This window comes from Pseudomonas sp. GLN_2, from assembly GCF_043106005.1.
Taxonomy (GTDB): Bacteria; Pseudomonadota; Gammaproteobacteria; order Pseudomonadales; family Pseudomonadaceae; genus Aquipseudomonas; species Aquipseudomonas alloputida.
The window spans coordinates 1-41,134 of the sequence record NZ_JBICMC010000113.1; the positions used below are offsets into that span (position 1 = coordinate 1).

General features: G+C 62.6%; 34 protein-coding genes and 3 pseudogenes. 16 read left to right on the forward strand and 21 right to left on the reverse strand.

All coding sequences use genetic code 11. The features are described from left to right. The 13 genes and pseudogenes from ACF8Q6_RS26530 to ACF8Q6_RS26590 form a co-directional block, all read left to right on the forward strand. Window positions 1–311, forward strand: a pseudogene (locus ACF8Q6_RS26530) (hypothetical protein); the annotation flags it as partial. A 43-nt stretch (window positions 312–354) separates the two neighbouring features. Then, window positions 355–2,028 (forward strand): urocanate hydratase, encoded by a 1,674-nt coding sequence (gene hutU / locus ACF8Q6_RS26535; protein WP_004577162.1) that lies wholly within the window; start codon window positions 355–357, stop codon window positions 2,026–2,028. Window positions 2,029–2,136: 108 nt separating this feature from the next. Next, window positions 2,137–3,669: a histidine ammonia-lyase gene (gene hutH / locus ACF8Q6_RS26540; RefSeq protein ID WP_003249248.1), complete on the forward strand. Its 1,533-nt coding sequence runs from the start codon at window positions 2,137–2,139 to the stop codon at window positions 3,667–3,669. A 154-nt stretch (window positions 3,670–3,823) separates the two neighbouring features. Then, entirely contained in the window at window positions 3,824–5,227 is a 1,404-nt protein-coding gene (locus tag ACF8Q6_RS26545; protein WP_003249253.1) for an amino acid permease, read from the forward strand. A 15-nt stretch (window positions 5,228–5,242) separates the two neighbouring features. Further along, entirely contained in the window at window positions 5,243–6,448 is a 1,206-nt protein-coding gene (hutI, locus tag ACF8Q6_RS26550) for an imidazolonepropionase (protein WP_012053928.1), read from the forward strand. A gap of 10 nt (window positions 6,449–6,458) precedes the next feature. Next, on the forward strand, window positions 6,459–7,262 hold the full coding sequence (gene hutG, locus ACF8Q6_RS26555) for an N-formylglutamate deformylase (RefSeq protein WP_392494049.1): 804 nt from the start codon (window positions 6,459–6,461) through the stop codon (window positions 7,260–7,262). 169 nt (window positions 7,263–7,431) lie between these two features. Continuing rightward, window positions 7,432–8,403: a prolyl aminopeptidase gene (pip, locus tag ACF8Q6_RS26560; protein WP_003249260.1), complete on the forward strand. Its 972-nt coding sequence runs from the start codon at window positions 7,432–7,434 to the stop codon at window positions 8,401–8,403. Continuing rightward, window positions 8,400–8,837, forward strand: a complete 438-nt coding sequence (gene dtd / locus ACF8Q6_RS26565) for a D-aminoacyl-tRNA deacylase (RefSeq protein WP_012053926.1) — start codon at window positions 8,400–8,402, stop codon at window positions 8,835–8,837. The genes pip and dtd overlap by 4 nt, the downstream gene beginning before the upstream one ends. Window positions 8,838–9,100: 263 nt before the next feature. Further along, window positions 9,101–10,840 (forward strand): glucan biosynthesis protein G, encoded by a 1,740-nt coding sequence (locus ACF8Q6_RS26570; protein WP_392494050.1) that lies wholly within the window; start codon window positions 9,101–9,103, stop codon window positions 10,838–10,840. Then, window positions 10,833–13,406: a glucans biosynthesis glucosyltransferase MdoH gene (gene mdoH, locus ACF8Q6_RS26575; RefSeq protein ID WP_012053925.1), complete on the forward strand. Its 2,574-nt coding sequence runs from the start codon at window positions 10,833–10,835 to the stop codon at window positions 13,404–13,406. Before ACF8Q6_RS26570 ends, mdoH begins: the two co-directional genes overlap by 8 nt. Window positions 13,407–13,704: 298 nt before the next feature. Next, window positions 13,705–14,502: a transporter substrate-binding domain-containing protein gene (locus tag ACF8Q6_RS26580; protein ID WP_029380729.1), complete on the forward strand. Its 798-nt coding sequence runs from the start codon at window positions 13,705–13,707 to the stop codon at window positions 14,500–14,502. 79 nt (window positions 14,503–14,581) lie between these two features. Further along, window positions 14,582–15,544, forward strand: a complete 963-nt coding sequence (locus ACF8Q6_RS26585; RefSeq protein WP_003249268.1) for an amino acid ABC transporter permease — start codon at window positions 14,582–14,584, stop codon at window positions 15,542–15,544. Continuing rightward, window positions 15,537–16,271, forward strand: a complete 735-nt coding sequence (locus ACF8Q6_RS26590; protein ID WP_003249271.1) for an amino acid ABC transporter ATP-binding protein — start codon at window positions 15,537–15,539, stop codon at window positions 16,269–16,271. Before ACF8Q6_RS26585 ends, ACF8Q6_RS26590 begins: the two co-directional genes overlap by 8 nt. Before the next feature lie 109 nt (window positions 16,272–16,380). On the opposite strand, the gene ACF8Q6_RS26595 is transcribed toward ACF8Q6_RS26590, so the two are convergent. The 13 genes and pseudogenes from ACF8Q6_RS26595 to ubiE all read right to left on the reverse strand — a co-directional run bounded on the left by ACF8Q6_RS26595 (window position 16,381) and on the right by ubiE (window position 26,649). Next, window positions 16,381–17,253: a methyl-accepting chemotaxis protein gene (locus ACF8Q6_RS26595; protein ID WP_370626949.1), complete on the reverse strand. Its 873-nt coding sequence runs from the start codon at window positions 17,251–17,253 to the stop codon at window positions 16,381–16,383. Next, window positions 17,236–18,768, reverse strand: a pseudogene (locus ACF8Q6_RS26600) (methyl-accepting chemotaxis protein); the annotation flags it as partial. The pseudogene ACF8Q6_RS26600 and the gene ACF8Q6_RS26595, both read right to left, overlap by 18 nt. Continuing rightward, window positions 18,650–19,522, reverse strand: a complete 873-nt coding sequence (locus tag ACF8Q6_RS26605) for a methyl-accepting chemotaxis protein (protein WP_392494319.1) — start codon at window positions 19,520–19,522, stop codon at window positions 18,650–18,652. The pseudogene ACF8Q6_RS26600 and the gene ACF8Q6_RS26605, both read right to left, overlap by 119 nt. After that, window positions 19,505–20,620: pseudogene (locus tag ACF8Q6_RS26610) on the reverse strand (methyl-accepting chemotaxis protein); the annotation flags it as partial. The gene ACF8Q6_RS26605 and the pseudogene ACF8Q6_RS26610, both read right to left, overlap by 18 nt. Window positions 20,621–20,666: 46 nt before the next feature. Beyond that, the gene (locus ACF8Q6_RS26615; protein WP_088512557.1) at window positions 20,667–21,374 is read right to left on the reverse strand and encodes a 16S rRNA (uracil(1498)-N(3))-methyltransferase; all 708 of its coding nucleotides are present in this window, start codon (window positions 21,372–21,374) and stop codon (window positions 20,667–20,669) included. Continuing rightward, window positions 21,371–22,159 carry a twin-arginine translocase subunit TatC gene (gene tatC / locus ACF8Q6_RS26620; protein WP_392494311.1) on the reverse strand — a complete coding sequence of 263 codons (789 nt, stop codon included), beginning with the start codon at window positions 22,157–22,159 and terminating at the stop codon, window positions 21,371–21,373. Before tatC ends, ACF8Q6_RS26615 begins: the two co-directional genes overlap by 4 nt. Continuing rightward, complete coding sequence (gene tatB / locus ACF8Q6_RS26625) at window positions 22,156–22,533, reverse strand: Sec-independent protein translocase protein TatB (protein WP_003249280.1); 378 nt, start codon at window positions 22,531–22,533, stop codon at window positions 22,156–22,158. Before tatB ends, tatC begins: the two co-directional genes overlap by 4 nt. Before the next feature lie 3 nt (window positions 22,534–22,536). Then, window positions 22,537–22,809: a twin-arginine translocase TatA/TatE family subunit gene (locus tag ACF8Q6_RS26630; RefSeq protein ID WP_014860359.1), complete on the reverse strand. Its 273-nt coding sequence runs from the start codon at window positions 22,807–22,809 to the stop codon at window positions 22,537–22,539. Window positions 22,810–22,834: 25 nt separating this feature from the next. Then, window positions 22,835–23,170, reverse strand: a complete 336-nt coding sequence (locus ACF8Q6_RS26635) for a phosphoribosyl-ATP diphosphatase (protein ID WP_003249283.1) — start codon at window positions 23,168–23,170, stop codon at window positions 22,835–22,837. Window position 23,171: 1 nt separating this feature from the next. Next, on the reverse strand, window positions 23,172–23,564 hold the full coding sequence (gene hisI, locus ACF8Q6_RS26640; RefSeq protein WP_003249284.1) for a phosphoribosyl-AMP cyclohydrolase: 393 nt from the start codon (window positions 23,562–23,564) through the stop codon (window positions 23,172–23,174). Window positions 23,565–23,636: 72 nt separating this feature from the next. Next, on the reverse strand, window positions 23,637–25,259 hold the full coding sequence (ubiB, locus tag ACF8Q6_RS26645) for a ubiquinone biosynthesis regulatory protein kinase UbiB (protein WP_392494313.1): 1,623 nt from the start codon (window positions 25,257–25,259) through the stop codon (window positions 23,637–23,639). Next, complete coding sequence (locus tag ACF8Q6_RS26650) at window positions 25,256–25,879, reverse strand: SCP2 domain-containing protein (protein WP_014862044.1); 624 nt, start codon at window positions 25,877–25,879, stop codon at window positions 25,256–25,258. Before ACF8Q6_RS26650 ends, ubiB begins: the two co-directional genes overlap by 4 nt. Beyond that, the gene (ubiE, locus tag ACF8Q6_RS26655; RefSeq protein WP_004576729.1) at window positions 25,879–26,649 is read right to left on the reverse strand and encodes a bifunctional demethylmenaquinone methyltransferase/2-methoxy-6-polyprenyl-1,4-benzoquinol methylase UbiE; all 771 of its coding nucleotides are present in this window, start codon (window positions 26,647–26,649) and stop codon (window positions 25,879–25,881) included. The genes ACF8Q6_RS26650 and ubiE overlap by 1 nt, the downstream gene beginning before the upstream one ends. A gap of 124 nt (window positions 26,650–26,773) precedes the next feature. On the opposite strand from ubiE, the gene ACF8Q6_RS26660 reads away from it, so the two are divergent. Further along, a complete protein-coding gene (locus ACF8Q6_RS26660) occupies window positions 26,774–27,049 on the forward strand; it encodes a polyhydroxyalkanoic acid system family protein (protein ID WP_003249289.1) in 276 nt (91 codons plus the stop codon). 18 nt (window positions 27,050–27,067) lie between these two features. Here the strand turns inward: ACF8Q6_RS26660 and ACF8Q6_RS26665 are convergent, their stop codons facing one another. Then, window positions 27,068–31,828: a hypothetical protein gene (locus ACF8Q6_RS26665; RefSeq protein WP_392494314.1), complete on the reverse strand. Its 4,761-nt coding sequence runs from the start codon at window positions 31,826–31,828 to the stop codon at window positions 27,068–27,070. A gap of 179 nt (window positions 31,829–32,007) precedes the next feature. Between ACF8Q6_RS26665 and ACF8Q6_RS26670 the strand changes: the two genes are divergently transcribed. Both ACF8Q6_RS26670 and ACF8Q6_RS26675 read left to right on the forward strand, forming a co-directional pair. Continuing rightward, window positions 32,008–32,427, forward strand: coding sequence for a phasin family protein (locus ACF8Q6_RS26670; protein WP_392494316.1), 420 nt, complete (start codon window positions 32,008–32,010; stop codon window positions 32,425–32,427). A 10-nt stretch (window positions 32,428–32,437) separates the two neighbouring features. Further along, window positions 32,438–33,223, forward strand: coding sequence for a phasin family protein (locus tag ACF8Q6_RS26675; RefSeq protein WP_392494318.1), 786 nt, complete (start codon window positions 32,438–32,440; stop codon window positions 33,221–33,223). A gap of 111 nt (window positions 33,224–33,334) precedes the next feature. Here the strand turns inward: ACF8Q6_RS26675 and ACF8Q6_RS26680 are convergent, their stop codons facing one another. The 7 genes from ACF8Q6_RS26680 to hslV all read right to left on the reverse strand — a co-directional run bounded on the left by ACF8Q6_RS26680 (window position 33,335) and on the right by hslV (window position 41,050). Next, a complete protein-coding gene (locus ACF8Q6_RS26680; RefSeq protein WP_021783744.1) occupies window positions 33,335–33,949 on the reverse strand; it encodes a TetR/AcrR family transcriptional regulator in 615 nt (204 codons plus the stop codon). A gap of 12 nt (window positions 33,950–33,961) precedes the next feature. Next, window positions 33,962–35,644 carry a class II poly(R)-hydroxyalkanoic acid synthase gene (gene phaC, locus ACF8Q6_RS26685; RefSeq protein WP_392499757.1) on the reverse strand — a complete coding sequence of 561 codons (1,683 nt, stop codon included), beginning with the start codon at window positions 35,642–35,644 and terminating at the stop codon, window positions 33,962–33,964. Between the two features lie 49 nt (window positions 35,645–35,693). Further along, a complete protein-coding gene (gene phaZ, locus ACF8Q6_RS26690) occupies window positions 35,694–36,545 on the reverse strand; it encodes a poly(3-hydroxyalkanoate) depolymerase (protein WP_014754680.1) in 852 nt (283 codons plus the stop codon). Between the two features lie 62 nt (window positions 36,546–36,607). Next, window positions 36,608–38,287 (reverse strand): class II poly(R)-hydroxyalkanoic acid synthase, encoded by a 1,680-nt coding sequence (gene phaC / locus ACF8Q6_RS26695; protein WP_014754679.1) that lies wholly within the window; start codon window positions 38,285–38,287, stop codon window positions 36,608–36,610. 268 nt (window positions 38,288–38,555) lie between these two features. Beyond that, window positions 38,556–38,933: a gamma-butyrobetaine hydroxylase-like domain-containing protein gene (locus tag ACF8Q6_RS26700; RefSeq protein ID WP_003249306.1), complete on the reverse strand. Its 378-nt coding sequence runs from the start codon at window positions 38,931–38,933 to the stop codon at window positions 38,556–38,558. A 166-nt stretch (window positions 38,934–39,099) separates the two neighbouring features. Then, on the reverse strand, window positions 39,100–40,443 hold the full coding sequence (hslU, locus tag ACF8Q6_RS26705; protein WP_003249308.1) for an ATP-dependent protease ATPase subunit HslU: 1,344 nt from the start codon (window positions 40,441–40,443) through the stop codon (window positions 39,100–39,102). 76 nt (window positions 40,444–40,519) lie between these two features. After that, window positions 40,520–41,050: an ATP-dependent protease subunit HslV gene (hslV, locus tag ACF8Q6_RS26710; protein ID WP_003249309.1), complete on the reverse strand. Its 531-nt coding sequence runs from the start codon at window positions 41,048–41,050 to the stop codon at window positions 40,520–40,522. Window positions 41,051–41,134 lie beyond the last annotated feature (84 nt).

Below are 41,134 nucleotides of genomic sequence, written 5' to 3' on the forward strand. Positions count from 1 at the left end.
TTGTTTCGGGCCAGTCCCTCCTGTGCCATGCGCACGCGACCGCCTTGTTTGTACGACGCGATATTGAGTCATGCGCCAAGGGGCTCGCGCGCGAATCCCACAGGAGTAATTGGCCCGAAACAAATGTGGGAGCGGCCTTGCGTCGCGATACGCCGCGCGGGCGGCGCTCGATTTATGCGCCGCCGCAAAACTCAAGCCGGACCGACGCTCGCTTCACCCCCCCCAAAAAAAAATCAAAGCAGGAACAACAGGTCCGAATATTTTGGTTGTCCGTGCTTGTACATACAAGTAAAGGTGTGTTTGTATATTGACCACGACATACCCGCCCGCGGACGACCGCAGAGGACCTTTCCCGTGACCGACAACAACAAATACCGTGACGTTGAAATCCGTGCCCCACGTGGCAACAAGCTGACCGCCAAAAGCTGGCTGACCGAAGCGCCACTGCGCATGCTGATGAACAACCTCGATCCGCAGGTCGCGGAAAACCCGAAAGAGCTGGTGGTATACGGCGGTATCGGCCGCGCCGCGCGCAACTGGGCCTGCTACGACAAGATCGTCGAAACCCTGACCCGCCTGGAAGACGACGAAACCCTGCTGGTGCAGTCGGGCAAGCCGGTCGGTGTGTTCAAGACCCACAGCAACGCACCGCGCGTGCTGATCGCCAACTCCAACCTGGTGCCACACTGGGCCAACTGGGAACACTTCAACGAACTGGACGCCAAAGGCCTGGCCATGTACGGCCAGATGACCGCCGGCAGCTGGATCTACATCGGCAGCCAGGGCATCGTCCAGGGCACCTATGAAACCTTCGTCGAAGCCGGTCGCCAGCACTACGGCGGCAGCCTCAAAGGCAAGTGGGTACTCACCGCTGGCCTGGGCGGCATGGGCGGCGCCCAGCCACTGGCCGCGACCCTGGCCGGGGCTTGCTCGCTGAACATCGAATGCCAGCAGAGCCGTATCGACTTCCGCCTGGAAACCCGCTACGTCGACGAGCAGGCCACTGACCTCGACGACGCCCTGGCACGCATCGCCAAGTACACCGCCGAAGGCAAGGCCATCTCCATCGCCCTGCACGGCAACGCCGCCGAAATCCTCCCAGAGCTGGTCAAACGTGGCGTGCGCCCGGACATGGTCACCGACCAGACCAGCGCCCACGACCCACTGAACGGCTACCTGCCTGCCGGCTGGACCTGGGAGCAGTACCGCGACCGTGCGCAGACCGAACCGGCTGCAGTGGTCAAGGCTGCCAAGCAGTCGATGGCCGTGCACGTGCAGGCCATGCTGGACTTCCAGAAGCAGGGCATCCCGACCTTCGACTACGGCAACAACATCCGCCAGATGGCCAAGGAAGAGGGCGTGGCCAATGCCTTCGACTTCCCAGGCTTCGTCCCGGCCTACATCCGCCCACTGTTCTGCCGCGGAGTCGGCCCGTTCCGCTGGGCGGCGCTGTCCGGTGAAGCCGAGGACATCTACAAGACCGACGCCAAGGTCAAGGAACTGATCCCTGACGACGCCCACCTGCACCGCTGGCTGGACATGGCCCGCGAGCGCATCAGCTTCCAGGGCCTGCCGGCACGTATCTGCTGGGTAGGGCTGGGCCTTCGCGCCAAGCTGGGCCTGGCTTTCAACGAAATGGTCCGCAGCGGCGAGCTGTCGGCACCGGTGGTGATCGGCCGTGACCACCTCGACTCCGGCTCGGTATCCAGCCCGAACCGCGAAACCGAGGCCATGCGTGATGGTTCGGACGCTGTTTCCGACTGGCCGCTGCTCAACGCCCTGCTGAACACCGCAGGCGGCGCCACCTGGGTATCGCTGCACCACGGCGGTGGCGTGGGCATGGGCTTCTCGCAGCACTCGGGCATGGTCATCGTCTGCGACGGTACCGATGAGGCCGCCGAGCGCATCGCCCGGGTACTGACCAACGACCCAGGGACTGGCGTCATGCGTCACGCCGATGCCGGTTATGACATCGCCATCGACTGCGCCAAGGAGCAGGGCCTGGACCTGCCGATGATCACCGGCTGATCACCACGCTTTGGATCGCACCCTGCAAGGGGTGATACTGAACAACAAGAAGGAGCGCGCAGGCACCCACAAGCGGGCCTGCGGCTCCACGCGATTTGGAGTAGTAACGTGACCGAACTCACCCTCAAGCCTGGCACCCTGACCCTGGCCCAGCTGCGCGCGATCCATGCCGCGCCCGTGCGCCTGCAACTGGATGCCAGTGCCGCGCCGGCCATCGACGCCAGCGTCGCCTGTGTCGAGCAGATCATTGCCGAAGACCGTACTGCCTACGGCATCAACACGGGTTTCGGCCTGCTGGCCTCGACCCGCATCGCCAGCCATGACCTGGAGAACCTGCAGCGTTCGCTGGTGCTGTCCCACGCCGCCGGTATCGGCGCGCCGCTGGATGACGACCTGGTGCGGTTGATCATGGTGCTGAAGATCAACAGCCTCAGCCGTGGCTTCTCCGGCATCCGCCGCAAAGTCATCGACGCGCTGATTGCCCTGGTCAACGCCGAAGTCTACCCGCACATCCCGCTGAAAGGCTCGGTCGGCGCATCCGGTGACCTTGCGCCGCTTGCGCATATGTCGCTGGTGCTGCTGGGTGAAGGCAAGGCACGCTACAAGGGCCAGTGGCTGCCGGCCACCGAGGCCTTGGCGATTGCCGGCCTCGAGCCGCTGACCCTGGCCGCCAAAGAGGGCCTGGCCCTGCTCAACGGTACCCAGGCCTCCACCGCCTATGCCTTGCGTGGCCTGTTCCAGGGCGAAGACCTGTATGCCGCGGCCATCGCCTGCGGTGGCCTGAGCGTCGAAGCTGCGCTGGGCTCGCGTTCGCCGTTCGATGCGCGTATCCACGAAGTGCGTGGCCAGCGCGGCCAGATCGACACCGCTGCCTGCTTCCGTGACCTGCTGGGCGACTCCAGCGAAGTGTCGCTGTCGCACAAGAACTGCGACAAGGTCCAGGACCCGTACTCGCTGCGCTGCCAGCCGCAGGTCATGGGTGCCTGCCTGACCCAGCTGCGCCAGGCCGCCGAGGTACTGGGCATCGAAGCCAACGCCGTGTCGGACAACCCGCTGGTGTTCGCTGCCGAAGGTGATGTGATCTCCGGCGGCAACTTCCACGCCGAACCGGTGGCCATGGCCGCCGACAACCTGGCCCTGGCCATCGCCGAAATCGGTTCGCTCAGCGAGCGCCGCATCTCGCTGATGATGGACAAGCACATGTCCCAATTGCCGCCGTTCCTGGTGGAAAACGGTGGGGTCAACTCTGGCTTCATGATCGCTCAGGTCACCGCTGCCGCCCTGGCAAGCGAGAACAAAGCGCTGTCGCACCCGCACAGCGTCGACAGCCTGCCCACTTCGGCCAACCAGGAAGACCACGTGTCGATGGCCCCGGCTGCCGGCAAGCGCCTGTGGGAAATGGCCGAAAACACCCGTGGCGTGCTGGCCATCGAATGGCTGGGCGCGTGCCAGGGCCTGGACCTGCGCAAAGGCCTGAAGACTTCGGCCAAGCTGGAGCAGGCGCGCCAGGCGCTGCGCAGCGAGGTGCCGCATTACGACCGTGACCGTTTCTTCGCGCCGGATATCGAAAAGGCCGTGGACCTGTTGGCCAAGGGTAGTCTGACCGGCTTGCTGCCGGCGGGTGTGCTGCCAAGCCTGTAATGCCCCTTGGGGCCGCTTGGCGGCCCTTCGCGGTCAAGCCCGCTCCTACATTCCGATCTGCAAACGCTATCCATGTAGGAGCGGGCTTGCCCGCGAAGGGGCTGCGCAGCAGCCGCTCAATCTCACGACCACAAAAACAATTCAAGGACGTGACATGCAACAAGCTCAAGGTCTCAAGCGCGGGCTAAGTGCCCGCCACATCCGTTTCATGGCCCTCGGTTCCGCCATCGGCACCGGCCTGTTCTACGGTTCTGCCTCGGCCATCCAGATGGCAGGCCCGGCCGTGCTGCTGGCCTACCTGATCGGCGGCGCCGCCGTGTTCATGGTCATGCGCGCCCTTGGCGAAATGGCCGTGCACAACCCGGTGGCCGGCTCCTTCGGCCACTACGCCACGACCTACCTCGGCCCCATGGCCGGTTTCATCCTTGGCTGGACCTACGCTTTCGAGATGGTCATCGTCGCCATCGCCGACGTCACCGCGTTCGGTATCTACATGGGCTTCTGGTTCCCGGAGGTAGCCCGCTGGATCTGGGTGCTGGGCATCGTTTTCCTGATCGGCGGCCTCAACCTGTGCAACGTCAAGGTATTCGGCGAAATGGAATTCTGGCTGTCGCTGCTCAAGGTCGGCGCCATCGTGGCGATGATCCTGGCCGGCCTCGGCATCATGGCCTTCGGTTTCAGCCAGGTGGGTACCGGGCATGCCGTAGGCATGAGCAACCTGTTCGACCACGGCGGCTTCATGCCTAACGGCGTGGGGGGCTTGATTGCGTCGTTTGCCGTGGTGATGTTCGCCTTCGGCGGTATCGAGATCATCGGCGTCACCGCCGGTGAGGCAAAAGACCCGCAGCGCGTCATTCCCAAAGCGATCAACGCGGTGCCACTGCGTATCCTCCTGTTCTACGTGCTCACCCTGTTCGTGCTGATGTGCCTGTACCCATGGCCGCAGATCGGTAGCCAGGGCAGCCCGTTCGTGCAGATCTTCAGCAACCTGGGCATTGGCTCTGCCGCTGCCGTGCTGAACGTCGTGGTGATTTCCGCTGCCATCTCTGCCATCAACAGCGACATCTTTGGCGCTGGCCGCATGATGTATGGCCTGGCCCAGCAAGGCCACGCCCCGCGCGGCTTCAGCAAGTTGTCGAAACATGGCGTACCGTGGATGACCGTCGTGGTGATGGGGGCTGCGCTGCTGATCGGCGTATTGCTCAACTACCTGATCCCGGAAAATGTGTTCCTGCTGATTGCCTCGATCGCCACCTTCGCCACGGTGTGGGTGTGGCTGATGATCCTGCTCACCCAGGTAGCCATGCGCCGCAGCATGAGCCGCGAGGAAGTGGCCCAGCTCAAGTTCCCGGTACCGTTCTGGCCATACGGCCCGGCCATGGCCATTGCGTTCATGGTGTTCATCTTTGGCGTGCTCGGTTACTTCCCGGACACCCAGGCGGCATTGATCGTCGGCGTGATCTGGGTGGTGTTCCTGGTGGCGTCCTACCTGCTGTGGTGCAAGCCGCGCGCAGGGCAGGGCCAGCCGGTAGCGGAGCCGGCCGAGTTGCACCGCTAGCAAAGGAGATTGTGCATGAGAACCCTCTGGCAGCATTGCCATGTTGCAACCATGGCCGATGGCCGTTACTCGGCCATCGAGGACGCGGCGATCGTCACCAGCGCCGGGCTGATCGAGTGGATAGGCCCACGCGCCGAACTGGCACCGGTCGAAGCTGACCGCACGGTTGACCTGGGGGGTGCCTGGGTCACCCCCGGGCTGATCGACTGCCACACCCATGCGGTGTTCGGTGGCAACCGCAGCGGCGAGTTCGAGCAGCGCCTGCAGGGCGTGAGCTATGCCGAAATCGCCGCGCAGGGCGGGGGTATCGCGAGTACCGTGCGGGCTACCCGGGCGGCAAGCGAAGACGAGCTGTTCGCCAGTGCTCGCCAGCGCGTTCAGGCACTGATGCGCGATGGCGTGACCACCCTCGAGGTCAAGTCCGGCTACGGCCTGGACTTGGCCAATGAGCGCAAGATGTTGCGAGTGGCCCGGCGCCTGGCCGACGAGCTGCCGCTGACGGTGCGTGCCACGTGCCTGGCGGCGCACGCTTTGCCCCCGGAGTACGCGGGTCGGGCCGACGACTACATCGCGCACATCTGTGACGAGATGTTGCCGGCCTTGGCCGGCGAAGGCCTGGTGGATGCGGTGGATGCCTTCTGCGAACACCTCGCGTTCTCGCCGGCCCAGGTCGAGCGGCTGTTCATCAAGGCGCGCGAACTGGGCCTGCCGGTCAAGCTGCATGCCGAACAGCTGTCATCGTTGCACGGCTCAAGCCTGGCCGCGCGTTACCAGGCACTGTCGGCTGACCACCTGGAGTTCATGACAGAGGAAGACGCCGTGGCCATGGCAAACGCCGGCACGGTCGCCGTGCTGCTACCGGGTGCTTTCTACTTCCTGCGTGAAACCCAGCTGCCGCCAATGGATGCATTGCGCCGCCACGGGGTAAAGATTGCCTTGGCCAGCGATCTCAACCCCGGCACCTCGCCAGGCTTGTCGCTGCGGTTGATGCTGAACATGGGCTGCACCTGCTTCCGCATGACACCGGAAGAGGCCCTGGCAGGCGTTACGGTGCACGCCGCCACGGCGCTGGGCCTGGGTGACAGTCACGGCTCGCTGCAAGTGGGCAAGGTGGCCGACTTCGTTGCCTGGCAAATCGAACGCCCCGCCGACCTGGCCTACTGGCTGGGTGGCGACCTGCCCAAGCGCGTAGTGCGCATGGGCCACGAAATCTCCAACTGAGCGAGGCACGATGGACAAGGTATTGAGTTTTCACCAAGGTCGCCTGCCGCTACTGATCAGCATGCCGCACGCTGGCTTGCGTCTGACCGACGCCGTGCGCGACGGCCTGGTCGACCAGGCGCAAAGCTTGCCGGACACCGACTGGCACATCCCGCAGCTGTACGACTTTGCCCGTGACATGGGCGCCAGCGTGGTGGCTGCAGAGTATTCACGCTTCGTCATCGACCTGAACCGGCCGGACGACGACAAGCCACTGTACGCCGGCGCCACCACGGGCTTGTACCCGGCGACGTTGTTCGGTGGCGAACCCCTGTTCAAGGATGGGCTGGCGCCGTCTGGCGAAGCGCGCAAACGCTATCTGGAGCAAATCTGGCGCCCTTATCACGCGACCATTCGTCGTGAACTGGACCGCTTGCGAGAGCAGTTTGGTTATGCGCTGCTGTGGGATGCCCATTCGATCCGTTCGCTGATTCCGCACCTGTTCGACGGCAAGCTACCGGACTTCAACCTGGGTACTTTCAACGGCGCCAGTTGCGATCCGGCACTGGCTGAGCGGCTGCAGGGTGTGTGCGCCGAGGTGCAAGGTTACAGCCATGTGCTTAATGGTCGGTTCAAAGGCGGTCACATCACCCGGCATTATGGCGACCCGGCCAACCATATCCATGCTGTGCAACTGGAGTTGGCGCAAAGCACCTATATGGAGGAAGTCGAGCCGTTTGCCTACCGGGAAGACTTGGCGCAACCGACGCAAGCGGTATTGAGGCAGCTTCTGCAAGCGCTGCTGGCGTGGGGCGACACGCGTTACAAGCGTTGAGTGGAGGCGGCGACGCTAACGGCGTCGCCAGGCACCGTAGGAGGCAGTTGCCGGAAATCTGCGCAATGGCCCATTCGCGCCGTTCGAACGCGTCAGCAAGGACGGTGCTGAAAGCGCAATTCAGGTTTATGATGGCCCACGGCCGAATAATCCTCACACGGAGTGCGCAATGCAGACCCTCTACCCGCAGATCAAACCCTACGCCAGGCACGATCTGGCCGTGGAAGCGCCGCATGTGCTTTATGTCGATGAAAGCGGCTCGCCGGAAGGTTTGCCCGTGGTGTTCATCCACGGAGGCCCTGGCGCTGGCTGCGACGCCCAGAGCCGCTGCTACTTTGATCCCAACCTGTACCGCATCATCACCTTCGACCAGCGCGGCTGTGGCCGCTCCACGCCCCATGCGAGCCTGGAGAACAACACCACCTGGCACCTGGTCGAAGACCTGGAGCGCATTCGCGAACACCTTGGCATAGACAAGTGGGTGCTGTTCGGTGGCTCTTGGGGCTCGACCCTGGCCCTGGCCTACGCTCAGGCTCACCCAGAACGCGTGCACGGCCTGATCCTGCGCGGCATCTTCCTGTGCCGGCCGCAGGAAATCGAGTGGTTCTACCAGGAAGGCGCCAGCCGCCTGTTCCCCGACTACTGGCAGGACTACATCGCACCGATTCCACCGGAGGAACGCGGCGATCTGGTCAGGGCCTTCCACAAACGCCTGACCGGTAACGACCAGATCGCCCAGATGCACGCCGCCAAGGCGTGGTCCACCTGGGAAGGCCGTACCGCCACCCTGCGCCCCAACCCGCTGGTGGTCGACCGCTTTTCCGAACCGCAGCGGGCGCTGTCGATCGCCCGCATCGAATGCCACTACTTCATGAACAACGCCTTCCTCGAACCGGACCAGCTGATCCGCGATCTGCCCAAAATCGCCCACCTGCCGGCGGTGATCGTGCATGGTCGCTACGATGTGATCTGCCCCTTGGACAACGCCTGGGCGTTGCACCAGGCCTGGCCGAACAGTGAGTTGAAAGTGATCCGTGACGCCGGTCACGCGGCTTCCGAGCCTGGCATCACCGATGCCTTGGTGCGTGCCGCCGACCAGATGGCCCGGCGCCTGCTCGACCTGCCTCTGGAAGAAGCATGAGGGGCCTGCTGCAGCGCGTGCGCGGTGCGCGGGTTGAAGTGGCGGGGGAGGTGGTCGGCGCCATCGACCAAGGGTTGCTGGTGCTGGTCGCGGTCGAGCCTGAAGATTCCCGTGAACAGGCCGATAAGCTGTTGCACAAGCTGCTGAACTACCGTGTGTTCAGTGACGAGCAGGGCAAGATGAACCTGTCGCTCAAGGATGTCGGGGGTGGCCTGCTACTGGTGTCACAGTTCACCTTGGCGGCTGACACCCGCAACGGCATGCGCCCAAGCTTCTCGACCGCAGCGCCACCGGCCCTCGGCGCCGAGTTGTTCGACTATCTTTTGCAACAGGCAAAAGCTCAGCACGCCGACGTGGCCAGCGGCCGTTTCGGCGCGGATATGCAGGTGCACCTGGTCAATGATGGCCCCGTAACATTTATGTTACAAATATGACGTCAAAAAACCCTTTGTTCACAGGAAAACAAGGGGTTTTGTACGATAAATAGTTGCTCCAGCCTGATGCGTTGTCACGCAACCTGCTGGATAATCGCGCGCTGCATGGACCTGCGTTCGTAGGTCCGTTTCACTCTGACTCGAGCATTGTCTGGATCCGTTTGGGGAATCATTACGCCCTCGCGGGGTCCGAACAGTGCTCGCCAACCCGGCATTTGTCGCTGGCCGTTGGTTTCATGATCTGTTTTCGGCGAGGGTTGCTCGTGATTGTTAGTCCCCAAAAAGCATCAAGAATCCCCAGCGTCGGGCTACGCAAGGCGCTGATGGCCAGTGTGGCTCTGGTCGGCCTGATGAGCGCGGGCCAGCTGTGGGCATTCAATCTTGACGATGTTGCTGCCAAGGCAAAGGATCTGGCCGGCCAGAAGTACGAAGCGCCAAAAAGCAACCTGCCGGCCGTGTTCCGCGACATGAAGTTCGCGGACTACCAGAAAATCCGTTTCCTGCAGGAAAAGGCCGAGTGGGCCAAGGACAAGACCCCTTTCAAGCTGTCGTTCTATCATCAGGGCATGCACTTCGACACCCCGGTGAAAATCAACGAGGTCACCGCCACCAAGGTCGAGGAAATCAAGTACGACCCGGACCGCTTCGAGTTCGGTGACGTGCCGCACGACCCGGAAACCACCAAAAACCTCGGTTATGCCGGTTTCCGCGTGCTGTACCCGATCAACAAGGCCGACAAGCAGGACGAGATCATGACCCTGCTTGGCGCCAGCTATTTCCGCGTAGTCGGCAAGGGCCACGTGTACGGCCTGTCTGCCCGTGGCCTGGCCATCGACACCGCCCTGCCGTCGGGCGAAGAATTCCCGCGCTTCACCGAGTTCTGGGTTGAAAAACCCAAGCCAGCCGACAAGCACCTGGTGATCTACGCGCTGCTGGATTCGCCGCGCTCCACCGGCGCCTACAAGCTGACCCTGCGTCCAGGCAACGACACCGTGGTCGACGTGCAGTCCCGCGTGTTCCTGCGTGACCATGTCAGCCGCCTGGGCATTGCTCCGCTGACCAGCATGTACCTGTTCGGCCCCAACCAGCCGTCCAAGGTGCTCAACTACCGCCCGGCACTGCATGACTCCGAAGGCCTGTCGATCCATGCCGGCAACGGCGAGTGGCTGTGGCGCCCGCTGAACAACCCGAAACACCTGGCTGTAAGTAACTTCAGCGTCGAGAACCCGCGTGGTTTCGGCCTGATGCAGCGTCAGCGCGCTTTCAGCGATTACGAAGACCTCGACGACAACTACCAGAAGCGCCCAAGCGCCTGGATCGAGCCGAAGGGTGACTGGGGCAAGGGTAGCGTCGACCTGGTCGAAATCCCGACCGCCGATGAGACCAACGACAATATCGTGGCCTTCTGGAGCCCGGAGAAACTGCCGGAGCCAGGTAAGCCGTTCGAGTACGCCTACCGCCTGCACTGGACCATCGACGAGCCGAAGTTCCAGGCCCCTGATCTGGGCTCGGTCAAGCAGACCCTGCGTTCCACCGGTGACGTCAAGCAGTCCAACCTGATCCGCCAGCCAGATGGCAGTGTGGCATTCCTGGTCGACTTCGCCGGCCCGGCGCTTGCCGCCCTGCCGGAAGACACCGCCGTGCGCAGCCAGATCAGCGTGGGCGACAACGCCGAGGTGGTCGAGAACAATCTGCGCTATAACCCTGAGACCAAGGGCTGGCGCCTGACCCTGCGCCTGAAGGTCAAGGAAGCCAACAAGTCGACCGAAATGCGCGCCGCACTGGTGCGTGATGTACCGGTCGAGCCCGCCAAGCCTGCCCAGGAAGCCAAGCAGGACAAGGCCGCAGCCAAGCATGCCAAGGCCGAGAAAGCCGTCAAGGCTGAGCAATCTGCCAAGGCCGAACAACCTGCCGCCGATGCGGCGCCCACCAACGGGGCCCCGGCCACCACCGAGAAGGTGCTGACCGAGACCTGGAGCTATCAGTTGCCTGCCGATGAGTAACTCAAGCGCAAGGCCGGAATCGCTTGGCGAGTACCTGGCCCACCTACCCCTGAGCGACGAGCAGCGGGCTGAACTTGCCAGCTGCACCTCGTTCAGTGAGCTACACCAACGCTTGGCGGCCAACCCGGCCGCCAGCTCTGCCGAGGCCGTGCAGGCCTCGGTGGGCCCGCGCCTGACCGTGGGCAGCGCCGCCGAGCTGGAAGACGCCGAAATGCTCGGCGTCGACGGCAGCGGTCGCCTGTGTCTGAAGATCGCCCCGCCGATCAAGCGCACCAAGGTCGTGCCCGAGCCATGGCGCACCAATGTGCTGATCCGCATGTGGCGACGCATGACCGGCCGCCCCAACGCCCCGCAGCCGCCCAAGCGCGAGCTGCCGCCGGCCCGCTGGCGCACGGTTGGCTCGATCCGCCGTTACATCCTGCTGGCGCTGATGATCGGCCAGACCATCGTCGCTGGCTGGTACATGAAAGGCATCCTGCCGTACCAGGGCTGGTCGTTCGTGGACTTTGACGAAATCGTCAACCAGCCGCTGTGGGACACGGTGGTGCAGGTGTGGCCGTATGCCCTGCAAACTTCCATCCTGATCCTCTTCGGCATCCTGTTCTGCTGGGTGTCGGCGGGCTTCTGGACCGCGCTGATGGGCTTCCTCGAGCTGCTCACCGGGCGCGACAAATACAAGATTTCCGGTAGCAGCGCAGGCAACGAGCCGATCGCGCCCGAGGCGCGTACCGCGCTGGTGATGCCGATTTGCAACGAAGACGTGCCGCGGGTGTTCGCCGGCCTGCGCGCAACGTTCGAGTCGGTGGCTGCCAGCGGCAACCTCGACCGGTTCGACTTCTTTGTGCTCAGCGACACCAACGACACCGACATTGCCGTGGCCGAGCAACAGGCCTGGCTGGATGTGTGCCGCGAAACCAAAGGCTTTGGCCGCATCTTCTACCGCCGCCGTCGGCGCCGTGTGAAGCGCAAGAGCGGCAACCTCGACGACTTCTGCCGTCGCTGGGGTGGCGAGTACAAGTACATGGTTGTGCTCGACGCCGACAGCGTCATGAGTGGTGAGTGCCTGAGCAGCCTGGTGCGCCTGATGGAGGCCAACCCGGACGCCGGCATCATCCAGACCGGGCCGAAAGCCTCGGGCATGGACACCCTGTATGCACGCATGCAGCAGTTCGCTACCCGCGTGTACGGCCCACTGTTCACTGCCGGTCTGCACTTCTGGCAGTTGGGTGAGTCGCACTACTGGGGCCACAACGCGATCATCCGCATGAAGCCGTTCATCGAGCACTGCGCCCTGGCGCCGTTGCCGGGCAAGGGCGCGTTCGCCGGTGCCATCCTTTCCCACGACTTCGTCGAAGCTGCGCTGATGCGCCGTGCCGGCTGGGGTGTGTGGATTGCCTACGACTTGCCTGGCAGCTACGAAGAACTGCCGCCAAACCTGCTCGACGAGCTCAAGCGCGACCGCCGCTGGTGCCACGGCAACCTGATGAACTTCCGCCTGTTCCTGGTCAAAGGCATGCACCCGGTTCACCGTGCGGTGTTCCTCACCGGGGTGATGTCTTACCTGTCGGCGCCGCTGTGGTTCCTGTTCCTGGTGCTGTCGACCGCGCTGCTGGCGACCAACACGCTGATGGAGCCGCAGTATTTCATCGAGCCGTACCAGCTTTACCCGCTGTGGCCGCAGTGGCACCCGGAGAAGGCTGTGGCGCTGTTCTCCACCACCATTGTGCTGCTGTTCCTGCCCAAGCTGCTTAGCGTCATCCTGATCTGGGCCAAGGGCGCCGTCGAGTACGGTGGACGCGTCAAGGTCACCTTGTCGATGCTGATGGAGATGCTGTTCTCCATGTTGCTGGCACCGGTACGCATGATCTTCCACACCCGCTTCGTGCTGGCCGCGTTCCTCGGCTGGGCTGCGACCTGGAACTCGCCGCAGCGTGACGACGACTCCACGCCGTGGGGCGAAGCCGTGCGCCGGCATGGCCCGCAAACGCTGCTGGGCGTTGCCTGGGCCGCACTGGTGGCGTGGTTGAACCCGAGCTTCCTGTGGTGGCTGGCGCCTATCGTCGGCTCGCTGGTGCTGTCGATCCCGGTATCGGTGATTTCCAGCCGTACCCGCCTGGGCCTGGCGGCCAAGGACGAGAAGCTGTTCCTTATCCCAGAGGAATACGCCACGCCACAAGAGCTGTTGGCTACCGACCAGTACACCCACGAAAACCGCTGGCATGCCTTGCATGATGGTTTCGTGCGGGCCGTGGTCGACCCGCGGCAGAACGCCCTGGCTTGCGCCATGGCCACTGCCCGCCATGGCCAGGCGGCACCGATCGAAGCGTTGCGTGCCGAGCGCGTTGCCAAGGCAATTGAAGTCGGGCCAAAAGGCCTGGACCTCAATACTCGCCTGGCTCTGCTCAGCGACCCGGTGGCACTGAGCCGCCTGCACGAGCAGGTGTGGGCCGAGCACAATGCGGCCTGGATCGATGTGTGGCGTGCGTCGATCAACAATGACCCGCATTCGCCGCTGTTGCCGTTGCACCCGGAAAACGCAGGCCAACCGGCACTCGTCGGCGCCTGATCAGGCCTGTTCGCGGCGGTTCGGCGCCCCGATGGACCTGATCCTACGGGGGCGCCTGATCGGGCCTCTTCGCGGGTGAGCCCGCTCCTGCCAGGGATACACATTCCCTTGTAGGAGCGGGTTCACCCGCGAAGCTTTTTGGCCTAGCCCCCTCATTTTGGCCAACAAAGTCCCCCCGCGGCTCTAGGTCCTCGGGCCGCCATGCGTTAGCATCCCTCTCCGATACGACGCTTCGGCCAGTACGGCCGTGCCAACACAATAAGATTCGCTACTTTTCTTGCTAGGGGACTTGGTGATGATCAAGAAATACCTTTCGCGACTGCTGGTCGGTGTGACCGCCCTGGTCGCCGTGACCGCGGCCCAGGCGGGCGCCATCGATGACGCGGTCAAGCGCGGCACCTTGCGGGTGGGCATGGACCCAACCTACATGCCGTTCCAGATGACCAACAAACGTGGCGAGATCATCGGCTTCGAAGTCGATATCCTCAAAGCCATGGCCAAGTCCATGGGCGTGAAGTTCGAGGCAGTGTCCACCGCCTATGACGGCATCATCCCGGCCTTGCTGACCGACAAGTTCGACATGATCGGCAGCGGCATGACCCTGACCCAGGAGCGCAACCTGCGCCTGAACTTCAGCGAACCCTTCATCGTGGTTGGCCAGACCCTGCTGATCCGCAAGGAGCTGGCTGGCGAGATCAAGTCGTACAAGGACCTGAACAACGAGAAGTACCGCCTGACCTCCAAGCTTGGCACCACCGGCGAAATGGTGTCCAAGAAGCTGATCAGCAAAGCCAAGTACCACGGTTACGACAACGAGCAGGAAGCGGTGATGGACGTGGTCAATGGCAAGGCCGATGCCTTTGTCTATGACGCGCCGTACAACGTGGTGGCGGTAGAGAAAGCCGGCGCCGGCAAGCTGCTGTTCCTCGAAGAACCCTTCACCTACGAGCCGCTGGCCTTCGGCCTGAAGAAAGGCGACTACGACAGCATCAACTTCATCAACAACTTCCTGCACCAGATCAAGCACGACGGGACCTACGATCGTATTCACGATAAGTGGTTCAAGAACAAGGACTGGCTGAAGGAAATGGAATAAGGCTCAGGCCACAAGCCCGGCTTTATGACCCCGACGCGCAGGCAAACCCTGCGCGTTCGCATTTACGGAAGTACCCCACGTGATCAAACACAAGAAAGCCCAGTGGCCTTGGCATGGGTTGACTGCCCTGGTCCTGGTAGGCCTGGCGCTCAGCCTTTACATGGCCACCTCGATGATTTCCTACGAGTGGCGCTGGAACCGCGTACCGCAGTACTTCGCCTACAAGGCCGAGGAAACACAACGCGCTGCCGGCTACGGCACTGTGCAGGAAATCGTCATCTCCGGTGACAACGCCCGCGTCACGCTGAAGGACGAAAGTGGTGCCGAGCAAGTGCTCGATGTGGCCAAGGACAGCCTGCAACTGAGTCGCGGCGACGATGTTGCCGAAGGCGACCAGATTGGGGTAACCCGCCATTGGGCCGCTGGCCCGCTGGCATGGGGCCTGTGGACCACCTTGTGGATCTCGGTGGTGTCCGGGGCGCTGGGCCTGGTGATCGGCCTGTTCGCCGGATTGTGCCGGTTGTCGAACAACCCGACCCTGCGCGACCTGTCGACCGTGTATGTCGAGCTGGTGCGCGGCACGCCGCTGCTGGTGCAGATCTTCATCTTCTACTTCTTCATCGGCACCGTGCTCAACCTGTCCCGCGAGTTTGCCGGGGTAGCGGCGCTGGCATTGTTTACTGGTGCTTACGTGGCCGAAATCGTCCGTGCAGGCGTGCAGTCGATCGCCAAGGGCCAGAACGAGGCTGCGCGGTCGCTGGGCCTGAACGCTGGCCAGTCGATGCGCCATGTGATCTTGCCGCAGGCGTTCAAGCGCGTGCTTCCGCCCCTGGCCGGCCAGTTCATCAGCCTGGTCAAGGACACCTCGCTGGTGTCGGTGATCGCCATCACCGAACTGACCAAGAGTGGCCGTGAGGCCATCACCACCTCGTTCTCTACCTTCGAGATCTGGTTCTGCGTGGCAGGCCTGTACCTGCTGATCAACCTGCCGCTGTCGCACATTGCCAGCCGGCTCGAGCGGAGGCTTGCGCAAAGTGATTGAAGTCCGTGATTTGCTGAAAGTCTTCGACACCCGTGGCCAGGTGGTAAGGGCTGTGGATAACGTCACCACTCAGGTCGCCAAGGGCGAAGTGGTGGTCGTGCTCGGCCCGTCGGGGTCGGGCAAATCGACGTTCCTGCGCTGCCTAAACGGCCTGGAGCATTTCGACCAAGGCCATGTGGCCATCGATGGCCTGCAACTGGCCGACCCTAAGACCGACATCAATGCCTACCGCCGCGAAGTTGGCATGGTGTTCCAGCACTTCAACCTGTTCCCGCACATGACTGTGCTGGAAAACCTGTGCCTGGCGCAGAAGGTGGTGCGCAAGCGCAACAAGGCTGACCGCGAGGCCAAGGCCCGGGCGCTGCTGGAAAAGGTCGGTATCGCGCAGAAGGCCAACGAATTCCCGTCCCGGCTTTCTGGCGGCCAGCAGCAGCGGGTCGCGATTGCCCGGGCCCTGGCGATGGACCCGAAAGTGATGCTGTTCGACGAGCCTACCTCGGCGCTTGACCCGGAAATGGTCGGTGAGGTGCTGGACGTGATGAAGACCCTGGCCCAGGAAGGCATGACCATGGTCTGCGTCACTCATGAAATGGGCTTCGCCCGCGAAGTGGCTGACCGCGTGCTGTTCTTCGACCACGGCAAACTGCTGGAAGATTCGGCCCCGGCCGCGTTCTTCGCTGCGCCGAAAGACCCGCGTGCGCAGGCATTCCTGCGCCAGGTGCTGTAACCGCGCTGGCTTCTTCGCGGGCAAGCTCGCTCCTGCATGTCCACCACTGCCTTGATAGGGGTGATGTACCTGTGTGAGCGGGCTTGCCCGCGAAAAGGGCGAGGCGAAGTCAGAGGCTGAACCGCCCCACCATCCCCCGCAATTGCTGCCCCAGATGCTCCAGTTCTCCACTCGAGGCTGCTGTCTGTTCACTGGCCGCGCTGGTCTGATCCGAAACATCCCGTACATTGATCACACTTCGGTTGATCTGCTCGGCCACCACGCTCTGCTCTTCACTGGCGGTGGCGATCTGCTGGTTCATGCCCTGAATGCTCGACACCGTGTCGGTGATCTGGCTTAGTGCGTGCCCGGCCCTGCGGCTCAGCTCCACGCTCTGTTCGGTCAGGCTCTTGCTGCTGTCCAGCAAGCGGGTCACTTCGTCGGTACCGTTGTGCAGACTGTCTATCAGTTGGCCGATCTCTTCGGTCGCCGTCGACGTGCGCTGTGCCAGGCCACGCACCTCATCGGCCACCACGGCAAAGCCGCGCCCGGCTTCACCAGCCCGTGCCGCTTCGATCGCTGCGTTCAGCGCCAACAGGTTGGTCTGTTCGGACACCGACTTGATCACATCGAGAATGCTGCCAATCCGCTGGCTCTCGCCTGCCAGGTGCTGCATGGCCGCCAGGCAATGGTCCATCTGCCCGGCCAGCTGTTCGATACGGCCGATGGCTTCGGCGACGACCTGGTCACCCACCTGTGCCTGCTGGTCAGCGCTGGTCGCGGCCAGCGAGGCTTGCTCGGCGTTCTGCGCCACTTCCTGCACGGTGGCGCTCATCTGGTTCATGGCAGTCGCCACCTGGTCAGTTTCCTCGCGCTGCTGATTGATGCGCAGCTTGGTGTCTTCGCTACTGGCCGCCAACTGTGTGGCGGCCTGTGACAGCTGGCCGACACCCTGATCAATGCCACCGATCAGCTCGCGCAGGCTCAAGGTCATCTCCCGCATACTGGTTTGCAGCTGGCCCATTTCGTCGCGGCGTTGCACGGTGTCGACCTGGCTCAGGTCACCCTTGGCGATGCGGGCAGCCACGGCCAGTGTCTGGCGCAACGGCTGGGTGATCTGCAAGGTGATCAGCCAGGCGGCCAGCGCCCCTACCACCATGGCCAGCAGCGCCACACTGGTCAGCAGCGACCGGGCGGCCAGGGCCTCACTGTCGCGTTGTTCGACCTTGCGTTTGCCCAGTTCGAGGCTCACCGTTCGCAGCTCGTTGCCCATGTTTTCCATGTTGTTCTGCAACTGCTCAACACGTACGGCGGCGCGGCGGTACTGATCCAGGCTGGTGCGATACTTGCTCAGCTCGACACCGGGCTGCTCAGTGATGGCGCGTGGCAAGCCCAACGGTGCAAGGCCTTCAAGCAGTTGCGCAAGGCTATTGTCGGCGGCATCCAGGGCGTTATCACCGACTTTGGAAAAATCCTCGACCGGGGCGAAGGTGTAGGCTGGAACCAGGCTTTGCTGGTTGGCACCTTCGACATGCCGGCTGAGGGTATCCATCAGGCCCAGCACACCACTTTGCTGACTGTTGTCAGGCATTTTCAGCAAGGCCTGGGTCTGCAGTTGGTCAATCGCCTCGCTGAGTGCATGCTCCTGTGACTGCAGGGCTTCGCGCAGGGCTACACGGCTGGCGACGCTGCGCTGCAGTTCGCTGAAGGTGTCGCGCAGGCTCTGCAACAATGCCATTTTCTCTGTCAGCAACTGCCGTGACTCATCGACGTTGCTGCGTTGTTGCAGGGTGGTCAGCATGCTGTTGAGCTGGTCGAGGATATTGCTGATGCGTGCTCTGCTGGCATCGTCGTTGAGCACGCGGTAGGTGATGCGTTCCGCGCGCAGGTCTTTTGTCAGGTCGTTGATCAGGCCTATTTCGCTGAGTTGCTGTGAGCGCACGATGGCACCATCCAGGGCACGCCAGCCGCTGATGGTGGTGGCCAGGGTGAGCAGCAGGACCACGGCGAAGCCGAGGGCCAGCTTGGCGGCGACACTGATGTTGCCGAGCTTGCGGTTGAGGGAGCCAAGCATGGGGAATCTCCGAGCGAGTGAGAGAAAGGATGCAGGCGCATGGCCGGCATCACATCTCTGCCCATCGGCAGCGGAGCTGTAGGACTTGACCTGATAATCAGGTAGGAAAGTTCGCCGCGAACAGTAGGATATATTTCGTCCTGTGCCGTCCTCTTCGCGGGTAAACCCGCTCCTACGACGGTCTGTGCGTGTGTGTAGGAGCGGGTTTACCCGCGAACACGTTGGCGGCGGCAACGGTGAACGGCGGGTGGAGATCGGCCAGCCGGCTTGGCCCATTGGCGGGTTTACCCGCGAAGAGGCCCGACCGGGCGACCGCTGGTTCAGATCACAGCCGGAACCGCCCAACCAACCCTTGCAAATGGGTACCCAACCGCGCCAGTTCCACGCTGGAGCTGGCCGTCTCCTCACTCGCCGCCGAGGTCTGGTCGGAAATATCACGCACATTCATCACGCTGCGGTTGATTTCTTCGGCCACCGCCGTCTGCTCCTCGGCCGCCGTGGCAATCTGCTGGTTCATTGCCTGGATCGACGACACCGTGCGGGTGATGGTTTCCAGCGAGTTGCCGGCGCGGCGGGTCAGTTCGACGCTGCTGTCGGTCAGTTGGCGGCTGTTGTCCATCACGCTAGCCACCCGTTGGGTGCCGCTTTGCAGGCCGGCAATCAACTCTTCGATCTCTTCGGTCGACTGCTGTGTGCGCTGGGCCAAGCTGCGCACTTCGTCGGCAACCACGGCAAAGCCACGCCCGGCCTCTCCGGCGCGGGCGGCTTCGATTGCTGCGTTGAGGGCCAGCAGGTTGGTTTGCTGGGCCACCGATTTGATTACGTCGAGTACGCTGCCGATCTTGTCGCTCTCGGTCTTGAGCAGGTTCATCGCTTCGCTGGAGTTGATCACTTCGCTGGCCAGGCGCTCGATCTGTGCCACTGCCTCGCCCACCACGCGATCGCCCTCGCGGGCCTGCTGGTCGGCCATCAAGGCGGCTTCCGAAGCCTGTTCGGCATTGCGTGCCACTTCGTGCACGGTGGCAGTCATCTGGTTCATCGCGGTCGCCACCTGGTCGGTTTCGACCTTCTGGTTGTTGACCCCGGCGCTGGTCTGCTCTGTGACCGCCGACAGTTCCTCGGCAGCGCTGGCGATCTGCGTCACGCCATCGCCAATACCGCCGATCAGTTCACGCAAACCTTGGGTCATACGATGCATGCTGGCCTGCAATTGGCCCAGTTCGTCGCGGCGTTGCACCTGCAGGCTCTGGGTCAGGTCTCCGCTGGCCACACGCTCAGCGGCGCGCAGTGTTTGGCGCAGAGGGATGATGATCTGCCGGGTAATGGCCCAGGCAGCCAGCAGGCCAAGGGCGAGTGCCAGCACGGTGGCAACTGCGAGCAGTGTTTTAGCCTGCGCGGCAGCGGCATCGCGCACCTCGGTTTGCGAGGTGGTCATCATCTGGCTGGCCTGCAGCAGTACCGTGCCTTGTTCAACCATGCGTTGCAGCGCTTGCTCACTGGAAAGCTGGGCATTGCCGAACTGAGTCACCGCATCGCGGTAGCCGCCCATGGCCGTGGCGGCATCATCCAGGCTGGCAGCATGTTCGGCTGGCACTTTGGCCGGCAGTGCACGCAGCTCGGCCAAGGCCTGGTCGATGGCCTTCAGTGCCGTTTGCTGGTAATCGGCATTGCCGCTGTAGGTGTAGCCACGCACCTGGAAACGCGCTTGTTGCAGCAGGGCGCTGACGTCCACCGCGTACTGGTACTGGTTGATGTTTGCGCCTTGCAGCAGGCTACGCTGTACGCGGCCTATCAACTCCACGGCTTTATCGGCGCTGCTACCCAGTACATCACGGCTGGCTTCGCGGCGTTGGTCGGCTTGCTTAAGCTCGTTGAATGCCTGCTGGTAGGTGCGCACTGCCTCGCGTTGCTGTTCGAGGCGTTGGCGGTCGGCGGGTTGTTCGATCTGGCCAAGCATCCGCTGCACCTGGCGGTCGAGGTTGCTCAGGGCTTTTTCCAGTTCTGCCAGCGAAGCGTCGTCGCGGCGGCGATCGTAATGCTGTCGGGCGATGCGCAATTCCTGGGTGTATTGCTGGATGACAGAGATGTTTCCCAGCTTGTCGCCACGGTCGATGATGCTGTCCATGCCGTGCCAGCCGGTCAGGGTAATCGCCAGGGTAAACAGCAGCACCAGGCCGAAACCCAGCCCCAGTTTGCGATTGACGCTCACATCGCCCAGCGATTGGGCTAACCATTGATACATGTTCGACTCCCGGCGGCTTGGCAGCACAAATAATTGTATTGTTGCCAAGGCCATCGGCCCGGGAGAGGGAAACTTGATGGGCGGAAAAGTGGTGTTTGTGTCAGAAAATACGCGAAAGCAGCGCGGTGACGGCGGTCTCCACCCGCAAGATGCGATCACCCAGCTGTACCGGCGCCAGGCCTGCCTTGCCCAGCAGGTCGATCTCGTAGGGGATCCAGCCACCCTCGGGGCCAATGGCCAGGGTAACGGTTTGCTCTACGGCGCGTGGACAGGCTGGGTAGGGGCCGGGATGGCCGACCAGGCCCAGGGTGCCGGCGGCGATGGTGGGCAGGCGGTCTTCGACAAAAGGCTTGAAGCGTTTTTCAATGATCACCTCGGGCAACACGGTGTCGCGCGCCTGTTCCAGGCCCAGGATCAGGTTTTCGCGAATGCTCTCGGGCTGCAGAAAAGGTGTTTGCCAGAAGCTTTTCTCGACCTTGTAGCTGTTCAGCAGGATCAGCCGCGGCACGCCTAATGTGGCCACGGTCTGGAACAGCCGTCGCAGCATTTTTGGCCGAGGCACCGCCAGCACCAGGGTCAGCGGCAGCTTGGCCGGTGGCTGCTGGTCGAAGGCCACTTCAAGTTCGGCTTCGTGCCTCTCCAGGCGCAGCACCGTGGCCTTGCCCATCAGGCCATTGATACGGCCCACGCGCAGGTTGTCGCCCACTGCCACGCGGTGGATTTCCTGCATATGGGTGAAGCGCCGATCAGCAAGAACGACACGGTTGGCCGAGACGAAGTCGGCCTCTTCAAGAAGCAGCAGGTTCACGGTTGGGTCGCTGGTGGCTGGTCGTTATGGTCATCGGCGGTTTCGTCGTGGGCGCTGCGCTTGCGGATCAGGCTGCCGCACAGCACGCCGATCTCGAACAGCAGCCACATGGGCACGGCCAGCAGGGTCTGGGAGAAGATGTCCGGTGGGGTGAGGACCATGCCGACCACGAAGCAGCCGATGATCACATACGGGCGTATTTTCTTCAGGTACTTCACGTCGACCACGCCGATCCACACCAGCAGCACCACCGCCACCGGGATTTCGAAGGCCACGCCGAAGGCGAAGAACAGCGTCATCACGAAGTCGAGGTAGCTTGCGATGTCGGTCATCATCGAAACGCCTTCTGGCGTGGCGCTGGCGAAGAAACCGAAGATCAGCGGGAATACCAGGAAATAGGCGAAGGCCATGCCGGCATAGAACAGGAAGATGCTCGACACCAACAGTGGAATGGCGATGCGCTTTTCATGGCGGTACAGCCCTGGCGCGATAAAACCCCAGATCTGCTGAAGGATGAACGGGATGGCCAGGAACAGCGAGACGATCATGGTCAGCTTGAACGGCGTGAGGAACGGCGAGGCCACATCGGTGGCGATCATCGTTGCGTTGGCCGGCAAGTGCTCGCGCAGCGGCGCGGAAACCAGTGTGTAGATCTGCTGGGCGAAGGAGAACAGCCCGGCAAAGATCAGGAAAATGACGGCAACACAGCGCAGCAGGCGGGTGCGCAGTTCGGTCAGGTGCGAAACCAGCGGCATCGGCTGGTCGTGTTCCGGATTCTCGCTCATGGGGCTCGCGGCGGTTGAGGCGGTTCAGACGGTGCGGCCGGGGCAGCAGGTGCTTCGACCGGCCTGGCTTCGAGCCCGGCAGGTGGCTGCACGCTGGCCGTGGTGACCGGCGGCTTCGCGGGTGGCGTCATTGGGTTGAGGATGCGCTTGGCTTCCTCTTCCATCTGCAGGATGTGCTCGTTGTGCAGCTGGCGGCGGATGTCGTCGGCGCCAATTTCGCGCTCCACTTCCATCTTGATGCTGTTGAAGCTGCGCTTGAGCCGGCCGATCCACAGGCCTGCCGTGCGCGCGGCACCCGGCAGGCGCTCGGGACCGAGCACCAGCAGGGCGACCAGGCCGACGAGCAGGAGCTCGCTGAAACTGATGCCGAACATGGGTCAGTCTTTCCGCTGCGGCTCTTGGACCGGGTGGGCCTGGCCTTCGATGGTATGGCCTTGCTGCGGCTGCGCGGTGTTTTGCACCGGTGGCACAGGTTGGGCAGGCGGCGGAGTCTGCTCGGTCGGCTTGGTCTCTTCTTCGTTCATGGCTTTGCGGAAGCCCTTGATCGACTCGCCCAGGTCGCTGCCGAAGTTCTTCAGCTTTTTGGTGCCGAATACCAGGACCACGACGACCAGCAGGACAATCCAGTGTTTCCAGTCAAAAATACCCATGGTGCTCTCCTAGAATGCGTTGTGCTCAAGCCGAAGGCTGGCGTGCGGCCTTTTCATCATGCCCGGAAAGCCCGAAGCGGCGTTCCAGCTCATCCAGCACGGCTTGCGGATGCTGGCCCAGCGCACTGAGCATCACCAGGCTATGAAACCACAGGTCGGCGGTTTCGTAGATGACATCGCTGTAATCCTTGCTGATCTGGGCATCCTTGGCAGCAATGATCGTTTCGACCGACTCTTCGCCGAGCTTTTCAAGGATCTTGTTCAGGCCCTTGTGGTACAGGCTGGCCACGTAGGAGCTGTCGGGCGCCGCTTGCTTGCGTTCTTCAAGCACTTCGGCCAGGCGGTTGAGGGTGTCGCTCATGTCAATGTCCTGCGCTGTAGATGGCATCCGGGTCCTTCAGGACCGGGTCGACGATTTTCCACTGGCCGTCTTCATAGACGCGGTAGAAGCAGCTTTCACGACCGGTATGGCAGGCGATATGGCCCAGTTGCTCGACCATCAGGATGATCACGTCGGCGTCACAGTCCAGGCGCAACTCATGCAGTTTTTGCACATGCCCGGACTCCTCGCCTTTACGCCACAGCTTGCCACGCGAACGCGACCAGTAGATGGCACGCTGCTCGGCGGCCGTCAGGGCCAGCGATTCACGGTTCATCCAGGCCATCATCAGCACGCGTCCGGTCTTGTGGTCCTGGGCGATCGCCGGTACCAGGCCATCGCTGTTCCACTTGATCTCGTCCAGCCAGTCTTTCATCGTCGACTCCAAAACGGGCCCGCTCCTGTGCCGGGCCCTTTGCGCTAGTGTGCCAGCCACAGGCGCGGCTGGCTATTGGCGCACGATCAGGTAAAGGCCCGCAGCCAGCATCAACCAGGCTGGCCAGGCGGCCGGGGCGGCCAGGCTGGCGGTTTCGGCAGCGCCTGCAGCCAAAACTGCGCCACCGCCAAGCAGGCCGGCGCCCAGCAGGCGCAGCGCCCAGCGGTCGCCCTGGCGGCGCCGTTCCGGCAGTTGTGGATCGTGCAGGTGAGGCTGCGACAGGCGCTCGAGCAGGTCGCGGGTCATGCCGGCCAGGTGCGGCAGTTGCTCTACCTGGCTGTGCAGGTTGCCGAACACCGCCTTGGGGCTATAGCGGTCGCGCATCCAGCGTTCGAGGTACGGCTTGGCGGTGCTCCACAGGTCCAGGTCGGGGTACAGCTGACGGCCCAGGCCTTCGATGTTGAGCAGGGTTTTCTGCAGCAATACCAGTTGTGGCTGCACTTCCATGTTGAAGCGCCGTGCAGTCTGGAACAGGCGCATCAGCACCTGGCCGAAGGAAATATCTTTTAACGGTTTTTCAAAGATCGGCTCGCACACGGTGCGAATCGCTGCTTCGAACTCGTTGACCTTGGTGTTTGCCGGCACCCAGCCCGAGTCGATGTGCAACTGGGCGACGCGGCGGTAGTCACGCTTGAAGAAGGCAAACAGGTTGCGCGCCAGATAGTCCTGGTCCTCGGCGGTGAGGCTGCCGACGATGCCGCAGTCGATGGCAATGTACTGTGGGCTCCACGGTTTGACCGTGCTGACGAAGATGTTGCCAGGGTGCATGTCGGCATGGAAGAAGCTGTCGCGGAACACCTGGGTGAAGAACACTTCCACGCCGCGCTCGGCCAGCAGCTTCATGTCGGTGCGCTGGTCGGCCAAGGTGGCCATGTCGGTCACCGGTACGCCGTAGATGCGCTCCATCACCAGCACCTTGGGGCGGCACAGGTCCCAGTACACCTGGGGTACGTACATCAGCTCGGAGTCTTCGAAGTTGCGCCGCAGCTGGCTGGCGTTGGCAGCCTCGCGCAGCAGGTCGAGCTCGTCGTAGATGGTTTTTTCGTAGTCGCCGACGATTTCCACCGGGTGCAGGCGACGGGCATCCGCCGAGGCGCGTTCGGCGGCCTTGGCGATCAGGAACAGCCAGGCCAGGTCCTGGGCGATGACCGGCTTCAGGCCCGGACGCACCACCTTGACCACCACCTCTTCGCCGGTTTTCAGGCGTGCGGCGTGCACCTGGGCTACCGAGGCCGAGGCCAGAGGCTCGACGTCGAAGCGGCTGAACACCTGGCCGACCTTCGCACCGAGCTGTTCCTCGATCAAGGCCACGGCTTTTTTCGGGTCGAACGGTGGCACACGGTCCTGCAACAGCATCAGCTCGTCGGCGATGTCGGGGGGCAGCAGGTCGCGGCGGGTGGACAGCAGCTGGCCGAACTTGATGAAGATCGGCCCCAGGTCCTGCAGTGCCAGGCGCAGGCGCGCGCCACGGCTGAGTTCGGTGGGCTTGCGTGGCAGCCAGCGCCACGGCATCAACAGGCGCAGGCTGGCCAGCCACCAGGGCAGCAAGGGCTGGTCGAACAGCAGGTCATCGAGGCGGTAGCGGATCACCACACGCTGGATGCGAAAAAGACGTCGGACGGCGAGCAGCTTCATGCGTTATCGCTGGTATCAAGGGATCGGGACAGGCGCCTGAGGCGCGCTTCGAGGCGTTCTGTATCAAGCTTCAAGGCATCGAGCTCGCTGAAGGCGGCTTCGGCCTCGCGCTTGCCGACCAGGGTACGGGATTCTTCGGCCAGGTATTCGGACAGGTTCTGGCTGAAACGTGCCAGGCCTTGGCGAGTCCAGCGAGCGCGCAGGCGGATATGGCCGGCCAGCATTGCCGTGGCGACCGGGCCAAGCCAGCGTTGCAGCTCGTGCTCCCAGTCCAGCTCCAGGTCCTGCAGCACACCGAACAGGTCGAGCAATACGGCGCTGTCGCCGTGCAGCTCGACCTGCGGGCTGTGCAGTACAGCGGTCTTGTCCTTGACCAAAGCCAGTTGCGCCAGGCTACCGGCGGGGGCGCGCAGGCGGCAGTCGACCTCGCCCTCCCAATGGGCGGCGAGCATCAGGCCTTCTTCATCGGGCAGGATGAACACCTGCAGGGCCGGTTGGCGGCAGTCGATCTCGATGACTTTGCCTTCCAGCGCGGCCAGCCGCGGCAGGGCCGTGCTGTCCAGGCGCAGGACGCGGTTCAGGCCATGTTCGACGCTGGCGAGCAGCCCGGCCAGCAACATCAGGGCTTGATTCCCCGGTGCACGGCAACGATGCCGCTGGTCATGTTGTGGTAGGTGACGCGGTCGAAACCGGCCTCGACCATCATGCTCTTCAGGGTTTCCTGGTCAGGGTGCATGCGGATCGACTCGGCGAGGTAACGGTAGCTCTCGGCGTCATTGGTGATCAGCTTGCCAGCCAGCGGCATGAAGGCGAACGAGTAGGCGTCGTAGGCCTTGGACATCAGCTTGTTGGTCGGCTTGGAGAACTCCAGGATCAACAGGCGGCCACCGGGCTTGAGCACGCGCAGCATCGAACGGATGGCGGCGTCCTTGTGGGTAACGTTGCGCAGGCCGAAAGCGATAGTCACGCAGTCGAAGTGGTTGTCCGGGAACGGCAGCTTTTCAGCGTCGGCCTGGACGAACTCGATGTTGCCGGCCACGCCACGGTCAAGCAGGCGGTCACGGCCAACCTTGAGCATCGAATCGTTGATGTCGGCCAGCACCACTTGCCCGGTCGGCCCGACAAGACGGGAGAACTTGGCCGCCAGATCACCGGTACCGCCGGCGATGTCCAGCACGCGGTTGCCGCTGCGCACGCCCGACAGCTCGATGGTAAAGCGCTTCCACAGGCGGTGCATGCCGCCGGAAAGCACGTCGTTCATCAGGTCGTACTTGGCTGCCACCGAGTGGAACACTTCGGCGACTTTCTTCGCTTTCTGGCTTTCAGGCACGTCCTGATAGCCAAAATGGGTGGTGGGTTCGGCGTGGTCGCCTTTGCGCTGGTCGTTCATATCGCTTCACCGAAAAAAATTACCGCCATTCTAGGGCGAACGGGCGGATTTGTCTTGGCGGGGTGTGCCAGTGGGCAGGGGCGGGCATAATGCTCATTATGTCTACATCTTCAGGAACGCCCGCATGACCCAGATCAGCGTCGAACGCAAACACTCCCTCGGCCGTGATGCCGCCCGCGCCAAGGCCGAAGCGCTGGTCGACAAGCTCAGCCGCGAGTACGACCTCAAGGCCACCTGGAACGGTGACCGCGTGGACGTTGCGCGCAGTGGCGCCAATGGCAGCGTGCACATTGGCGACGACAGCATCCGCGTCGAATTGAAGCTGGGCATGATGCTGTCGATGATGAGCGGCACCATCAAGGGTGAGATCGAGCGGGCGCTGGACAAGGCCCTGGCCTGAGCCGGCGCCGCTCTCTGGCTACTGCGGCGCGTCCGCCGGGAAAGGAATGATGCCAATCACCTGCTCCAGGCGCAGATCGCCGCGGTAGATCGCGATGCGCTCGCGTGCGTCTGCGGCCTGCTCGAGCATGGCCTTGCGGCCCCTTACACCTGCATCCCAGAACTTGAGGTGGCCCTTGACGAAGTCATGCCCTCTCGCTTCGAGGCTGGAATAATGAAAGTGCGCCTCCCACAGTAGCCGCTGTGGCGCTTGCACATCTCGAATCTCGTAGACGTCGAGGTAATCATTGGCGTGACGTAGCTGCCGGCGAATCACGGTCTGCCTGACACGAATCCGCTTCTGCTCAGCCAGGAAACGAAGGGCCTTGCCGTCGGGATGGCGGGTGTTCAGATACGCGTCGGTGAGCAGCCGAAGCCTTTCGTGATGGACGCGGTCTACCGCTGCCCGAAGGAGGTCGACCAAGCTGGAATCCAGTGGGTTGTTCAGCTCGGTCAGTTGCTGCTGAACTTCGCGCATGTCACCGGCCGGCCATTCCAGGAAGTCGCTCAGGCTGTTGGGCTCATCGGCATAGTGAGCGGCGAAGGCGATTTTTCCATCCACCTCTGCCAGCAGGCGGTTTGCTCGCTGGCGAAGCTGTGCCCGGTCGCGCGGGGCCGGCCGTGCTTGCTCAGGCACGGCATGCCACACCCCGTCGCGTTGAGCGAAGCTGCCCGCAGGCTCCTGGTTGAATGCACTGCGCTGGATGGCCCGGTTGCCCATTTGGTCGATTTCCACCAGCAACGGTCGACCTCGGTCGACACGGATGACCCGGCGCCTGATCGTTGCCGGGCGATGGTAGGGCGCTGGCGAGGGGGGACTGATGCCGCTGTCGAGGTTGGTCAAGCTCGCGCTCAGTTGCTGCTCCGTGATCTGGGTGATCGTGGACAGTTCGCGTATATATTCGTCCAGCACGTCACTCACCAGCGCAGGCGAGTCCAGGGTCTTCATGTATTGGGCGCGGTCCAGCACGGTACGGTATTTCTGAAGGATATCCTCAAGCAGTTCGGCTTTGACCTGGGCCGTCTCTTCGGTGGCTGCCAGGCCGTCGTGGCTCCATACCGTGCGGCTGAATTCGATGCCGCTGAGCGGTGCGCGCATTGCAAGCAAATGCTCGGCCGTGTCCGCAGAGAGCCGAGACTTGTCCACGGCGAGGTAGGCCAGGTCACTGAGCAGTTGGGCCCGAATGACCAGCGTCGAATACGTCCTGCGTTGAATGGTCTGAGCGAGTTTCGTGGCTTTATTGGCAAAATCGATCTTGGGGTCCTGCAATGTTTCCGCCAGGATCCGATCCAGCCGCTGGCTGACGACAAGCAGGCGGCGGCTGGCCTGGCAGGAATCGCGTACCCGTTCACGATGATCGAGGTATTGCTGAATCTGCTCGGCTGTCTCTGGGAAGCGGGGCAGCCCGATGGCCTGTCCGCTCAGTGCCTGATGGTCGACCTGCTCCAGCAGGCGGCGGCACAGCAGCATGTCGTTTTCGATGGCTGCACCGTACCAATTGCCGTATCGCCGTCGGTTCGGGGCTCGGGTGTCGAATTTGCTGAACCTGGGTTCGGCCATCTCCTTGAATACTTCGATGTTTCCATGCAGCAGCGTACTCTGCCGTTCCAGGTAGAGCGCGGATGCCCGGATTTCCGGCAAATGGCGCAGGCGTTGGGCTTTGAGTGCCTGCCTCTGAAGCTGCAATGCTGGCGGCGGTGAAGCGCGCTCATGTGCAGGCAGTGCGTCGATAGCCATGCTGTACTCCAGAGCGAGGTCGTCATAAGGCTGTAGTTGCACTTGGCTGCGTTCCATCAGTGGCGCCATCTGATTAAGCATTTGTTGATTCGCCGTGGCGGTTGCGCTCAACGTGTCGAACCGTTGGCGGTTTTCAGCGTTGATGGTGTGCCTGTCCTTTGGCATGCCGCCGAAGAGGCTCACGTTCAAAGTCCATTGTTCATGCCAGCGCGTAAGCCATGGCCCTTTTTGCCGTTCACGACCCACGATGTGATAACCGTCCGGGTCGCCATTCCATTGCGACACCCATTCGCTGCTGCTCGGCTCGGGCCCGATGATCTGCATGCCGTTCCAGGTCTCGATGACCTCATAGGCGTCATCGCCGAGCTTGACGTAGTACCGGCCGGCGATGCTGTACAGCCCCCGCAGACGGCCCTTAGCCAGTGGCACGTGCCCTTCCAGCGGCTGCGAAGCCTGCAATTGGGCCATTGACTGACGCACCTGGGGCGACAGCTTGCTCAGGCTCTGCTCCTCACGCCAGGCATTTACCCGCATGATCCTGGGCGGCGGCGGCTCGACGGGGGCCTGCCAGGGTTTCTCCTGTGGTTGCTCGACCGCTGGCGGCGGGGAATCTTCCTTCGGCGCAGGGCCTGAAAAACGGAGCGTAGCGGCCTCTTCGCTGTTGGTGGGTGGCGTTGCAGGGCGGTGGGCAAGGAGCAAGGCCAGGTTGGTGAGCAGGTCTATGGCTGCGACGATCTTGTTGTCACCGCTGCGCTTGATCAGCGCCTCCACGTCTTCCTTGGCTGCCGACAGCGCCACCACCAGCCACACCAGCGTGGTCATCGGGCCATGCCAAAGTTGGGTGACGGTATTGAAGATCGCCCACGCAGCCTCCTTCACCAAAGCCCGCACTTCTTGAGCATTGGAGACGCTGTTGCTGGCTGAGGCCAATAACATGGTCTCGATACGCGCGTTGAACAGGTGGGTGTCCAGATCTTCCGTCCACGCCTGGAACGAGACCTGGACCGGGCGTCTGAGGCGTTGCAAAAGGCCGTCCAGTAGCTCGACCGGCACATTGAGCAAGTGCGTCAGCGCTTTAATGTTCGGGTGCAAGTGCGGGTGCTTGAACCCGTCGTTCTGGTAAATCGGGCGCGCGTCATCGTCGAGCCAGGCCAATACGCTCTCTTGCAGTTCGCCCCTGCTGCGGATTGCGTCCATCAGCAATTCGAGGGTCGGAAATTCCTGCAACGCTCTGCCGGCATAGAATGGGCGGTACAAGACCCAGGTGGCGCTTGCCGGTATTTCGATAATGAACATCCCGTGCGCCACATCGCTTGCCGAAGCGCCAGGTGCGCAAAGAAACGCCAGGGGGGCGATGCGCAGTAGGTCCACGCCATTGTCCATGCCCTGGCAGAACCTGAGAATTGCCTGGCTTGCCGTTTCGCCAAGCTGTTGCTCGATCTTGGCCTTCAGTGTGCTGAACCGAAGGGCGTAACGCCATTCCCTGGCATGCTGTCGGATTCGCTCGGCCCTGCGCGGTTGGGTGTTGACTTGGTCCTTCAGGTAGGAGGGGTAATGACCGCCGATGTCGACCTGATGAATCAGGCCTCTGATCTGGTCGATGCTCAGCCAGTCGGTCACAGGCGAGCCGTCCTCGAAATTCATCCCGCTCATCACCTCGCCAGCCTCCAGCCGCAGGCGTGAAACTGCCAAGTCGGTCAGGGGCACCGTGCGCAAGAACAGTGACTGCCCTTGTGTGCCGGCGCCGATGATGGCTTGGGAAATGCGGATGTGCACCTCGTTCGGGTCGTGCACCGCCTTGTCTGGGTAGCTGGTCTGCAGGGTCTCACGCAAGCGGCGAGCGGCGTAATCACGGATATCCTCGACATCGCCCAGCGATGTGCGACCCTTCGACCGACCTTGGTTCGCCGCCAGATCGAGCAGTGCAGTGTGATAGGCATAGCGGTCCTCAGCGCTGGCATTGAGCAGCCATCGCGGCGGACTGACGGCGGGTGCAGTTCGTTCCTGCAAAGGCAGGTCGAAGAAGTAAGCTGACGGGTCGCTCACCTGGCGCAGTTGTCGCTCCAACTCGTCGACGGTTGCCAGGCCACCAAGACGCAGGCGTCCGATGTCGTCAAGGATATCGTTCAGCAGCTGCCTGGCCTGGAAGGCGAAAGGCCGTCCGATCACCGGCGTGTGCGCCCAGGACAACGCCTCGAAGCGATAGCGTTGCGCTAGCTGCCGTTGCAGCGCAGTGGCAAAACTGGCCAGGTCGACATGGCGACGAACCGAACCGCAGGGCTTGCATTGCAGAACCAGGTTGCGGTTGCCGCTTGTGGTGATGAGCAACAGATCCGGTAGGGTAACGGTGTGTGCCCCGCCATCCGTTCCGAGCGTGACTTGTATCGCCTCGACAGCCAGGCTGTCGTGTACCCCGTCGAGCAGGGCGTACATTGCAGCTTTTGCATCATCTGCCAGACCTTGGCGAGGGAGGTTCTCGAGCAATGCAGCCTTGATGGTGTGCTCCAGCCAGAGCATGCGCGAGACTTGGCTGTCTTCGTCGAGCCCGTTCCAGAAGCCGATCTGGGCTTGCTGGAAGGCGGGTATCAACGCGCCAAGCACTGTATCGAAGTCATCGTTGAGCTTCGACAGGTCCGGCATGATTTCGGGTTGGCGGATGTTGTTCTGGCTTTGCTCCTGAATTTGAAACACATGGGGAGGGCTGATGCTCAGCCTGTCTGCGGCGCCCAGTTGCACATGTTCCTTGGCCAGAAAATGCCTGAGAAGCTTGTCCACCAGCCCGCTCTGACGTGAGAAATCATCGGTGCTGGCCGGTGCATGCAGGATGACGAAAGGATCGAGCGATGTGATGTGAGGGTGGTTGCGGTGCAACCATGGATACCGGTCGCTGAAAACCTGAAATGCTTCTTTTGATAAAACGTCCCGCAGGCTGGGGCGTTTGGAGAAACAGGCTGCCACGCTTTGCTTGAACGTCAGCCTGGGTGGGTTTGCTACAGCAGTCATGGCGTCGATGTCCGTGAGGTGAAGCCTGCGACGCTAGCGCTATGGTCAACGGGGCTTGCGGTATATAGATGCGACAACGACGACCTTAGGGTGAGGTTTCTAATTTTCTTCCCTACCTTATGCACAAGCCCAGCCTCCATGGGCGGTTTTCCACCACTCATGAGCATGAGGTACACAGCATGGCCAAAGTGATTGTGAAGAAAAAAGACGAAGCCCTGGACACGCTTGGCGAGGTACGCGGTTATGCGCGCAAGATCTGGCTGGCCGGTATCGGCGCCTACGCCCGCGTCGGTCAGGAAGGCGCTGACTACTTCAAAGAGCTGGTCAGGGCGGGTGAAGGCGTCGAGAAGCGCGGCAAGAAGCGCATCGATAAAGAACTCGATGCCGCCAACCATCAGCTCGACGAAGTCGGTGAAGAAGTGAGCCGCGTACGCGGCAAGGTAGAAATTCAACTCGACAAGATCGAAAAAGCTTTCGACGCACGGGTCGGTCGCGCCTTGAATCGCCTGGGTATTCCGTCTAAACATGACGTTGAGGCGTTGTCGATCAAGCTTGAACAGTTGCATGAGCTGCTTGAGCGCGTCGCGCACAAACCATAAGGAGAGCAGGATGGCTGGCAAGAAGAACACCGAAAAAGAAAGCAGCTCCTGGGTCGGCGGGATCGAGAAATACTCCCGCAAGATCTGGCTGGCGGGGCTGGGTATCTATTCGAAGATCGACCAGGACGGCCCGAAGCTGTTCGACTCGCTGGTGAAGGATGGCGAGAAGGCCGAGAAGCAGGCGAAAAAGACGGCTGAAGATGTTGCCGAGACTGCCAAGTCTTCGACCACTTCGCGGGTGTCGGGCGTGAAGGACCGTGCGCTGGGCAAGTGGAGCGAACTTGAAGAAGCCTTCGACAAGCGCCTTAACAGCGCCATCTCGCGCCTGGGTGTACCGAGCCGCAACGAGATCAAGGCCCTGCACCAGCAGGTGGACAGCCTGACCAAGCAGATCGAGAAGCTGACCGGTGCTTCGGTTACGCCGATTTCGTCGCGCACTGCAGCAACCAAGCCGGCTGCGAGCAAGGCTACAGCCAAGCCACTGGCCAAGGCAGCAGCCAAGCCAGCGGCGAAAACGGCGGCGGCCAAACCTGCTGCTAAAACTGCAGCGGCAAAACCCGCAGCCAAAACCGCAGCGGCAAAACCTGCAGCCAAGCCTGCAGCCGCCAAGCCTGCGGCGAAGCCGGCAGCGGCCAAGAAACCTGCGGTGAAGAAGGCGGCGGCCAAACCGGCAGCCGCCAAGCCGGCCGCCCCAGCGGCCAGCGCTGCGCCTGCTGCGACCACTGCACCGGCACCTGCCGCTACCCCGGCCAGCAGCACGCCATCGGCACCTACCGGCACCGGTACCCTGATCTGATACCGCGTCGCCTTCTTCGCGGGTAAACCCCCTCCCACAAGATGCGCCAAACCTTGTAGGAGCGGGTTTACCCGCGAATGCGTCGGCTGCAACACTCCATCTCCAGCAGGCCTACCCCTCCAGGTACTTCACTGCCAGCTGCTCCGCCGCCGCCCGGGCCTGGGCCTGCAGATGCGGCGCCACCAGCATCATCACCTGGTACACCACGATCCCCACATCCCCCTCGCGCCCCAGCACACGCTGGTAATCCAGCGAGAACATCAGCGTCAGTGTGATCTGCTCAACCAGTTGCCCCAGCGCCTGGGTATCACTCTCCACCAGCCCTTGGCTCTTGAGGCTGGCCAACAGCGCTGCCAGCGTGCGTTTGATTGCGTTGATCAGGCTGCGCATGCCTCGGGCGAGCTTGGGCAGGCGCCCGGTCAGGTTGGACAGGTCCTGGAACAGAAAGCGGTACTGAGCCATGCGCTCGACGATCAAGTGCAGAAACAGCCAGTAATCCTCTGCGTCCAGACGCACCTCCAGCGGCGGGTCCAGCAACGGCATCAACGCTTCTTCAAAACGCTCGAACAAACCCAGTACCACCGGCTCCTTGCCATGGAAGTGGTAGTACAGGTTGCCTGGGCTGATGCCGAGTTCGTTGGCAATTTCCAGGGTGGATACGTTGGGTTCGCCCTGCTGGTTGAACAACTGCAGGGCGCATTCAAGGATACGGTCGCGGGTTTTCATCCAGTCAGCAGCTCATCGGGTCAGCACGTAGGTGCCTGGCGCGGGACCTAGCGGTGGGTAATTGGCGTTGCCCAGTTCAGTACGCGGTGCCTTGAGCAGGCCGGAGCGTGCGGTGATCCACTCCAGCCACAACGGCCACCAGCTGCCTTCACTGCGCTTGGCGTCGTGGAACCAGGCGCGTGGGTCGCTGCTCAGCTTGGGGTTGGCCAGGTAGTAGGCCTTGGGGTTGCCTGGCGGGTTGATGATGCTCTGGATATGCCCGCTGTTGGCCAGCACGAAGCGCCGCTCGCCACCCAGCAGCAACGCCGAGCGGTACACCGCGTCCCATGGCGTGATGTGGTCGTTGCTGCCGGCCACGGTAAAGCTGTCGATATTGACCTGCTGCAGGTCAATCGGCGTACCGCACACCTCCAGCCCGGACGCGTAGGTCAAGGGGTTGAGCTTGAAAAACTCCAGCAGGTCGCCATGCAGCGCGGCGGGCAGGCGCGTGCTGTCGGCATTCCAGTACAGGATGTCGAATGCCGGCGGTGTCTTGCCGAGCAGGTAGTTGTTGACCCAGTAGTTCCAGATCAGGTCGTTGGGCCGCATCCAGGCGAAGATCCGCGCCACTTCGCCACCGTCCAGCACGCCGCGCTGATAAGAGCGTCGCTTGGCCGCTTCGATGGTCTGCTCATCGGCGAACAGGCTGGCCGGGCTTTCGAACTTGCTGTCCAGCAAGCTGACCAGGTAGGTGGCACTGCGTACCCGGCGCAATTGCTGCTTGGCTTGCAGGTGGCCTTGCAGTGCGGCCATGGTCAGGCCACCGGCACAGGCGCCCATCAGGTTGGGGTCGCGGTTGCCGCTGATACTGCGGCAGGCATTGAGCGCTTCCTCCAGGGCTTGCACGTAGCTGGAAAGGCCCCATTCACGGTGGCGTGGGTCGGGGTTGCGCCAGCTGACCATGAACACCTGCAAGCCGCTTTTGAGCATGTACTGGACAAAGCTGTTGGTAGCGCTGAGGTCGAAGATGTAGAACTTGTTGATCTGAGGCGGCACGACCAGCAGTGGGCGTGCGTGCTGCTTTTCGCTCATCGGCGAGTACTGGATCAGCTCCAGCAGCTCGTTGCGAAATACCACTGCGCCAGGGGTCGCCGCCAGGTTGGCGCCAACTTCGAAGGCGCGCTCGTCCACCTGACGCGGCAGCCCATCGTTGTGACGCAGGTCGTCGAGCAGGTGGGCCACGCCGCGCACCAGGCTCTGGCCGCCGGTGTTGAACAGCTCTTTGACCGCCAGCGGATTGAGCAGTGAGTTGCTGGGCGCCAGCGCATCGTTGATCAGGTTGAACAGGAAGTGGGCGCGGGCTCGATCATCGTCGTTCAAGTGGCTTTCATCGATCCACTGGCGTGTCTGCTTCTGCCAGGCCAGATAGGCCTGCAGGCCGCGGCGGTAGAACGGGTTCTGGCTCCAGGTCGGGTCACTGAAGCGTGCGTCACGCGGGTTCGGCTGGTAGGGCGTGTCCCCCAGCATCACCCGCCCCAACTGCCCGCCAAGCGCCAGCAGATGATGCGCGGTATGCAGCGGGTGGCGCAGGCCGTGGCGGCCGACGTTGCGCAGCGTGGAAAGCAGGTCGCGGCCGCGCAGGCCGAGGATGGCGTTCTGCACGTTCATGCGGGTGGCGGGGAGCGTTGTCGATCCTTTGGCCGGTTTGTCTTTCATGGCAACACTCCCTCGTCTGATCCATTTCCCCTGTCAGGCCGCAGCTGTTTCACCCCCCCGAGGCCGGACGGGGATGCATGACCGCACGCTGACGTTCTTCCTGCAGGAACTTCATGATGATCGGGGCGACGGCTTCGGCACGGGTGATCAGGAACAGATGGCCGTCGTCGATAATGTGTAGCTGGGCATTGGGAATCCGCCAGGCCAGCAGGCGCATGTTGATCAGCGGGATCAGCGGGTCGTCGTCGCCGGCCAGTACCAGGGTGGGCTGCTGGATCTTGTGCAGCCAGTGGATGCTGGTCCAGCCCAGCCCTGCGAACAGCTGCCAGTAGTAGCCCAGCTTGCCGCCGGAGCGCACCTTGGCGGCATGGTGCATGGCCAGGTCGGGGTCACGTCGGAAGCCGCCGCCATAGATCATCGGTGCAATGCGGATGACATGCGACGGCTGCACGTAACGCCGGGGGCTGGCCATCATCCACAGCACCTTGGGCTTGCCTGGCACCATTACCGCACCGGCAGCGGTGGCGGCCAGCACCAGCTTCTTGCAGCGCTCGGGGTAATCGTGAGCAAACTGCTGGGCCAGAGCGCCGCCCCAGGACACGCCGATGACGTTGACCTGGCCGTAGTCGAGGTAGTCGAGCATCCGCGCGGTCAGCTTGGCCAGCCCAGGGAAGCGGTACGGGTTGCGTGGCGTAGACGAGCCGCCGACCCCGGGCACATCGAAGGCGATGACTTCCAGGTCCGGGTCAAGTGCTTCGATGAACGGGAACACCAGCTCGAGATTGGCGCCGATGCCGTTGAAGATCAGCAACGGCGTCAGGTGCGGCTTTCCGGGGCGAACAGCGGTGCGGATGGACTGGTGGTCCAGCTCGACGGTCCTGAAAATATAGGGTTGCGGCATGCACGTGACTCTTGGGTGAAGTAAACACCGTGGCGCCCCACAGGCCGTCACGGCGCTGTAACTCAACGCTCGTGAACGTAGGTGCCTGGGGAGGCTTCGCCGGCAGCGTAGGCACGGCTGCCCAGGCGGATCGGTGCCTTTTTCAGTGCGCCGGCACGCTCGCCCAGCCAACTCTGCCAGTGCAACCACCAGGAGTCTGCATGCTTGATGGCGTTTTCCTGCCACGCCACTGGGTCGCCCGGGCGATCGGCACCGGTCATGAAACGTGCCTTCGGGTTACCCGGCGGGTTGAGGATGCTCTGGATATGCCCGCTGTTGGACAGTACGAATTCGATCTTGCCGCCGAACAGATGTGCCGAGCGGTAGCATGACGGCCATGGGGTAATGTGGTCGTTGGTGCCGGCGAGGCTGTAGATGTCGCATTTGACCTGTTTCAGGTCGATCGGGGTGCCGCACACTTCCAGGGCGTCGGGGCGGGTCAGCGGGTTGGTCTTGAACATTTCGATCAGGTCGCCGTGGAAGGCGGCCGGCAGGCGCGTGGTGTCGTTGTTCCAGAACAGGATGTCGAACACGGGGGGCTCATTGCCCAGCAGGTAGTTGTTGACCCAGTAATTCCAGATCAGGTCGTTGGGGCGCATCCAGGCGAACACCTTGGCCATTTCGCTGCCTTCCAGCACGCCCGCCTGATAAGAGTGGCGCTTGGCGGCCTCCAAGGTCTGCTCGTCGACAAACAATGCAACCTGGTTGTCCATGGTGGTGTCCAGCACGCTGACCAGCAGGGTCAGGGCGTTGACCTTGTTCTCGCCAATGGCGGCATAGTGGCCGACCAGAGCGGTACAGGTGATGCCGCCGGAGCAGGCACCGAGCATGTTCAAGTCCTTGCTGCCGGTAATCGCCAGCACAGCGTCGACGGCTTCTTTCAGCGCATCGATGTAGGTGGACAGGCCCCACTCGCGCTGGGCCTTTGTCGGGTTGCGCCAGCTGATGATGAAGGTCTGCTGCTGCGAGCGCAGGCAGAAGCGCGCCAGGCTCTTTTCCGGGCTGAGGTCGAACACGTAGAACTTGTTGATCTGCGGTGGCACCACCAGCAGCGGGCGGGCATGCACCTGCTCGGTGATGGGGCTGTACTGGATCAGTTCCAGCACATCGTTGCGGTACACCACCGCGCCTTCGCTGGTGCCCAGGTTCTTGCCCACTTCGAAGGCATCCATGTTCACCTGGCTGGGCATGCCGCCGTTATTGACCATGTCCTTGGCCAAATTGGACAGGCCATCGAGCAGGCTCTTGCCGCCGGTTTCGAAGAAGCGTTTGACCGCAGCCGGGTTGGACAGGGTATTGGTCGGCGCCATGGCCTCGGTCATCAGGTTGATGACGAACTGGCCGCGGCTGATGTCCTGGGGGGACAGGTCGCTGCTGCTGACCCAGTCCTGCAGCTCCTTGCGCCAGGCCAGGTAGGTTTGCAGGTAGCGGCGGTACAGCGGGTTGTTGCTCCAGGCCGGGTCATTGAAGCGGCGGTCGTCGCTGTCCGGGGCCAGGCTGGATTTGCCCAGCAGCACGTTCTTCAGCTCCAGGCCAAAGTGGGCCACATGCTTGGCGCTGTGCAGCGGTTGGCGCACGGCCTGGCGCAGCACGGTGCGTGCCGAGCTCAACAGGTCCTTGCGGCGGATGCCGATGACCGGGTTCAGCCCCAGGGTGTTTTCCGAGGCCTGCCGCTGCAGCTCATCGTTGTTCTTGTTACTCATCTACGACGCTCCGTTGTCCTGAGACAAGTACCGGTTGCTGTGGTGGGTGCACAGCCCTGAGCCCGGTACTGCTACTCGGGTGACCAGTGATAAGGAACAGCGGTGCTGCGTGGGTGCTGACGACCTGCAAAGTGATGCAGGGAACTTGCCACACCCATTGGTTACCCGACTTTCGTGTAATGCGCAAGACAGCCCTTCACTGGGCTGTCTGCAAGTCATTCAAACAGATGAATTTAGAAAATGCGCTCTAAACCCCTCAGGCCTTGCGCTAGAGCATGAGCTTGACCACAGATTCGGCTGGGTCGCGGGATTTGCCGGCCTTGTGCAACTCGTCGAGGTATTCCGCCCACAGTTGTTCCTGGCGCAGGCACAGTTGCTCAAGGTATTCCCAGGTGAACAAGCCGCTGTCATGGCCGTCGTCGAAGGTCAGTTTCAGTGCATATTGGCCGGCAGGTTCCAGGCCACTGAGGCCGACGTTGATCTTGCCGAACTGCAGGATGGGGTTGCCGTGGCCCTGGACCTCGGCGGAGGGAGAGTGCACGCGCAGGAACTCGGCGGGCAGGTGGTAGACCTCGCCGGGCGCGTAGGTGAGGCTGAGGGTTTTGGAGGCTTTGTGCAGGTTGATGGCGGTAGGCAGGCGGGCCATGGGCAGAATCTCTCGGGAGCTGATGAAGCACAGCTTCCAGCTTATGGGGGAGGGATTCAAGGGCCTCTTCGCGGGCAAGCCCGCCCCTGCACGGATCACCACAGGCCCAAGGGATGGGGTGACATGTGCAGGAGCGGGCTTGCCCGCGAAACTGTCGAAACCGGTCTTACAGGATGTAACGCGACAGGTCTTCGTTCTGTGCCAGCTCACCCAGGTGGCTGTTCACATACGCCGCGTCGATCTGGATCGGCGCTTCGTCATGGGTGCTGGCCAGGTCGCCCGCACTGAACGACACTTCTTCGAGCAAACGCTCGAGCAGGGTGTGCAGGCGGCGGGCACCGATGTTTTCGGTCTTCTCGTTGACCTGGTAGGCAATTTCGGCCAGGCGCTTGATGCCGTCGGCGAGGAACTCGATGTTCAGGCCTTCGGTCTTCAGCAATGCCTGGTACTGCTCGGTCAGCGACGCGTGCGGCTCCTGCAGGATGCGCTCGAAGTCTTCCGGGGTCAGTGCCTTCAGTTCGACACGAATCGGCAGGCGGCCTTGCAGCTCGGGCACCAGATCGCTCGGCTTGCTTAGGTGGAATGCACCCGAGGCAATGAACAGAATGTGGTCGGTCTTGACCATGCCCAGCTTGGTGTTGACGGTGCAGCCTTCGATCAGCGGCAGCAGGTCGCGCTGCACGCCTTCACGGGACACATCGGCGCCGCCAACGTTGCCGCGCTTGGCAACCTTGTCGATTTCGTCGATGAACACGATGCCGTGCTGTTCGACCGCTTCCAGAGCCTTGGCCTTGAGTTCTTCCTCGTTGACCAGCCGGCTCGCTTCTTCATCGCGAACCATCTTCAGCGCTTCTTTCACCTTCAGCTTGCGCGCTTTGCGCTTGCCCTTGCCCATGTTGGCAAACAGGCTCTGCAGCTGGTTGGTCATTTCTTCCATGCCGGGCGGCGCAGCAATTTCGACACCGACGGCATCGGCCACTTCAATCTCGATTTCCTTGTCGTCCAGCTGGCCTTCGCGCAGGCGCTTGCGGAACAGCTGGCGGGTGTTGGAGTCGCTGCTGGTCTGTGCGGCTTCTTCGCTGAAGCTGGTGACGCGTGCCTGGGGCAGCAGGGCGTCGAGGATGCGGTCTTCGGCGGCGTCTTCGGCGCGGTGGCGCACGCGGATGATTTCCTGCTCGCGCAGCATCTTCAGCGCGGCATCGGCCAGGTCACGGATGATCGATTCGACGTCGCGGCCCACGTAGCCCACTTCGGTGAACTTGGTGGCTTCGACCTTGAGGAACGGCGCGTTGGCCAGTTTGGCCAGCCGGCGGGCGATTTCGGTCTTGCCGACGCCGGTAGGGCCGATCATCAGGATGTTCTTGGGGGTGACTTCGGCACGCAGCTCGGCAGGGAGCTGCATGCGCCGCCAGCGGTTGCGCAGGGCAATGGCCACGGCGCGCTTGGCGTCGTCCTGGCCGATGATGTGGCGGTTGAGTTCGTGGACGATCTCGCGGGGGGTCATGGACATGATCAATACGGTCCTTGGGCAGGTGAGTCAGCGTGGAAAAGCCCCTTCACCGGGAAGGGGCGCCAGAACAGCTGAATCAGTCGGCCAGGTCCTGCTCCTCGATGGTCAGGTTGTGGTTGGTGAACACGCAGATGTCGCCGGCGATGTTCAGGGCGGTCTCGGCGATTTCGCGGGCCGAGAGGTCGGTCTTGTTCAGCAGGGCACGGGCTGCGGCCTGGGCATAGGCGCCGCCGGAACCCATGGCGATCAGGCCATCTTCGGGTTCGACCACGTCACCGTTGCCGGTGATGATCAGGGATGCATCCTTGTTGGCCACGGCCAGCATGGCTTCCAGGCGGCTCAGGGAGCGGTCGGTACGCCATTCCTTGGCCAGCTCGACGGCGGCGCGTACCAGGTGGCCCTGGTGTTTTTCCAGCTGACCTTCAAAGCGCTCGAACAGGGTGAAGGCGTCGGCAGTGGCGCCGGCGAAGCCCGCGATGACCTGGCCGTGGTACAGGCGGCGCACCTTCTTGGCGTTGCCTTTCATCACGGTGTTGCCAAGGGATACCTGGCCGTCGCCGCCCATGACGACTTTGCCGTTACGGCGGACAGAAACGATTGTGGTCAAGGGGAGAGTCTCCACGCAGCGGGGCGAAAGTGCCTGATGCAGACTCATATGGGGGTGGGGGGAAGGATTTCAACCGGGGGGGAT

Coding starts and splice junctions, on each gene's coding strand:
- ACF8Q6_RS26545 (WP_003249253.1), top strand. CDS start 3,824: ATGCAACAAGCTCAAGGTCTCAAGCGCGGGCTAAGTGCCCGCCACATC.
- hutI (WP_012053928.1), top strand. CDS start 5,243: ATGAGAACCCTCTGGCAGCATTGCCATGTTGCAACCATGGCCGATGGC.
- hutG (WP_392494049.1), top strand. CDS start 6,459: ATGGACAAGGTATTGAGTTTTCACCAAGGTCGCCTGCCGCTACTGATC.
- pip (WP_003249260.1), top strand. CDS start 7,432: ATGCAGACCCTCTACCCGCAGATCAAACCCTACGCCAGGCACGATCTG.
- dtd (WP_012053926.1), top strand. CDS start 8,400: ATGAGGGGCCTGCTGCAGCGCGTGCGCGGTGCGCGGGTTGAAGTGGCG.
- mdoH (WP_012053925.1), top strand. CDS start 10,833: ATGAGTAACTCAAGCGCAAGGCCGGAATCGCTTGGCGAGTACCTGGCC.
- ACF8Q6_RS26595 (WP_370626949.1), bottom strand. CDS start 17,253: ATGCGGGAGATGACCTTGAGCCTGCGCGAGCTGATCGGTGGCATTGAT.
- ACF8Q6_RS26605 (WP_392494319.1), bottom strand. CDS start 19,522: ATGCATCGTATGACCCAAGGTTTGCGTGAACTGATCGGCGGTATTGGC.
- tatC (WP_392494311.1), bottom strand. CDS start 22,159: ATGAGCGAGAATCCGGAACACGACCAGCCGATGCCGCTGGTTTCGCAC.
- tatB (WP_003249280.1), bottom strand. CDS start 22,533: ATGTTCGGCATCAGTTTCAGCGAGCTCCTGCTCGTCGGCCTGGTCGCC.
- ACF8Q6_RS26630 (WP_014860359.1), bottom strand. CDS start 22,809: ATGGGTATTTTTGACTGGAAACACTGGATTGTCCTGCTGGTCGTCGTG.
- ACF8Q6_RS26635 (WP_003249283.1), bottom strand. CDS start 23,170: ATGAGCGACACCCTCAACCGCCTGGCCGAAGTGCTTGAAGAACGCAAG.
- hisI (WP_003249284.1), bottom strand. CDS start 23,564: ATGAAAGACTGGCTGGACGAGATCAAGTGGAACAGCGATGGCCTGGTA.
- ubiB (WP_392494313.1), bottom strand. CDS start 25,259: ATGAAGCTGCTCGCCGTCCGACGTCTTTTTCGCATCCAGCGTGTGGTG.
- ACF8Q6_RS26650 (WP_014862044.1), bottom strand. CDS start 25,879: ATGTTGCTGGCCGGGCTGCTCGCCAGCGTCGAACATGGCCTGAACCGC.
- ubiE (WP_004576729.1), bottom strand. CDS start 26,649: ATGAACGACCAGCGCAAAGGCGACCACGCCGAACCCACCACCCATTTT.
- ACF8Q6_RS26660 (WP_003249289.1), top strand. CDS start 26,774: ATGACCCAGATCAGCGTCGAACGCAAACACTCCCTCGGCCGTGATGCC.
- ACF8Q6_RS26665 (WP_392494314.1), bottom strand. CDS start 31,828: ATGACTGCTGTAGCAAACCCACCCAGGCTGACGTTCAAGCAAAGCGTG.
- ACF8Q6_RS26670 (WP_392494316.1), top strand. CDS start 32,008: ATGGCCAAAGTGATTGTGAAGAAAAAAGACGAAGCCCTGGACACGCTT.
- ACF8Q6_RS26675 (WP_392494318.1), top strand. CDS start 32,438: ATGGCTGGCAAGAAGAACACCGAAAAAGAAAGCAGCTCCTGGGTCGGC.
- ACF8Q6_RS26680 (WP_021783744.1), bottom strand. CDS start 33,949: ATGAAAACCCGCGACCGTATCCTTGAATGCGCCCTGCAGTTGTTCAAC.
- phaC (WP_392499757.1), bottom strand. CDS start 35,644: ATGAAAGACAAACCGGCCAAAGGATCGACAACGCTCCCCGCCACCCGC.
- phaZ (WP_014754680.1), bottom strand. CDS start 36,545: ATGCCGCAACCCTATATTTTCAGGACCGTCGAGCTGGACCACCAGTCC.
- phaC (WP_014754679.1), bottom strand. CDS start 38,287: ATGAGTAACAAGAACAACGATGAGCTGCAGCGGCAGGCCTCGGAAAAC.
- ACF8Q6_RS26700 (WP_003249306.1), bottom strand. CDS start 38,933: ATGGCCCGCCTGCCTACCGCCATCAACCTGCACAAAGCCTCCAAAACC.
- hslU (WP_003249308.1), bottom strand. CDS start 40,443: ATGTCCATGACCCCCCGCGAGATCGTCCACGAACTCAACCGCCACATC.